Source organism: Flavobacterium sp. DSR3-2 (assembly GCF_049896525.1).
Taxonomy (GTDB): Bacteria; Bacteroidota; Bacteroidia; order Flavobacteriales; family Flavobacteriaceae; genus Flavobacterium.
Map to the genome: position 1 here is coordinate 1 of NZ_JAFCUM010000012.1, position 57,671 is coordinate 57,671.

Here is a 57,671-nt window from a genome sequence, read left to right on the forward strand (position 1 = left end):
TCTTCCGATTTAGTGACCCTATTTTCTCGAAAATGGCTGAAAATAAAATAGGGTCACCAATAGGGTCACTGTTCTTTGATTCTATATGTGTATTTTGACACATTATAAAAAACGAAAAACCCTCTAAATCATACGATTTAAAGGGTTTTGGTAGGTTTTTTGAAATAACCAGCGGAGAAAGAGGGATTTGTTTTTCTTTCCTATGTGGTTGATATATAGAGTACTATAAATGTTTTTTTATTCATGTACCCCTACATGTGCCCCTTCAAATTTTTACAGTTTTTCAGCTGTGCTGATGAATGTAAATATACAAAAAATACTTCTAAAAATGGACTCTTATTTGTCAAAATATGAACTTGTACTTATCATTTACTGAACTAGTAAAGATTAAACTTTCAACATCTTCACCATAATTTTAACCTATTATCAGTGGTTCAACCTGTTCAATTTTTAGGCTAGTGTATTGACAAAATTCCTCGATTGACACAAACTCATTTTGGAGCTTATTAAGCTCTTTTCTTATTTTTTGAAGTAGTCTAATGCTTTGACGATAACTCTTCCCGGTTATGCGTTGTATGTCTTTCGGGTAGATGCACAATCTCTTGTTTTGGGTTTTCATACTCTATCTATAGCTTTGGGTCGGCTTTGCTATACTTGGAACCACTATGATTCAATTCTAGCACCCTATAAAAATAATAAATTTTTCCTTTCCTTCAGAAGCTGTATTTACTTCCATTTATGAATCGTATAAAAGGGTATTTGTGTCTGTTTCTGCCATTTATGTCATAAAGTGACATATGGAACAGCAGCGTCTTTTTTATCTGATTTAATAGCTTAAAATTTGCTTTGTAATCAATCGAAAAGTGTTGCAACAGGATGATGATTGAAGGAATTTTAAAGGAAAAATTAATTTAAATTTTAGGAATTATGGCTAGACAAAAAGGCATTATTAAATTGAAAGGTACTATCGGAGATATTACTTTTTACAAAACCAAAGACGGGCATTTAGCGCGCGAAAAAGGCGGCATCGATGCGAGCAGAATAGCAAGTGATCCTGCGTTCCAAAGAACCCGCGAGAATGGAGCCGAATTTGGAAGAGCTGGGAAGGCGGGTAAAACGTTACGAACTGCAATGCGAACTTTGCTCATTAATTCTGCTGATGGCAGAATGGTAAGCCGATTGACTCAATCTATGATTAAAGTCATTCAGGCGGATATGGTAAGTGAACGCGGATTGCGTAATGTGATTGATGGAGAGGCAGAATTGCTTGCCGGTTTCGAATTCAATATCAGAGGTAAACTGGGCACTTCTTTATTTGCTCCTTTTGTGGGGACCATTGACCGCGCTTCGGGAGACATAATGGTTGATATGGTGCCGTTTGTTCCTGCGAACATGATTGCGGCCGCAAGCGGAACCACGCATTTTAAAATCATATCTGCAGGTGCAGAAATTGATTTTGAAGCCGAAACCTTTGTAGTTGCGACTTCGGAAACGGATATTCTTCCGTGGGATTCGAATCAAACCGTCGATATCAATCATATCAATTCAGTTACTCCAGGCAGCACAAAACCATTGTTTTTGGCTTTGGGAATTGAATTTTATCAAGAGGTAAATGGAAGAATGTATCCTTTGAAAAACGGAGCCTACAATCCATTGGCATTGGCGCAGGTAAGCGGATTGTAGGATGGTCCTGGTGTTAAAACGGACGTATTTTCGCGAGGGAACGCAAGGGGTTTTGGAATGGAACGGCACAATAGTTTGTTATACCATCGAATTGCCCTGGTTGGGAAACCAAAAGCGTATTTCTTGTATTCCCGAAGGAGAATATATCTTACAGAAGCGATTTAGCCCCAAGTTCCAATGGCACTTGCATTTGAAAAATGTTCCGGGAAGAGATTTGATATTAATCCATCCCGCCAATGACGCCAAAATGGAATTATTGGGCTGTATTGCCCCTGTAGCACTGCACACCGGAATAGGGAAGGGGAGCTCTTCCCGAAAAGCGTTAGAAAAGATGAAAGTTATAGTTTATGCAGCTTTGGCCTATAATGAAGAAGTGAAAATAAGAATCCAAACTAACCCTTCGACTCCACTGAGGATGATAAGGTAAAAAAGTAAAGAAATTATGAATATAGTTGAACGTGCAAAAGCACCTACCCCGAAGTTCTTCGGGGTTTTGAGAAGTATTGGATTGGCTTTATTAACCATTAGTGGAAGTATCATTGCAGCTCCGGTAGCGTTACCTGTAGCCGTTATCAGTATCGCTGGTTACGCAGCCCTAGCGGGAGGAGTCATTTCGGTAATTAGCCAGATCACTGTTGATGATGAGGCCAAGCGAGAGCAGGTTCTTGTGAACCGGTTGAAAAAAGACAATCAAAATTTACCAAGAGATGGAATCAAATAACACCTTGCAAATTGGAACCGCATCCGGAACTTTATTAAGTGTGATGCCAAATATTGTTTCTGAAGATATTCTAAAAACGATTATCTTAGCGGTAGTTGGAGCTATTATTAGTTTCATTATTTCGCTCCTTTTAAAAGGATTGACAAAATTTAAAAAGAAATAATTCGGGTTTGGCATGGTAACCTTTTTCCGAATTTATTTGAAAGCCTGGTCGTGAGATAGACTGCACCCAAAAGTTTAGACAAATTTATAATTAATTTTGATAATAACGAGCTCGATATTTTATCGGGCTCATTTTGTTTAAATTTGATTTAATTCTTTCGTTGTTATAATAAATAATGTACTTATTGATTTCTTGTTTTAATTGTTTTATAGATTTGAATTTTTGAGTATAAAACATTTCAGATTTTAATATTCCAAAGAAGTTTTCGATAATAGCATTGTCTAAACAATTTCCTTTTCTTGACATACTTTGTATAATACCTTTTTCTTTTAATAAATTTTGATAATGACTCATTTGGTATTGCCAGCCTTGGTCAGAATGAAGCATTAAATTTGTGTTATTTGGTATTTTCTTAAATGCTTTTTTTAGCATCATTACTACTTGATTAAACACTGGGCGTTCTGTTAGTTCGTAACTTATTATTTCTTGATTAAACAAGTCAATTATAGGTGATAAATACAATTTATTTCCGGATACATTAAATTCAGTTATATCGGTAGCCCATTTTTGATTTGGAGCTGTTGCTTTAAAATTTCTTTCCAATATATTTGGAGCGATTTTACCATTTTCACCTCTGTAAGACTTATATTTTTTCACTCTAATAATGCTCTTTAAGCCCAGTAATTTCATTAATCTAAGTACTGTTTTATGATTGATAATCATTGCTCTATTTTGGAGTTCATCGGTTATTCTTCTGTAACCATAACGGCCTTTATGTCTTTGATAAATGGCTTTAATTAACTCTTTAATTTCTTTGTATTTATCAGGTAATTTATTCTGCTTTTGATGATAATAAAAACTACTACGTGCCATTTCTGTTAGATCTAAAAGTAATTCTAAATCAAATTTATGCCTTAACTCCATTATGGCTTGGGATTTCTCCTGGCTTGAATTAAGGCTTGTAACTTTTTTAGCAATTCATTCTCACAACGAAGTCTTTCGTTCTCTTTTAAGAGTTCTTCCTCTCTTGTTAAAGGTTTGTCTGATTTATGTTTCTTACGCTTATAATCACTCATAGATATCGCTCTGCCTTTAGGTTTTGGTTGTAATCCTTCAATACCAAAGTTAGCAAAATCTTTTTTCCATTTTGAAACAATAGCAATATTGGGAATATTAAATCTTATTCCTGTTTCCATCAATGAAAGAGATTCCCTTTCTACGATTTTGAGTACTTTTAACTTAAATTCGGCTGAATAACTTTGATTTATTCTTGGTAATAAACTAATTTCACCATAAGTCTTATAAAAACTGACCCACTTACGGATATTCCATCTTGGAATCTGCTTCAATTTTGAAACATATCCTTCTGAATAATGTTTCTTTAAAACCAATTCTACACATTCTAATTTAAATGCATAATCATATTTTACTTTTTTTTCCATAAAAAATGCCCCAAATAGTGTCTAACTTTTTGGGGCATGTCCAAGATCAGGCTTTTTTTTATGCATAAATTATGTTACTTTTTTAATTACTTAAATATTTTTTTATTTTAATGATTTTAAAACCTGTTCCAAAATCCACATAATCATTTACCTTTTTATTCAATATTTGCTGGGCAAAATCTTTATTTTCATTCAATGGAGTAATATCTTCTCCATCTTTATTTTGACTTTCAATTCCTATAGAATACCATTTTAAAATCTCATCTTTATTTTCTAATTGGACAATACTGTATTTAGAGACTTTTTCGATGTCAATATTCATTAAGTTTTTTAACTCAATTTCAGAGAGTGTCTTATTTGACTCCAAATGAAAATAATCCAATTTATAAATATTATTGTTTTTTGAAATTGTGAGACCGTGTTCTGCTTTTAAATGACTTATGTGTCCGTCAACTCCGCTTGGCTCTCTACCACTTCTTTTTATTAATTCATCTCTAGTAGCTCCTTTTAATAATTCGTGGTCAATAATACCACAATCTTTAGTGTGTCCAAGCCAACTTTCGCCATTAAACAAAGGTTTCTTTTTTTGAATTAGAAGAGTGTTTGTTTGCTTTATGTCAACTTTTTTATCTCGATTAACAGTCATAATATTTATCTGTATTATAGTTTAAATTGTTTTTTAATTTCTTTAATAAATAAGTTTCTATTTCTACCAATATTAATATTTGTTAAATAGAAATTTCCACTGCCAATTAGCCAAAATATTTTATCAACTACAAAAGCGCTAACATTATTATCTATAGCTATTTTATCTATGACCTTTAGGGTCTGATAATCCTGTTTTAATATTGATTTTTCATTAGGATCGATCAAATCCAGTTGTTTAAATATCTCTTTTAGATGTATATCGGGTTTTCCATAATTTAAGAAACCGATTTCTTTCAAGAAATCACAGGCCAAAGGAAAACCAATTCCTGAAATTTCAATACTAATCAACATAGGTAATGCTGGTTTTGCTTTTTCATCATTAGCAAAAAAATTAGCCCAATTATAAAATGCCTCAGCGTTTTTAAATTCGTTTAGAAAATATGCAGAATCAATAACTGACTGACAAAATTGAGGCCAAATACTTCTTGGGGTTCTTCTTATTTGTCCTTTTGGTTTTAGTTCTGAAATTATACTATTTAATAACTTTTCAGAGTCATTTTTTCTGAAATTATCAGTGACATGTTTAGGGTTGAACCCAAAAAGGATATTTTCTAATTTTTCGACACCTCCTATTGACCCACCAATAACTTTGGTACTCATTTGTTTGTTTTGCGCAGTTTCGCAAAGCCTCTGAAATATAGCATTAATATTTTCAGGTTTATTATATTCAGGTTGGAAATGTTTTTGAAGTAGATTTTCTGTAACTCCTTCTTTATCTAAAAGGAAGTAATATGCAAAATTATAAAGTTCTTTATTTGTCATTTAGTTTTTCAGTCTTAAATAATCCTTTTATGTGTTCAAGATAACAAATTTCACCTTGAATTTTTGTGATATAAAATCATTCCAATTTACTCAAATAATATTGGGCAATAAACGAGATTATTGATTTCAAATGTACTCATAAAACTCATTTATTTTTTTATTTTTATAAATACCTCAACAAAATTACTCGTCTCATTTGATTAATAAGCACAATATTCTTGTGTAGTTGGTCCTCTTTTTGTTCCAACAACCTCAACATCAGAATTTGTTTTTTGTGTAGCTCGTGTTCCTGCAGCATTTCATTTACTTTTGAGTTAAAATCTTTTTTAAAATCTTTGATTCGTAAAAAAGGAATTACAGACCCAACTAATGATTGATGCCAGAATCTTGCTTTCCACAAACTATAAGCCAACCAGTAAACTGTTTCAGCATCTTGCTCCTCTTGAAATAGAATCACAAAACTATTTATAAAGGGTTCTTTTTGTGGCTTACCACTATTCAACCCTTTGTTAAGAATAAAGATTTGGTTTGCTATGTAACCTGCATTTTTTTGGTGTGTTTTAATAATGAAATTCGGCATGGTAGATTGGTTTAAAAAATTCAACTTTATTTTTTTGAAAAGAAAAAAGAGAAAAAAAGAAAGCCACTATAAAAGCAGAAATGACGAACGGGAACGGAGGGAGGAACGACCGACTGGAAGTGAGGAATGGATGCTAAATTTGCTGGATTTTTTTCTCTTTCTTTTCAAGAAAATGCACAATAGTTGTCAAGTAGGATTTAACACCCCCAAGCACCGCAAGGAATGGAGCTAAAATGAAGCGCTAGCGGAATTATAGCGGAATGAATGAGGAGCGCAGTGGCGGGGTTGCGGCAATCGAACAGCCGCTGCAGGACGGGAACGTAGTGTAGTCCCGCCTTTTGCGGGACGAAGTAGAGTGTAGTACTGCATGCGTGAAACGGCGGGGAATAAATATAAGACAGCCGGAGGCGTTCCTTGATTTAGGGCAAAGTGACGTTTTTCACGGAACGGCGCCAACCCCGATGGCTGTGCGAAGGAGCAACCGCTGAAAAAATAAAGGGCGACAGACATGATACTGCTGGAATGCAGTGTAACGGAGCCTGTGGAGTGTAAAGGAATGAAGCGGTATTGTGGATGTAATAGCCCTGCCGAACGCAGGAAGTGAACGTGTGAAGATGAGGAACTAAACAGTGCAAAAAAACAGCGGCTTATTTTCAAGCTGCTGTTTTTTGTAGTGCTGTGAAGTGCCTGCGGAACGGAGGGAAACCTAACTAATGAATTGAAATAATAAACTGCTGATTTTCCTGAAATGTTCTTATAAATAGGTAAGGTTGACCGACTAGAGCTGCCGAACGGAACAAAGGGAACGACCGAAGAGAGACCGCTTGATTGCCCGTGATGTTTGTAACGAAAATGTTGTTGTAAATACTGTTCATTCTTAATTCTAATTTTTACAATTAGTTATTATTTTTCGCACTTACTAAATTTTATATTTTTAAAAGTGTTCTATCTCGTTGTAGGTGAAGTGCCTATCTGTAAAGATTGATTTTTATTATACTTATTTTTATCAGAATGAGGAAAGCCGTAAAGCTCTATGTTTTTATTGTGATATGTTTGAAAAAAATAACCTTCATTCCCAATGATAGATTCTAACCGACCCTATAGACGCACAGAAATTGATAAGATTTTTACAAAAACTAAGGTGTCTATGCAACAAGCAGCTCTGATAAGAGGTGGCGATGGAATTGCACTTTATATTGATGTTTACACAGGTAAAACTCTTCGAGGCGGAGATCCTTACGATTACGAACACCTTAGGTCTTCTGAAGCAGTACATACCCAATACAAAGCAGTATTAACGGACGAACAGATTGCTTTGGTTGTTAACTGCCCCGAAAATGTTGCTGTTACACTAAGATGTATCAACCAATCGAAAGGCAAACGACGAATGGAAGATTGGTTGAGTAATCCAGCAAACATTGTTGTTAATGGTATTGATTTGAAATTGACTTTAGCCAATTTAAAAAAAGCGGATGAGGGGATTGAGAAAACAGTTAGAGAGATCAGAAAATAATTAAATAAATTTAGCAAAAAAAACAGATGCTAAGAACAAATAATAGGGAAGATATTTTCACACGAATTGCAATAAAACATTTTAGAAAAAGGAACGATAGAAAAGCAGAAAAATTTCTAAAAATGGTAATAGAAGCTAATCCAAATTCTTATAGAGCTTATAATTTTAGATACGCTGTGAGATTAATATTAAATGACAACGTAGGTGCAATGTCTGATTTAAAAAAAATAAAGGAGTTGGATAGTCGCGAGGTTGAATTAAAATATTTCGAAGACGGAATGATAAATTATGAATCAGAGAATTACAATTTAGCTGTATATAATTTCAGAAGAGCAATAGAACTAAATAAGAATTATCTAGAGTATCGTCTATTTATCGCTAGAGCATATTATAAATGGAGAAAACAAACAAAAAATTAAAAAAATGAGTTTACTAAAGAATATAGGAGAGGGTTTTTTATTAGGCTTATTATCGCCGATTATTTTAGTTGGGTTGGGTATTGCATGGCTTTATGAGGAGATTTTTCCTGACAAAGAGAGAACAGGGCTTGCAATTTTCGGAATGCAAGAATCTGGAAAGACAACTATTTTTAATCATCTAAGAAATGAAAACTATGGTGCTGGTACAACTATAAGGCCCTTAAATGAATTTGAATATAAGTTAGAGAATGGAAAGACACGTTTAATAAAAAAAGGAGTTGATATTGGAGGTGGTGAAGAATTCATAAGGAAAAATTATGAACCAATGCTTTTAGATGAGAATTATGATGTTTACTTTTTTGTTTTTAATTCATATAAATATCTAAATGAATTGAAAGAGCAGTTGGACGTAGATGCAAGAATTCAATTTATTCAAAAGAAAAATATTAATAACAAGAAAATTTATTTGATTGGAAGTTATTTTGATAAATTCACCATAGATGAGTCTAATGTAAGAACCCTTATCAGAGCAAAAGTTAAGGATAAAACATACAGTAGTTTATTTAGCGAAAACTTAGTATTAATGGATTTAACTAGCAAATCAATTTTAACAAAGTTTTTTAATCAAAAAGCTTTTGTATAATCTTTTATGAAAAAAATATTGTGGTCACAAAACGAAAATCCTACTGTTCCAAATACGATTATTGATACGGAGGGCAAAATAATAAAAATAGGTGATTTAAGAGGCGGAAGCTTTGAATTATTTGATGAATTATTGGATTACCAAAAACTTTGTATTGACGTTTTTATTGAAAATAATCTAGTAATTAAACGCAATGTTCAAAAAGGAGTTGTTCCAAAAACTGTAGGATATTTTATTTCTTCTGTCTTTGAAAATAAAGACGATGTAGGTAGATTGATTCCATTTATGTTTTATATAGAAAGCAAAGACACAGAAGAGATTATAAAAGTTTTAAGAGCGTTTAGCTCCAAAATAAGTAGAACTCTTTTCGTTTCTGATTTAGAGAACATTAAGTTACATATTAATAGAAATAGAATAAAAAAAAAAGTTAAAACAATAATTGGAATAATTTTTATAATAATAACCTTGTATATCTTATGGATAAAAAATTGTTAAACAGCAATGTAGTTTTGGTAACATCTGATGAAAAATCTAAAAGTTACAAATGGGAAGATAATAGGGAAAAAATACAAGCGATTGATGTTATTTCTGCGGATTATGGATGGGAACACAATAAATTTTTTCAAGGGAACGAATTTATCGGACTCATACCAAACACGGAACAAGTGTTCTTGAAAAGTCCTTTTGAACAAAATAAATTTGTTGAAATAGAAAAGGCCGAAGAGTATTTGTTTGCAAAGAAGATTAGTCTATATAAAAACATCGTTTTTTTATTAGGAGCTAAAGACTTTACTGCTATCGCGGAATTCATAGAAGAGAAAACAATTTCAAAGGAAGGGAGCATAGATGTTTCCTATGTTCCTGTTGTGGAAATAAGTGCTAAAGCTAAAGAAGAAACTGAAAAAAAAATAGCGGCAGAGTATGAACTTAAAGATAACTTTGAAGATAACGAAGATTTTGAATCTTTTGATAGGGTTAGAGCATATGATGAGGCTAAGGAAATTATCAAGAATAATAATCTAGAAAACGAATTTGATTTGGTAGATTTAGTAGAATTTCGAAACCCTAAACATCAAAAAAAAATAGGTTCAAGAACTGTGAAGCTGAAACTCACTACCGAGTTAAATGCATTAATTGAATTGTCTGCTAAAATCAACGTTATGGGTGGTGTTTTTGGATTAGACGCTAGTTTTAAAACAAAAACAAAATCTATAAAAAAAATCATACTAACTACAGTAGTTAATTTTTAGGGCATTAACAAAAATATTATTTTTGTAAGGAAATTTTTTATTTTGTTTAAATCTTTTTATTGCCTGTGATGTCTACAGCTGAAATGTTATTCCGGGTCTATCTGTAATAAGAGTTTGGCTGTTTAGGGTTTAGAATATCATTAATATCATTTTCATTTAATAATTCGTCTTTTTTCATAGTTATTGGGTCATACCAATCCGCCTTGGCATTGGCCCATTTTATCCAATGTGCGACTTCCACGGAGAGGGACTTGTCTTTGATTGCTTCGCTTTCAATTTCTTTGATGTAGTTTCTCAGATCTACCGCTTTTTTCCATCTTTCAGAATCCTCCAATAATTTTTTAAAATTTTCAATTTCATTTTCATGTCTTTTTTTAATAGCTTCTTCTATTTCTCTCTGTTTTCTATATTCCTGATGTCTTATTTCTCTTTCCTCTTTATCTCTTTTTATTTTTTGAGAAACCAATTCTAATTTGGTTAAAATTTTTGGTAATTGCTCTTCTAAAATTAGATTGGTGTTATCATTGAATTCTTTTTCAGGATACACATCAATTTTAAATGATAAAATACCTGTTGGAACGTAATCTGTATTATTCCAACTATATTTTTCGTCTTTTATGATAATTCTTTTTAATTTTTCTCTTAATCTGATTTTAATTTCTTCACCCTTAATTACTACAATTGTAGTGTTGGACCTGACTATTACGTTATGGCCTTGTTGCTTTAAAAGTTTTATTATTTTGTCCATAATTCGCAAAGCTCTATTACAATTTTTTGGAGCTACACTTATGCTTAATATACCATTTGAAGTTGTTGTTATACCTCTATAGATTGCGTATTTTTCTTTGGCTATAGAGGCAAGATTTTCCTTGGCGTCACTAATTAATTTGTCAGGGTTTGAAAGCTTGTCAGGAACTTTAAATGATAGCGTAGTATCATTAGTAATATCTTTGAGTAGTTTATGGAATTGTGATACTCCTTCGTTCTCCTTACCGTCTTCTTCTTTTCTTTCATTAAGGATTATACAATCTTCTCCTTTAAAGTCTTTCGGCAGAGGGATTATTATTACTTTTTTACCGAATTGCAATTTTTGCCAATGCCCTAATTGAGGTAATGGAATGTTCAGTTTTTTACATATTTTTCGAAGGCCATTATCAGAAATATTGTATTCTTTAGCCAATGCTGTCATTGGCTTTGACCAGACCAAATTGTATAATTCCTGTCTAGAAATTTTTTTATTTTCTTCGGGTGTTTCCATAACGTGTTTTTAATTAAATTTTACTGTGAACTATTTAGGCGCTACTGAAAGATGTTTTATCAATCTCTTGCAATACCGGCAAATTCGAAATTTAATTCATTTAATATAAGGTTTTTGGGGATAGAGATGTTCATTTTATGGAAACGTATAATAATAAAAGAATTCTAAATCATAAGACTAAGATGCACAGGTGCGATTGGTGATTTGAGTATTTTTTAATTTAAAAGTAGTCAAGATTATAGTTGTTTTAAAATGACCAAACTCTTTAGAATTTCATCTTTTTTATAATACCTTCTAGCACCAATACCATAGCAAGTGATTTTTCCTTTCTTAGTCCAACTCCAAAGTGTGCTACTGTCAATTTTTAATAGTTCACAGGTTTCTGATCTGGTTAACAACACATCAGATTCTTTGCTTGCCAAATCCTTTTTAAAATCAACGAATTCTTCTTTTATAACTTCTTTGATTAATTGCTTTAGTTCCTCTGGTGCAATACAGTGTAGTAAAATTTGTTTGTCCATTATGTATGATTTTAAAATTAATAAAAAGACAATTGAAGTTATGAATTACTTTTTTCAAATTTTAATTTATACGAGTTAAACTTTTCAATACCTCATCTTTTTTATAATAAACTCTATTGCCAATACCATAACTTTTTAGCTTTCCACTTTTTGTATGTTTCCAGAGTGAAGTTAAATTTATTTTTAAAAGTTTTGAAGTTTCTAATCTAGATAATAAGATATCATCGTCATTCTTTGCTGGAGTATTGAGTTTTTCAATTGCAATTTCAATTCGCTCTAGTCTTTCTAAAATTAGTTCAAAAGGATTTTCCATTTTTAATATAAAAATAGGAATAGAAAGTCAAATATTATTGTTTCAGGGCTGTTAAATTAACCGAAATAGGAGAAGTAAAGTTGTCAATGGATTCGAGCTAGAAGCTTAAGTCATTATTGGAAATAAACCACACGAAAGGATTCGTGCGGTAGCGGGGGGAGATATCGGGGGCACAAAGCTTGCATAAAACACTACACTGTCCTAGAACCACTGAACCCTCGCTTTTACAAGACGGCTTAAGCAGTGCGGGCTTCTTTCATTCGTCTTTGTTGTTTTTAAGGTTTAACAATGGGCAGTGCTTTTTTATTTTCCAGCTCAAGTTTAAAAACTCTATTTCCGATATGCAGATTGTCTTTCCAAATGTAAACTGGAATATCTCTATCCGGAATTCTCTTTGGGAGGAATTCCAATGATTTTGTTTTCACTTTCGCTATACTTTGCCAATTCTTACCTAAACCACTGACAACAAAAATTTCATTATTGCAAACCACTGTCAAAACTATTCCGTCAAAAGAAAATGTTGTTACATCTTCATTAGTTGAAGTGGAAATTATCAACTTTAATTTGTTTACTAAGACACGAAACCATTCGTGTTCAATAATTGCATTCGGATTTTCATTATATGCCTTAGTTTCTTTTAACCAAGGTAAATGTTCTCTCAAAGCAAGCCCTTCATTTAACCAATCGGGTTTGTTTTTAAAATCTGCGTTTCGCAAATAATACGCTATGACTGAAAGTCCTTGCTCATATGATTCCACTTGAAGGGGTAAAAAAAAGTCAAGTTCTCCTGCGCTTCTACCTGTTATGTAGTAACCTACAAAATTAAATCCATCTTGAAAATATTGGTTGATTCCCTGAATAGCTTTCAGTTTACAATTTCCAAAATCAAATTGAAGTCCATCTCCATTTGGAAGAAAACCAATCTTGATTAAGATTGATTGCAACGAAACATTTGCATCTAAATTTATTGTCATAATCTATAAAATTATCTATCTAAAAATTTCGAATATATTACTATTTAATTATCTCGTTAAAAACATCTGCTGTAGATTTTCTTTGTCTAATAATACTGATAAGTGCCGATTTTTTTGTGAGCGATATTGTTAATTAGAACGAGTAAGGAATTACTCAGTACTTCAATTAGTAACTTTAAGGAATAATTATTTAGCTAAAGTTCAATACCAAATTTTTCTCCAAATTTTATTAGGAAATCAGCATAAGAATCATCGGGGAAATGACAATTTTACTAAAGCTACAGTATATCAAAATTTGTGATTTTAGCAAAAGTACCATTTTACATTATTGAGCTATTTTTATGTCAATGTTCATTTGTCTGCAATGTTCGATAAATATTTTGATATTGAAAACCCCCCATTGAGTACTTACTGCAATAGTTTCGTCAGCTAAAGGAATTAATTCGTTTGACTTAATAAAATTCCTTCTGGATTTTTTTAGTTTGGCAGCATTTTCTGTTGTAAATGTTTCTTGACCTTGCAAACTGTCAGGGAACCTAGATTTTAATTGACTAAAAGTTGTATTTGGATTTTTGTCAATGTAGTTTTTAATTACTGCTAGTACTAGTCGATTTTTACCGAGAGTTTGTCCTTTGAAAAAATATTTTGTATAATCTTTGTCATATATGTTTTCAAGTGTTCTTGAAGAATTCAGTAATTCTAGGTTGGAATGTTGCTTATTTAGTGAATTAGAATTAATATTAATTAGGTTTTTTTCAAATATTGCTATTCTCAATTCTGCAAGAACTGAATCAATCAATTCACCATCGTATTCACTAATAAAATCTTGCTTTATTAATTCATTTAGTCTTTCGATGAAATCATCAGAAACTATTTTATTGGTAAGTTCTTTAAAATCTTGTTTTAGATTGATTTTTGACAATGATTTTAAAGTAAAGTCTTTCAATGCTTCCTTATCAAAATTTTCTTTATCAAATAATTCAACAAAAGCAATACCTCTTTCATTGTTGTGCTCAAATTTGATTGTTTCAAGCAAAATAGGGTCCTCTTGTTTGACCAAATCTCCATCATAGAATATTTGGATGCTTTGCCCAATTAGAATACCATACTCTAATTTCAAATATCTCATATAGGAAAATAATTGTTGCTGGAAGTTTGAATTAAGAGGGATGTTTGGCTGCTTGATCTCAATAACAAATAATTTGTTTTGGTCGACTGATTTTATTACAAAGTCTGGGGTAATTCTGTTGGAAGCTCCCACTTGAAATGATGGACGTATGTCAAAATCATTTAAAAATTGTTTCCAATTTAAAACTCTTAAAGCTTGAATAATATTTTTTTCAAATGCATTTTCGCTAATATCAGGTTTTACACTATCTGATAATAAAAAACAAATTTCACTCCATTTTTCGTTATTCATAATTCGCTGTTTTCAGTTTGTATACAATTTGTAGGATTTAAAAATAACTATCCTATAAATTTAGTAAGTATTGGTTTTATAAACGTATTTCAAATGTAATATAATATAGCAAAAGTTTTGTTTTTTATTTCTTACATTGAATTAATAAATAACTCCATTCATTTCTTATTTCACTGAATTATTTTGATTTGTATTGTCAGGAGCAACCCCATCCAGTGCCTGTTATTTTAGTATTAGGACATCTTTGGCGCTTATCGGCGGATCATCCGAAAAAAAAGATACTACCCCGCATTCGCAGAGCACAAATAGAAAATGAATATTCTTTGTTGTTGATTTGCTTAAAAAAAGCTAGTTTTAGTTTTGAGGCATTATTCGGATTAAGAAATTTGATTTTGTCTAATATTGGAAAATAAACCACCCGAAAGGATTCGGGCGGGAGCGGGAACAGTTATAAACAAGAATGTTAGTTATTTATAAAATAATATCTCTAATTCTAAAAGCTTCTCTTGATCCAGATGATATTAAGACATTTAAAAGCATAATATAATAGTTTAGTAGAGTTTTATTGACTTTTATATGATCTATATGATTCTCATATAACTGAGTTACATATTTTTCTAAATAGTTTGATGATTCAGTGTTTATTATACCAGTATAATTTTCATAAAAAGGTATACTTGACATTAACCAATTTAAACTTTCGGGTTGATAACTGCTGCCTATACCAGAAAGCAATTTAAATACATTTGAAATTATGTTTGAATCAGCAATTGCAGGATTTGAGATAATCGTTTTATGTATAACTTTATTTTTTCCTTCAGCAGGAATTTTTCTGCTATTATTGTAATTTTCAATAGAGCTTAATAAAATTATTTGAAAAAATGCAATTTTAGCGTTTTTATGTAACATGAATTGCCATATACTTGAAAAATGATTCCATAAAACATCAGGATAATTTGCATCATGACCAATGGCATTTACCCATTTGAAAATATTCATTACAAATTTTAAATGGGTGTCGGAAAGAAACAATAATCTATAAACCATACTAGTTGTCTTTTCATTTGCTTCTGACATTAAGAAATGACCAAGTAATTCTTCTAATTTATTAACAAATACGCTCTCTTCATAGTCGTCCAAATCTTTAAAATTAGGTAATTGGTTTACTATAGATTCAAGGAAAGGAAAATATTGATTGGATAATAAGTCGTAAGGTATTAGTTCTATTGCTTCAATAATTTTTGATCTGTTCGCCGTTATTATTGATAATTCATTAGATTTTAAATCAGGTTTACTTTTTACTTCTTCGATTAATTTCTCAGTCACACTTACTATATCTTCTGGTAATGGATGAAGATAGTATACACTATCATTTACACTCCTTCCGTATGAATCATTTAAGCAAATCTGAAAACATTGCTCGGCAAATTCTGGATTTAAATCCCAAAGACATTGCCTAATGCCTTCAATTAACTCTTTTTTTATTTCACTGTTACCCAATAGTAATAAATCAATTATATTACTTTTAATAATATCAATTTCAACTAACCCATTAAATTCATTAGAAAGTAGTTTTGGTAAGATGTAATACATGCTTTTAGAACTTAACTGATCAAAAGCTCTATTTCCACCTTTTTTTAAATTATTAATTGCTGTTTCTAATTTATTTAAAATAATTTTTAAACAGAATTCCTTTTCTAATGGTAATAATTCTTTTGAAAAAATTTTAAGACTTGCAGTTGCAAAAATAATTTCAGGAGAGATAAAACTTCCTCCTTTTTCTAGGTCAATAGATTGTAGTTTTTTTAGGTTTTCTTTCCATTCATTAATTGATGGTGATCCTCCTAATTCTTCTTTAAATAGTTTTTCACTATATATGAAAATTGACATTGCGTTAGTATCGTGATGTTGGTCCTTATTACTTTCATCTAACATTTTTTGCATTTCAACTGGAATTGCTTTCGGTACAAAAGCTATTTTTTGAGCTTCTTCATCTACCATAATTTCTGGTTCAGTATTTCGAATATCCATTCTTGTTAATGCAAGTTTCCACCGTAAATCTTTAGGATTAACATTCTGTAAGTGTGTATCAATGATTGAACTTATTTCTTTTAACCTGTAAAGTTGAAGTTTAAAAACTAGTGTTTCAAGATGTTCTTTCCTATGTTTTAACTCATTTGATCGGTGTCGTTCAGAGGTATAATAACGATCGTTTCCAATAGCGGTACTGTTTATTCCTACAAATTCAGATGAGTATCTATTAATATCCCAATTAAAAAAAACTTTAATTTTCAGAATAGCGTTTATTTCTTTACCTAAACAAAATGGATTTGCAATAGCTACAGATACAAAAACACCGGTAAGTAATACAGAATTAGAAGATTTCATTATATGTAAGAAAGTATCCGATAAATCCTCTCCTTGTGAAGCTTTACTATGTAGATTGGTTTCTAAAGCCATTAAAACGGACTGAATCAAATAAGGAACTGGACTAGTTCCTCTATATGCCGAAAATAGACTTTCATTACCAAGTTGTGTTATTTGAGTACCATCATTAAGTATTATTTTTATTTCCGACAAATTTCGTGCATAAGAGGATTTTACATAAAATTTCATCCCCCTGTTTGTCATCTCAATGATAAAATCGAGTGCAGTTTTAAAATTATATTTAAGCAAATAACTCATAGGTGTTTGTAAGGCACTTGGACTAAAATAATCGTATGGATATGATACTAAACCGAAACTTGATTCCTGATAATGTGAGGAGTATTCAGTTGGTAGCTTCTCACTGTACCAACCATTCTTTGCAAGTTCGATTATTTCGTTTGGAAAGTATTTATATACTTTATTGCACTTATAAGGTTCTTTAAGTAACATTTTATTCAGTATGCTGTAAAAGTTAACAGGGATGCCTTCAGGATTTTTTTTTGTTTTAGTAGCAATAATGGCTTGTCGCAAAAAATCTACAACCTCATTTTCTGCGGATGGTAAAACGAAAAATAAAATTTGAAGCAACTCTTTTACATTGAGTTGAGAGGGAGTTAGAAATTGTAATTGTAATAAGCAAAAGTTGGCAATGTCCTTAGAGGAATCAGAACATTCTTCGTCTATTTCATATTGATATGTCCAGTGCATGAATAAATCGGTTACAATTATATCAAATCCATCAGGGTTTATAGAGTAATTATCATTTAAAAATCTAACTGAAGCATCCCATCCTGGTCCAAAGCATTTAATATTTCTTTTAGGATCTCCTGAATGTTGGACTGAATAAGCTACTTTTAATAGGTGCAAAAGCCTATAAAAAAGTTTTAAATTATCAGCTAAAATTAATTCCTGATTAATGGATAATAAAGTATAACAATCTTCAGAGCCAAGAATACCGATTAATAATTCATCAATTATTGATGCACTACCGGCATATAGTTCAAAAGTTTCCTTTAAGAAAATTTTTGCTTCATCTGGTTGGTTCAAAATTAGTTCTTGAACCCAGGTTCTTAGACCACGTCTCATTACTGGATTAGTGTCAATAGACTCTATAAAAGATTTTGTATTTTCTTTTTCATCAAATTTCTTATCTAAAAATTTTCCAACCACTATATCTTCAAGAATATCATGTTTTGGTGCATAACTTTCGTTTTTAGAATGTTTTAGTAAAAAACCTTCATTATATAATTGTTCAGCGATTTCTAAATCACTTTCGTCACAGGTTATGTATGATTGTTTTTCAATAGCTCTTTTTAAAATAATTTTCGAAAATACCAATCCTCTTTTTTTACTGTAACCAACCCTTCCAGATCCTTTTTTTTCTACCCCCTGTTCCCATATAGCAACTTTAAATTCGCTTTCCGTAATGTTTTCTGTTTCTGTAAGTACAGCTGACAAACGCAGAGCTTGGTCAAGATAATATGGTAAAGACAACATTTTATGAAGTCTTGGATTTTGAATTAGTTTTTTAAGCTGGGGCTTCGCTTTTACTATTTCGTCTAATTCCATTTTTGTCAAAGGATGTACTGGAATATTGATGATTTCTTGTGTAGTTATTTTAAACTTTTTCCTTAATGTTTCATAAGCATATTCCCTGCAAGTAGCCAATAAGGTAATATTTGATCTTCCTTTTATTTTTTTTTGTAATTCAATGAATGCCTCTGAATGATTACTTTCATATAATTTTTCAAAACTATCGATATAAATAATTAATCGTGGAAGAAAAGCACATTGAGAAATGATGGTTTCCATATCGATATGTACTCCTATTTCTGATAATGTTTGTGCTAGAGATGATTTATCAAGAATATCTGCCTTGATGCTTATAAAGCCTATTCCATTTTTAAACGCCAAGTTTAAATATTCTTTAATGATTGCTGATTTGCCGACACCTCCATCACCTGTTAAAATAATAAAATCGCTTTGATTTATCTCTTCATTGATTTGATCAATATAATTATCCCTTATCAGGTGGAAATCACCTATAGTATTGTCAATAGCATCGATTAAACTTGAGCTTTTTTTGAAAAGTTCATTTAATTCTTGACTTATTCTATCTGTCAAGGTTAATTCAAAGTATTCTTTTATTTCATCTGGTACAGCCTCAATATTTAAGGTTGCCCCATGTTGATTACTTATTACTATAAAGTCGATGAGTTTATGAAGGGCCTGTTCTGGAGTAATACTACTTTTTAAGTATGGTTTTATATACCACTTTAGTACTTCTATGTCATCGCTTCCCGGAGATAAATAATCATTGCTTCTTAAATAAAAACATTTTAAGAAACACCATATTTGATTATCATCCAAATTTTTTCCAGCTACTGTATTAAGGGAATTTTTAAAATAGGTATATTTATTTTTTTTAGTTTTATTTAAACTGAGCTTTTTTAAAAAATCATCTGAAGAATTGCTAAACCTACCCCATTCTAACATTGTTAAAGCATCATCGGCATCTGTCTTAGATAGAACATCTGTAAAAACTATGAATTTGTCATGCTTTTTGTTGAATGCTTTTTTTTCAAAATCATCATATGCTGCTTTAATAACTTTATCAAAAGTTTCGTTTTTATTTATTTCAAAACCCTTTTTTGCTTGAAGATAATGCCTGTACTTTTTACTTCCTTTAATTAAATTAACTATTAAATCATCCGTTTCACCTATATGCTTAGCTTGAAATAAAAGTTCTTCAATGTATAAACCATCAGTAAATGGTACGGGCGTCCCTAAAATCATTGAAGATAAATAGGAAGCTTGAATGTAATGTTCCAACTTAAAACCTATACCACTTGTTGAAATTGGATTGAAAATAGTACTCATAATAAATTTTATTTTTATTTTAAAACCTCAAATACGTTATCTCACACGATTTACATTTTCTTTTTGTCTGATCCATATCAGCTACATTGAAGCGACCTTCAATTTTTTCGAATATATCTAATCCTCTGCCTAAAGTTATTTTCCATCCATTATCAGCTGCAATAAAACGATCGTGGTGGTTTTCCATTTTATAAGTAAGATTTATTCCTATTTCAGCTACGCTTTCTTGAAGTTCTTCAAAGTAGGCTATTGAATCATTTAAATAAGCTTCGTCATTCCGTGTCACAATTTCCAAATTAATTTCATCCTCTAATGCTTTATTGTTCCCGAGCATCATGCAAAACTCTAATAGGTTTTTAAACTGATAAGGCATTCTTATGTAAGGGTCCTGGATCGTAATGTTTTGTGCCCCCTTTAAGTAATCTGCAAATAATTTTTTATAAGAAACCCCCGTTTGATTGTCTTTTAAGATAGTTTGATGCGGCTTTAAATCTAATACTGGTTTGGCAGCAGTACCATTATCCGTTTGCTCTGTATCAAAGTCTTCTTTGACTTGTACAGCAGCTCTATAATTTAAATTCTCTAAAGTCTCTGGATATACTTCTTTTCCCGTTGCTCTAATAGTATATTTAAATTCAACAGGTTCTGATTTGAATGTTTCATCAATGATATACAGTTGGTCTTTTACCCTTTTTCTTCCTTCAATACAAAAGTCCAGTATTTCAAAAAGCTCCTCATCAGTTACCACTTGATCGGGATAGATTAATTTGACCATTCCAGAAACTGATTTTCTAATGGCGGTTTTATCTCTGGTTGTTAATGAGCCATCTAAGGTGATTTTATCATCGAGTACGGAAGAGAAATCAAACTTTCGTAATTCTCGTAATAACTCGGCCAAATAATCGACTATAAAGCCATATTCTTTAGAAAATACGGATGATTTTAAAATACGCACTTCCCAACCTGGAATGTACATGTGCATTCGGTCTAAGAAGGCTCCTTTTATATATCCATCAGGAATTGACTCAAATAAATGGGAGTTTTTCAACATGTAAGGCACATTGTGTTTTGTGTTCCCCACAAAAGCAAGCGATGCTGTAGCTTGATAAGTTTCTTTTCCTCTATTGAAACTTTGGTTTGCCATATAGTTTTGCATAATCTTAACCAAATCACCATCGGTTCGTTTACTGCCTCTTTCTTGCTCAAATTCATCTAATGCGATAACATCCCAATAGCCAACTAAACCAATAGCTCCTTTAGCTGAATTATTCACAAATAAACGTGCTTTTGATACGTCTCCACCAGAAACCAAAACACCGTGTGGCGATAGTTCCGAAAATATATGTGATTTACCCGTTCCTTTAGGGCCTAGTTCTATAAAGTTATAGTTGTTTTCTACGTGTGGAATCAAACGAGATAATTGAATAAATTTATCTCGTTTGTTAAACGATTCTGGATTTAAGCCAATGCTATGCATTAATAAATCAAGCCATTCTTCCGCAGAGAATTCTTTACGAAGTTCTACATATTCGTTTAAATTCACATTCGAAACTTGAATGGGTTTTAAATCGGCAATTATCCATCTCATTTTTATATCGTCCTCATGAGAATAGGCTAATGTTACTATACACCATACGCCACCACCACTTAGTAATTTAGGATTGTCAATTACCATTTTATCTGAAACAGGCACTTTCCTTATTCCTAAATTAGCAAAGTCAGCTTCATTCAGATTAGCTTCGCCATCATTTAAAGTCACGTTTACTTTATCAATGATTTTATAGCTTCCTGCATTTCTAATTTTTGCTTTGACTATTTCAGCATCGGAGCGGTGAACGTAATTGTCCCGTATTATATTTCTAACTTTTTCGATGCCCGATTGGATCACCTCCTCATCATCGATCGTACAATACTGACCTAATAAGTACTCTAACACATATACTGGTACCGGATTGTTTCCTTTTATCAAAGCAGTTAGGTCTTTACGAACCACTTTTCCTTCAAAATGTTTTATTATTTTTTCTTTTAATAGCATAACTTATTTTTTAGAAATCCATTTCCATTAGAGTACTTATTGTGATCAAGTCGTTTAGAACTATCGGATTGAGTTTGTTTTTATCTTTGGTGTCAAATGCTCTCAAATAACAAAAAGTTGCTTTAGAACCTGCTGAATTTAATGTCAAAATGACTTCAAATACCCTTTCTTTCGGATTGTTTGAAGTTGCATTGCAGCTTAAATTAACCTCATTTGAAAGTAATTCTCCTTTGTCATTGTACAAACCAATATTGCAATCCAGACTCTTCAATTCATTTGACACGGGTTCATTTTGGAGTAGCGTCACTTTAATGGATCCTGTCGCAATTTTATTGACATTATCAATTCTTTTGAACGTTACTATCTCTGTCGTTTCCTTTTTCTGTTTATAGTATTTTATTACAGGTGTAATTAGCTCCTGTATGCTTGCGCCACCATGAACAAATTGGACCCCTATGTTTCCTTGTTTACGAAATCTGTTTATTGCTCTTGGTATGGCTATTTTTAGATCAGTGTCTATATTGGTCGTGTTTTTCATGTCCAATACGTAACCATCTTGTTTACCAATAAAATCATCACTAATTACAAAACGTGAATTGTCTTTAATATACCCTTTACCTTTGGGTAGTACTTCTCTATCGTTCTCTTTTAATTGATTATGATTGTATAAAAAACCATGGTCAGAGGTAACTAAAACATGTGAAATATTCCAGCCATAAACTTTTTGAATAAGACGTTTTATCTGATCCACTGCTTTTGAAGTCTCTTCTAAAGTTTCATGTTCGGTACGTTTTTTATCCCCAATAGCATCTATCCAATCGTGGTAGATATAGACTAATTTATTTTTGATAAAAAACTTTCTTCCTTTCTCCCGATCAAACTTTATAATTTCAGCATAGTCAATGGTAACACTTTCTGTTACCACCTCTTGTAATATGGCTTGACGATATTGACTGATGGTAGGTTTGCCATTAATTTTATAGACTAGGTCTTGTTCTCCTTTTTCTACGGTAATGCCTTTATGGGGCAATAAATTCGTCATCCCTAAATTCGTATATGAAGGAATGGAAGCAAGACAAGGCTGTATGGTTAAATTGTTTTTGCTGTCGGCTAATAAATCATTGTAAAGTTCAAATCCCAATTCGTAACGGAACGCATCTGAAATTATTACCGCCATTTTGTAATCTACGTCTTTTAAATTGTCTTCGAAAAAATTGAATTGTTTTTTACAGTCTATGTTGTGGAAATTAAAATTATTTTCTGCCAACAACTTTTGCCACTCACTATTGAATTCAATTAAAAACCGATCGTACTTATTATTTAATGCTTCGAATACTGGAAGTGCAGTGTGTTCAAATTCTTCAAGATGGTCTCTCACATTATCAAATGCGATTACGGCCTTTCTATAGTTGTAATCTACCTTGTGGAGTTCAGTTGTATATTCATTGATATAAGCTTCTGCCGTGTTGAATCGAAATGATTTGTAACTTTCCAAAATGGCATACATTGCTGCAGCATGATAGAGAAAATTAATTTGATTTTTTATGTATTCTGAAATGGCTTCTTCTTTTCTCCAGCGAATACATTCTTCTTTTGTTTTTAAGGCATTCGTACCTACTTCACTGTAGAGCATTTTTAGAATTGCATCCAGCATCTCTTCAGAATAATATCCGTATTCTGTGGTAGAACCATACCAATTTATTATTGCTAATGCATTTACCTTATTTCCCAAGGTTGAGAATATGTGGTCAATGTTTTTATTGGTTGCTTGATTTTTTTGCCATTCTTCAAAGAATTTCAGCAGTTTGTAACTGTCAGCCGCTCGTTTTATTTTTAAAGAGGTATAGGTGTCGGTTGCCTTTGCTTTAGTGACGTTGGCGACAATTATGTTGTATTTTAATTTTGTAATCCAGTTTGTGGCCGACTCAATTGATAAATTGTCTTCTTTTGAGTCCAGTAGATTATTAAACCAAGTTATCAATAGGGTATCAAGTTCTAATTCCTTTAGTGTTGCGTTTGTTTTATTGAATTTGGTTTCATCCAAAGAAAGATTTAACCATTTGTTCATACAATTGAATCGATCTTCTACCGAGTTGAAATCGAGGACAATTGATAGGATACCTCTTTTTAAATTATCTTCATTGAAATTTTCAGGATCTAGGATTCGAGCTAATTTTTTTTGAGTGCTTTTTATTTTTAAAAGCTTGAAATAGTCAGAAACCAAATTGGTATGGTATTCCTGTAGTTTGTATGCTGCCATGAATTCAGAAACCTCATCTAGTTTGAGTTCTATATTGGCTGCAAGTAAATCAAGTAATGGATATTTTTTTGCCTTTTTTCCTTCTGGTTTTGCAAAAGGATGGTACAGAAGTACTTTTACGGCATTCCATTCCATTTCCAGTTTGTATTTTAACTCAAAATAGTTTTGAGTTACTTCTATTACTTTTATACCGGCTTCTTCAATAGCGGTTAATTCTTCTTTTTTTGATCCATCTGTATCAAAATAGAAGAGTATATTTTTATCACTTTCTGTAAGTGTTTGAATTACTTTGTCTGCAAACATTGTTTTTTACTTATAAAATTAGGTGTGATCTACCAATACTCTCTTTCATTTTATTCTCCACATTTGCGGCTTCAGCGAATTCGTACCATTTTTTCACAGCCTGATCAATTTGCTGGATGATGGTATTCGCCTTTTTTATATTCATAGATTTTGCTACTGTCAGTAAATCTTCTCTTGTAATATAGGTTCTCTTACCATTGATACTTAAGTTATGCTGACTTACCCAATCACTATCTGGGCGATAGGCAAAACAAATATCATACGCAGGAGAAAGTTCCCAATCACCCTCTTTCTTTAGTCGAAATGCAAAGTTTTTCGTGTGATCATCACAATTTCTTGCTATTACATTAAACACCATTCTTCTGTATAACTGTTCCGCTTGTGGATATGGCAGTTTTAATAAACGCATGGTCTGAAACAACTGTTCGTAACTAAAACTCGTTATTTGGTTAAAGTCATAGTGTTGCATCGCACATAACGTTTGTATGTGGTGTTTTTGATCGCCATCTTCTCTGTCAAAACGTTTCGTCATGAAATGCGCTCTACCATTTTCTTCGTATAAACGGCACTCCATCATATCAATTCCAGCTGCTTTTGCCATAAGATAATAGGCCATTTCAATTCTGCCATAGCCAGTACTTGCACCAAACTGCACATCACTTACCGTATCAAGTTTAATTAACCAATGCTCGAATCCTTTTGGGGCATTTGTTTGTCCGGATTTTACCTGTCCCGTTTTTTCGTTATAGGCAATAATGGCTTTTGGACGTGCACCACCAGCTGAGGTTCCAATTTTAAGGATGTCCATCATAGCTTCTTGCTCGTTTTGGTTTAGATTGGCTGAAAAACCTTCTCTTTTGTACAGCATTTTTTGAGAGATGGCTACCAAGCTATCCACTTCTATATCAAATGCTCTTTTATTTACATTAAATTGGGAAGGTTCAAATTCCAGCGCACCCATTCCACGGGTTCCTATAAAGCAAAGCATTTCAACAGGGTTCATACTGTTTTCCGGTCGACCATTTTGGGCCAGCCAACTGTTGATTAATTGATTTCCATAATCATCTGGCAATACATCTGCCAGCAGTCCAGGAAGTCCTTTAAAGGTTTTTACTTCTTTTAATTCCGTGAAAGTAAAAATACGTCCACGGGCATTATTGGCAGGCATTTTTAAGGGGGCTAAATCCCAATTTTTCGCCAAGAATTTCGCCTCATATTCAAAACTAGCTACTCCTGTTTCTGTATTCCAAGCAACAGCTCCCACCGTTTCGTTCCATATTTTAACAAATGCCGTTGTTATCATTACCAATCTGATTTTTTATTAGAATCATTGTCACTGCTTCTCGCTCTTTGTCTTTTTTGCTGATCTAGTTTAGCCAACTCTATAGGACTTATTTGTTCTTGTATCTTGAATACATCCATAATATAAAGAAGATCTAATACTCTTAATACTTGAATCAAGGTTGGGACTGTTATTGTTTCCCCCTTTTCCAGTAAGCTGAGTGTAGAACGACTTATATTTGCTGCTCCTGCAACTTCTTCTTGCGTTTTGTTCTGCGATAAGCGATGGTGTTTAACAAAGGCACCGATGTTTTGCGCCAGAGCTGTATCGCTCATTGCTATCCAGTTTATGTATGGTGTATCATTCATAAAGTAGTTATTTATGGTTTAATGACTGATGTATCATACAAATATAGCTAATTTTAATCAAAAATTTAATAAATAACTTTATAAGACTATCTCAGTAAGAACGTTTTCGTCTTCATCTTCATCTAAAATTTCCATCGGTACATAGTCTTCGCAAAAGGATTTAAATTTGTCTTCCGAATTTTTATCCCAGAAAATGATTCTTTCTTGATTTAAAAGGCCTAAAACTTTTTTATACACCTCTTGTGTTTGTTCAGTAATAACAATGATTAACACCCCTGATGTCCTCGTAATAATAGTGTAAGCAAATTCAAATGCTTCTTTTTCAAATTCTAAAGGAATATAAGTTGACCAGATAACACATTCCTTTTCTAACCCTTTCAAACTTAAAATGGAATCCGACTCTACCTTTATATCTTTTCGAGATAACAGATTTCTTAAGTTATAATCTCTTTCCAATATACAGGTATTTTTTAGATCAAAAATTTTGTAGTGCTCGATTATACTTTCTATTTTAGGAATAAGTACTTCTTCGGATTCACCATATACTACAATAGGTCTTGCACCTGGAGGAGCGCCTTTATATGGTACAATATTAGAAGTGCCTTCTGAATTACTAAAATGTTTGTTGATTGCTTGCGATAAACCACTTATGCATTCACTAATCCTTACTGGTAATCGATAGGAACCTTCAAGTTTATGATTCTTTCTCGTCATCATATTCTTATCTCTTGGAATTCGTGCTGCTAAACCAAGATGAATGGCTTGAGCCAAATCACCACCAATAGTTAATTTGTTTGGATCGTTGATTAATGAATAGAATATTTTAAAATCGGCGTCAGTACAATCTTGAAATTCATCTACTAAAATATAATCATATTTGAAACCGATTTGATTGTTATTTAATCGTGAAAGTAAATATTGTCGTCTTATGGTAAAACTTTCTATTCCTTCTTTATGCATTCGCGTAGCATATCGTTTTAGACATTCAAACACTAATTTTCTACGTTCACTATTTTTTTGCAGTGATGGATTATTGCCTCTACCAATCCTAGATACATTTAAATAAACATCTTCACTCCTTGTAATACCTACTTGTAAACCATAAATCACCCGATGGTATTCTTCAAAGATAAAATCAGCATTTAGTATGTTGTCGTATAAATTCGTTGTGATATTTTCTTCTTTTTTTACATCTTGAATGATTTCATTTAATAAGGTATTATGTTGATTCATATCTACTAAGCCTCTGTAAGAAACGCTACCAATATGTTTGGGTAACATATCAAAATGTAACAATCTTATGTTTGCTATTTTTGAACCTGTAAAGCGGATGATGCATGAAGGCTGAGTAGCCCCATTAAATCCAGTATCATAGGTTATAGAAAATCTATTTTCATCTAACATATCGACTAACCATTCGGATAGTTTTTTGATTAAAGATTTGTTGAAAGTGGTCACTAATATTTGAAGTTTTGGATCATAATTATGTTCCTCAACAATATTTTTAACTTTTTCAGTAATTACGATGCTTTTACCGCAACCTGCAGGCCCAATAATAGTGGTAGGTCTTTCGCCATTTTCTGCAGCTTTCTTTTGAAATTCATTCAAGATAACTTCTCTACGGATTGTTATCGGCGGATGAAATACATCTATATTTTCAATGTGTTTTCCTTGCTCGAACATTGCTAATTGCGGTCGTTCGAAAATGATTGCAGCATTACTTGCATCATACCAAGAGGTATTTCGTTTTAACTCTTCAATAGAAAGTATTTTTCCTAATTGTCCACGAATTGAATTTATATTCGTCAGCGTCCTATTAAATAACAAATGGGAGGATTGTATTGTTTGACTGGTATACTTTAACTTTAAAAAATCTTGCTTTAGTAATGGAAAATATTTAGCTGCTTTCTTTTCCGATGTCAGTAGGAGCACCGCTGAAGGCTTGTAAATATCAACTATTTTCAAAAAATCTTTGCTTATTTCTACTTGGTTATCGGAATCATCAAATAAATAACTGGCTGCTAAAATACTATTGGCTGTAGAAACTCCATGATTGTTATTCCATGAATTTACTTCGTATTCAATTCTAAAATCTGCATCAATTTCCGGATAGGAAAGTACAAATTCTTTCCAAAGATAATCCCTATTATAATGGAGCATAAATGGGCTGGAATCGATATTTACAATCGTTAATTTAGGTGTCGCTTTTCCTAATCTTTTTAGCCCTACATAAATTAATCCCAAACTCCATTGAATGGCGCCAGCACCAGCGCCTAAATCAAACACTATGAGCTCTTGACCCTGGAATTGAATGACTTTATCTAAGAAGAAAGAAAGAAACGTATTAATTCGGCGTGGGTGATACCACAGTGTATAAGCAAATGCAGTATTGGGACGATCGTAACATAAGTCCTTGCCTCTAATTAAATTATAGCTTTCTATATGACATTGTTTTAAGTCGTATTGAAAATTTAATTTTGCTTTATTCTCATTATAGTATTTAACGGAAGCATTGGCTACCACCTTATCGAGATTGTCCTGTTGAGATAACAGCCAAGTTTTTAATTCTTCCTTCATAAATAGTTGTTATTTATTAAATACTATATTGGTGCAAAACCATTTTTTCCTTCTCCTAACCACGGTAATTGATTTCTAAATTCTTCCACGACGTCATTGTATTTTTCATCTGTCCATTGCATTTTTTTTATTTGGTCGCGAGCATCAGCACCCGTACCTGCAATAAATTTTCCTTTGTCTTGATGAAAGGGTTGGACGATGAATTTTTTTACTCCTGTTGCCAATAATTGTTCTGTGAATTCTTTAGCATTTTCGACAGGTAGTAGTGGTGTCATTGTAATGCATGTTTGCACACCAGCTTCAGTAATTTCTTGTATTGCTTTTAAACGTACTTTGTTAGAAGGACAATGCGGTTCAAAAGCTTTGCGAACTGCTTCGCTATCTGTAGTAACGGTCATGTTAACCTGTATCACTTCGAACTTCTTGTATAAATCAATATCTCGCGTTGCTAACGGGCTCCGTGTTTGAATAACCAATCTTACCTTGTGGTATTCTATTAATTCTTTTAATATGCTCCTAGTGAGTTCTAAATCCTTTTCTATCGGCTGATAGGGATCTGTAACGCTACTCATGTAAATGGTTTTATCTATAAGTGGTTTTTTTCTTTTTTTCATTAGTAACTGGAGTGCATTTTCTTTCACTCGCAACCACTTTCCCCAATTGTCTTTGTCATCAGTAGAACGCGAAAAGAAGGCTGCATAGCAATAATTGCAACCAAAAGAGCATCCTGAATAGGGATTTAGGGTATAATCATAGGCTCCCATAAAACCCTTGGCCTCGGTTAAAATTCCTGATGCTTGCACATAATCAATACTCGTATTACCTAATTTGGTTTTACGAGGATTGTTGTTTTCTTCTTCTTCTAAACTACTGAATAGATCCATATTAATTTTTAACTATAGTTTTAAAACGCATTATTTAATTTAGGCAACACACCATTTTGACTGTAATAATTATACAATAGCACGGATTCTAAGTAAGATGGGGGAGTTTGCTCGTTTGTATATAAGATGTGAAATGTCAATGTATTCACATTGTTGTTTTGCATATAATTAAATACATAGTCATTAGTTAGTACATCTCGACCATTTACTTTACCTCTTGTAGCAATTAATCTATTTTCAATAGAATGGGAACCTAACTGGCCGTTTGTTTTTATTTTACCAGCCATTCCGATATATACAATTTCTCCTGTTTCAGTGTTTTCCCAAATGTAAACCCCATACGAATTAGCCTGAATCTCAAGACGTATTAACTGATTGTATAAACTTCTGCCATTGGGTTGTAAAAATAACTGATGAGGTACCTCGAAAAAGGTATTGTTGTTGATATACTCATTGGCAATCTGCATTATTTCAGGTATTGTCATTTCTAAAATGTAATTAAATAATTTTGTTTCATTAGAGTAAGTACCTCTCCTAATAGTTTGTTTGCATGAGTGAAATTTGAAATTTGACTGTTTAAGTTTACAATTTGTTTATTCCCATGGAATAAATTATTTCTAAACCGTAGAAGAATCAGTAATAATGCTTCAAGAATTTCTTGTGGGGTCGTAACTTCTCTTATTAAAACCTTTCGTATTTTTTCTTTTGCTCTTATGTCAGATGCAAAAGTCCTGAATTGCAATCCTTCAATATTTATTTCACCATTTTGACTATATCTATCAATAAAATACTTTAAATAAGGATTTACTAATTCATTAGAAATTGCAGTCCTGTCATTTAAATTCACAACAAAACTTTCTATCTTTTGAACATTAGCAAAATTCCCGCAAGCAAAATTTTCAAACATATTCCAAAATAAAGCAAAGTTTTTAATACGTTCAATGCCCTGACCTTGGAGATCAATTGTATTGTCAAAAAAATTATTTATCCACTCTAACTCATTAAAATCTTCCATATCCAATTTTAAAAATTATCCATGACAAATTCTACAATTTTCGTTTTCCTTTTTGAAATGGCTTCATTGTCCCATAACTTTGTTTCAGAAACAAATTGACTAATTTCATTATGTTGTTTCAAATCAGTATAGGTCTTTAATTTTTTATCAAAAACGTCATTACTAATACTACAATTATGAGATTTTGAAAGTAGTAAGTAATTTCCTAAACAGTTTTGATATTGGTTTCTAAATTCTTCATTATAAACACCATATCCGTGAGGCTTTATTTTTGGCTCTGTGCTTGGTGCAATATGTTCTAATTCTGGACTAAAAACTTTATCAAATCTTGAGGTAACATACCCTTTGTTTCCTTTAGTTTCTAAATGGGTTTCATATTTCCATAAAATGAATTTTGCAGCCTTATGGTCTACTTTGCCCTGAATTGACCTCTCTAATTCATTATTATTCCAATAATTCCACCACCCATCATTTGTGTTTTTCAGATGATTTAATCTGCTAACTATGGGGTGAATGTTTGGATTATTAATTGTAAATTCATTATAAACACTATTTAATCTTGATGTAATTACTGCTTTTGTTCCAATTAATCTATTTCTTAACACTAATGCTTCAAAATTTCTACATAATTCAGCTATTGTTGTAGTAGGTAAACCAAAACGGTAGGCTTTTAAAATAAAAGGAACAGCTATGCCTATTCCACCCAAAGTAATTAAGGAATGAATGTCGATATTTTCTCTTTCATCTTTTCCAAAAAATCTTGTGAGGTGTTCAAAACTGATCGCCAAGCTTTTTGTAAACTCTTTGACAAATTCAATACCATTGTTTTTTGTTAATTCTTCGTTTACTCTAATAATAGCATTGGTTTCCCATAGTGAGTTGAAGTGCACTCTTAATGTATATGTCAAGACATCGTCTTCACTAATTTTATATTCAATTGAAGAAATAGATTTGTATATTTTTTCAAAACGCTCTTTTATATCTTTAATTATTTCTTCCTTCTCGTCACCACCATATAGATGAACTTGGTACATGAATTGCGCTTTTATAATTTCAAGATTAGTTGGCTGTTTTCCTCTGTTGTTTTGAAAAATAAACATTTGGATGGCCTCTGATTCATTTGCCACTTCATGAGTCGTACAAACGGCTGTAGTAACTGCTGTCAATATTTGTGTACAATAGTCCTCGTTTTTATCTTTTAATAAATTATTGAAATAATCAAAAGCGGCTACGATACGCTTACCGGATTCTGTTTCAATACCGTTTGTATCTTTTTTGTCTTGATTAACTACATAATCCTTGAAAAGCAAATTATCATAGTCAACGGTTTCGAAATGAATGGTACTTCTTCTTTTTATAGTATTTTCAAATAGAACTTCTTCTTTTTCAGTTAACTCTCTTTTCTCTCTTAGTGATTTGAATATAGCTGAAAGGAAAATAGCAATGGATGTTAGCCTTTGCTGACCATCAATGATATTGAACAAATAATCTCCTTTCCTTTCGAATAAAAAGTGTCCAAAGTAGTACGGAGATGCTGATTTACTATTTAAATAATTTTCTAAGTCTTGAACAAAAACATCAATTTGTGTTGCACGATTTCTATTCTCTTTTGGTATCTCCCAAGCGTAGGCTCTTTGATAGCTAGGAACGATTATTTTATTAGTTCCATTTAATATCTCTGCAATTGTTGTTTTTGCTTCCATGTATATTTTTATATTTTTTTAATTGTTTTTTTTTATTTATTATATTTTGGCCACAGCTCCTTCAAATTTCTCATAATTCACAGTCACCCCATCGTCTAAATCAAAGCTAGTGGGTTGCAATGCCAATGTTTTTAAAACTTCATTGTAATCCCTACATTCTAGTTCCCAAGAACGGAGTTTTTCCAGACGTTTGAGTTCATTTTTACTCAAGTTGCTTTCGTTGGCTATTGCTTTTTCAATTTCGTTTTTGATCCATTCCTGGTGCGGGTGGAGGTATTGGCGTTGTATTTTACTCACGGTATACTTATCCATACGGTGCATATACACCAAAACTTTGAAAGCTGATGCTTGCGGTTTTTTAGGATTAGAACAAAACAGCCAATAAATAGGTTTCTTTTTGTAACGGCTAGTATGATCTTTCCAGAATTGTTCGTTGAGGTATTTGTCTAGATCGCTACCTAGACATTCGTTGATGAAGTTCAAGTTTTCCGTTAGGGTTTCTTCGCCCCAAAGGTTGTGAACTAAGTTTTTTACTCGCACCAAAGCATCATCCGGGAAAGCGCATTCACTACCCATAAGAGGAATTATGGCATCTTCTTCAATTTCAACGGATTGCGTTATGCCTTGTAATGACACTTCATAGCACGCTAACTCTTCCTCGGTTGGGTTTGGATGCGCGATATGTAAGCCCGTTTTGTCTAAGCGGTAGCGCCCCATAAATAAACCGATGCTGTAACTGATGAATTGACTGATTACTTCGTCTTTCTTGATAGGCAGATTACAATAATGGTTAATTGTTAATGGTAAATTATTATCATTTTCATTAACCTTTAGCCTTTGATCATTATTGTCTTTTTTCCATTTTTTGTAGCTCGTTAACAATTGATCATTATTCATTAACAATTGATTGCGGTCTAGTTCTTCTTGCAATATGGTAATGTCTTTTAACGCCACCTCTGGGATTAACTCTTCTTGCAAGCCATAAATATCTATAAAAATACGATTGAGTTCTTCCTCGTTTTCATGCAACTGAAAGAAATCTTGGGTTGCGTTATCCTGCCATTTTTCGTAAGCTGCTTTTAGTGATATACTTTCATTGAATAAGGGTGATTGTTCTAAATCCCATGAGGTTTCTCTTGAATCCCAATCTTTTTTGGAAATAGATCTCGTTATTTCTACAATATTTTCAATTATATTGTTTTTTTTAAGCAACAATGGAATTTTTGAAATATTACCAGGTAGAATATTCAGAGTTGGATTAATTGTTTTTAAAAAGTGTAAGGCTACCCTTGAATTAAGAAAGCCAAGTAAATATTTATATGAGATATCATTATTGAAAGGAAATGCACTGGCACTAGCATCATTAAATATATAGCCAACTTCTTGATGCCTTACGGAAAATCCCCCTGATGATATTTTAGTCCAACATATTCCTTCACCGCATAATTGATAATCACTATTGAAATTATGGGCAAGTAACCTTTTTCCATTTTCATGTAATTTGGTTTTCATTTCTTCACCATCATTACTCCAATTAATTATCGTTAAGTAATTACCATACCATCTTCTAAAATCACCACCTTTAATTTGTGGATACCATTTTTTATTGGAATTCTTAGATTCTTCAGCTGTAATACAGTTAAAAAAGCAATTTATAATATTAACTTCATACCAATTTTTTATGTAGTATTCATTATCACCAGTAACTAGGCCAATTCTCGTTTCACAATAATCTTCAATTTTTAAACTATCAACAAATAGACTAACAGTTTTATTTTTAATCCAGTATGACAATGGACTTCCAGGTATTTTCTCGAAATTTTGTTGCAGAATATTTTGGTAACGTTTTTTTTCGGCAAGAAACTTGGTTTCTTTCAAACTGTTGTTTTTGTAATCAACCAATCTAACATACGTACCATCTTTAATTCTTTTCCCATTTTCTAAAACAAAAGCTGTCGATTGTACCACTTCGCCACTTAGCTCTTCAAATGCTCGTGGTCCTAGGTGCAACATGTTTACAATTCCATAATTTAATATAATGTGCTCTCGTAATTTTTCATACGATGATAAAAACATCCATGAATGTTGGTTTATCATTCCCATCAAACCTGTAGGCACATTCATAGACAAACAAACTTCCATGAACACGGCAAACAAGTCGGATTTAGATAAAGGATAATTGTCGTTTACGTAGTTTTTTAACTCGGCATTCATGCTTTTTTGCCCCATGTAAGGTGGGTTTGCTACTACCGCTGTGTATTTCCTGGTCAGTACCAACAATACTTCTAAAAACGGTTTCAGATAGTTCCACAAATCCTGTTGCAAAAAGTCTAAAGTTCCTGCTTGGTGTAGGGTAAACCAGTTTTGGTATTGTTTAGCTATAAAATCATGGGCTTCTGGCGAAAGTGCTATTTTTAGGGCTGCGCCAATGTTTTTTCCTTGGTTTAATAAAAGTAATGCTTCTTTAAGTTCGGCTACAAAGCCTGCACCTTGAGGTGTTAAGAAACTTTGTAAATCATCGAGTTGAAAATGGTGGGTTTCCGGGAAACTGTAAATATGCGGTAATAAAAGGGCATTATTTTCTGTAGCATTTATTATTTCAGGATAGAATTCTGCAGCTTTTAATAATACGGCAAAACGCGCCAATTGCATGGCACGGTCGTCAATATCTAAGCCATATAGGTTGTTTTGTAAAATGCTGATTACGGAATTTTTGGCGGTGTAGCCCTGTTCGCGGTACATTTTGAATAATAGGTCGAAACCGGTTACCAGAATATGTCCGCTCCCTGAAGCTGGATCAATTAATGTAAGCTCCTCTAAATTATTAATGGTTAATTGTGAATTGTTAATGGGATTGCTTCGTTCCTCGCAATGACTTTCGAGGAGGTATTTCATCTCTGGTTTTAGAGAAGAGGTTTTGTCGAAGTCGAGGTAGATTTTTCCCACGGTGTTTTCGACCATGTATTTTACAATCCACTTGGGTGTAAAGATTTGTGTTGCCGCCGGAATGTCTTCGGGTCTGGCTTTTTTATTGGCTTTGAAGCCCTTGAAAACTTCGTCTTTTTTGTCGGAAATGTAGAATTGGTATAACCAACCTATGAGTTCTACTTCTTTGTAATCTTCATCAGGAATTTGATCGCTGTTCAACAAGTCGATGATGCCGTTACGTTGCAAAAGGTTGTTGGGTAACAGAATTTCAGTATAATCATCAATATGCCCGAACACATCGTGTACTAATGTGTTGTTGTTGCATAAACGCGTTAACAATAAACTCAATGCTTGTTCTTCCTGATCGTCTAACAAATATTGTTGCAATAAGTCAATGTACTTTTGTTGCTTCAGCTGGTGCTGCCCTCTTTTAGCATTTTGTACCAATATGGGCGTTTTCAGATCCGGAACATATTCTAAAGCAGGTTGCATATAACCTCTTTTTTCCAGAATTTTAATAGCCATAAGTCGATTGAACCAAGTGTATGCAGCTTCTTCAATGGTGTCCTGAACAGCTTGTTTGCTGGTTAGTCTGGTCTTTAATTTTTGCCATTTTGGTGGTACGCTTTCATCATTGAAAATTTGACCTCTAAAAATATATCCACCAGTTGTAGTTTCCAGATTTTCATTACTGTTTCCATTTGCATCAAAACCCCAATATAGTAAACGTTGTTTTACACCTTCCATCAACAAAAGGCGTGCTTGTTTTGCAAATGATTTTATGTTATTTGTATTCAAAATGTAATTGTTAATGATTAATTATTAATGGTTAGCTGTTAGTGATTAAATGTTAATGTTTCATGATTAGGGTTTATTAAGTCCTTTGGCAGTTTTTATGATGCTGGTAAGCATTTTGATGAGTTCAATTGCTTTGAAATTGAGTTCCTCAAAAAGTTTTTTTGAAATGTAATTCGTAGCAACTAAAAGTTCTAACCAATAAATAGTTTCGTTGACCTCTTTTTGAACAATTGCATTTTTATGGATGAAATCGGCTTTACTTTCTGCATGTTCCGCTTCTCTTACCATTGCTCCAACAGATGTTCCTGAAAGTAAGATTTGTTTAGAAAGGACGAATTCTTTTTGTTCCAAACAAAGTTGTTTGTTCAAATTGACAATTTGAATTGCAAAGCCAAAACTCTTTGTTTTAATAATATTCTCTCTCATTTATTTAACATTAACCATTAATACTTTACCCTTGCTAATTAGTTGAGGAATATTTTTTGATTTTTAGCTAGTTTTACCATAAGTCTTTCTCGTAATTTACTTATGTAAACTTCCAGTTGTTCAGGTGTTTCAATGGTTGTTGGCGGCATTTCATTAGCCACACTGATGATTACACTTTGATGATAGTCTTTACCTGATTTTTTAGCTTCGGCCTTGGCTTTGAAATCTTCTATGACCTTAAAGTTTTCTGCTCTAAAATCATTTATTTTCACATTATACACCTCTAATTGGCTGTAGTTTTTCTCTTTTTCAATTCTATTGATAAAACTTGGATCCGCAGTAAGGTTTGCTTCTGTAATGCCTAATTTAATTTTATGTTGCTCGATTTCACTAAAGACAAGCTCGTACATTTTTACGGTTTCGGTACGTAAATCTTTGATTTTGCTTTTTAATGCGTCATGGATTTCTTTGTATGCCTTTTTCATTTGAGGCAAACTGTCCCAAGGTTCTTTGTCATTCTGGATATAATCAAGCAAATTATGTGCAGTAACTTGTTCTACCTCATCGAGTGCGCTAAAGTTGTTTTTATTTCCGCCAATGAACTCTTTGATTTGTTCATAGGTTTTTAGATTATGATCAATAAATTCTACTACATACATGTATTGATCACGATCTGTTTTTAAGGCATTTTTATTTTGTTTTATTAATTCTAAGACCTGTTCCTGATCTCTGGCCATAAACAAGTCTGTTAATCCTTTTTGGAATTTTTTGATATGATTTCCAAAAGTATACGTCTCATATTCTTCCTTGATTTTGTTGACTTCCAATAATTTCTTGGACAATATTGCTTTTAGCTGCTCTACCGCTTCTTTAAAATCAGAGGTAGCCGCTGCAATTACATTTTCGGCGAAAATTTCATGATTCACTGCATGAATAAAGTCGTTGATTTCTTCTTGGGAGTGTGCCTTTTGATTTAAAATTGCGATGGAATCTCTTTCTCTGCTATTCAAAGCTTTGTCTGCATATTGAACCAAATCGATACCGTCATTTTTCCATTCAAAATGTTTGATTCCTTTTTGGGCAATTTTGAGCAGTATGTCTAAAGTCGCGACGTCTTTCCATCCATAAGGTGCTTTTTCGAAGTTCTTAACCACATCACCCACATTAGGGTTTTCACCCATAAGGTTTAATTTGGTAGACAATTCTTCTTCGGCAGGATCTAAACCAGTATTGGTTTTTGTCTGTTTTGATTTTGCATTGGTGATTAATTCAGCATTAGAACTCGCATAGGTATTACTTAACCCATGTTTTCTATACGTTTCTTCTAAATGCTTTTTAATCATATCTTCAAAACGTGCCGCTGTTGTATTACCGTTTAATTGATCGCTGCTTATAATTTGTTGATTGGATATGACACTTGTTGTCAAAAACTTATTTTCGAAACGTAATTTAATTTCGCCCAATAATATAATGTTATTATTTCTGAAATTATTAAGTGTTTCAACTCTTGGTCCTTTGGCAGATGATGAATTTAGTGCGATGAATTTTTGCACCCGAACATAATCCAATATTTTGTTTTTTAAATCGGTATCGGTGTTTAGCCACTCACTGATGGCAATCACTAAATCATTGGATGGACTGGTGTGTGCCAGTTGTTGAATATCCGTAATATCAAAAACAGTAAAGCGTATTTTAAAATCCCCATTGCGTATCATTTCCTTATCATCAATTGCTATTGCTGATTTGAAATTATGGTTACCAAAGAATTTAATATCAGGGTTTGGTTTGATTGTTTTTTGGATGACATCATCATAAAAATATTTGAGTTTGTCGTCACTGTTAATTGCTGTATGTTTTATTTGTTGGGCTACATCAATTTCATCGTCCTTAAGAAAACGGTATTTTCCTTCGCTTACCTGAATGATATTTTTATCTACCAACAAATCTAATATCTGGGTAACTTGTTTTTGAATTTCTAGTTTGGGAGTGTCTACCGCCTTCATTAACAATAAAGCCATATTCTCTACTGTAGCAGGGAAATTCACTCTATGGCTTTCGCCAAGATTAGAAACCATAAACAAGGTGTTGACCACTCTTTTTGCAAATTCACTTTCTTTGACTTCGTTTATGTTATAGGCTCTGTCCAGAATACTTCGGGCAATAAAGGTTAAGTTTTTATCAAACTGATCATTGAAAAACAAATCGAAAGGAACAAAATAACCTACCTCATTGTCTTTACACAAATTAGCGGTATAGTGCGTAATTCCCAAAATCGCCCTTTCGGTATTTTTCACACCTTGTCCTACATAGCCTACGTTACTGAAACTTTCAAATACATCTGATATCAATCGAAATTGATAAGGAATGAAAGGATAGGTTAACGTAAAATCATCCTTGCCTATATAATTTTCATATAGGTCATGGTTGAAAACAAATTGATTTTCAATAGCCCCTTTATTATTTTTATAATAATCAGACAATATGCCAATACCTGACGCTTTTTTCTCTAATATTCTTTTCTTTGTAATGTATGTTGCATCTTGACTTTCCAAAGAAATAATAGTTTCAAAACGACCTAGAATTTTTCCAAAGTCTTCTGTTTTATCATCTGTATTGTTTATCAAATTGGAAAGTTCTTGTTGAGCCGTACATACTACCCAAACTTTATTTCCAATTTTGCTTCCAATTTCTTCTATAATCGTTTGCAGGTTTAATAAAAGCGCCGTGTTGGAACCTATGTATTGAGACACTTCATCCAACAAGAAAATTAAACGGTAACTGTCTGGTTTACCATTCAGAAAATCCTGAAATTCAGCTATCAAAAATTCAATTGTATAATCTTGATTTCGATCTTGAATCGTGCTTCTTAATGACTCTGTATCAAATTCAGAATTACAGTCTTTAGCAATATCTAATACCTTTTTCAAAGACATCCGTGTAAAACGTAATTGGTTACCCGACCAATCTTCGTTAAAAGCTAGTTTTATTTTTTCTCCAAAGAGCTCTAATTTACCTAACTCTTGCAAGGGCTTTTCTAAATACAGCGCTAACGCAATATTGGTGTTATTGTATCCCCTAAAATTGTTAAGTTGGTTGAGAAGTACCTTAGTGATACGATCTTTTTCATCTTCATTACCAGAAACCGCGTCTATGTTGAACATAATTTCCTCGATTTCCAAGACATCCATTTTCTTTAATAATGATGCTAATTGATTCGGATTTGGTTCTTCCAATGCTCCTAGATCGTTAACTGCTTCGTTGAATTTTATGAAGGCATTTTCTCTGTGTTTTTTGTTCAAGCAATAAAAGAGGTATTTGATGAAGTGCGATTTACCGCTACCATAATAGCCACTGATCCAAACTCCTGTTTTACCTTCTTTTCTGTTGGCAACGGCGTCTAAGAACTTATAGACATTTTTGGTAATACCTTGTGTGAAAACATATTCTTCAATTTCTTGTTTGATGAAATATTCTTCCATTTCACTTACTACAACCGCTGGATTAATTCTTCGATCTATTTCTTTTTCGTAAAGGGTTTCAATTGTTATCATAGGATATTATTCTGTTGCTATAAGATTGTTAAGGTGGTTGGCTCTATACAGGTTGTCATCGTTTAGGAAACCAAAAAGGTTATAATTGTTGTTTGTGTAATCCCCAGGATAAAACACGATTACTTTGAATTCTTTGATAAGTTGTTCTGTTTTTTTTAGAAAATCGGATGATCTTATATAAGGGTAAGTACTACCAAATCCATATAAAATCAGATATACTTTCTTTTCGTTGTTTTCTCCAAAATGGTCTTTTACTTTTTTTGTGAAATTTTCATAAAATTTCCCTTCATTGATCTCATCGATTACCCAATCCGAAGCTTCTTCAGGGTCTTCTTTCTCTTTTTCAAGGATCAGATCAAAAAGTGCACTTCCAGCAAATTGTTCGTTTTTTAAGAAATCAATCAGTTCTTCGTACATGTTTATAACCAAGGAATCCAGATAATGGTTGGGTCTTTTTAATTTTTCAATTAATAGATTTATTTCCCTACGCATTTCATATTCGAGAGCAGGGTCGTAGGTATAGATATATGCAGGAAAGAAAAGGTTTCCAGTTCTTGGCTCTTGGAACCCTTTATCTGCCATCAACTCGTATAATTTATTGCTGTTTAACATCATTAAATTTCTTGTTTTTCAGTTTCATTTAGTAAAATCACATCTAAAAACCAGTTATCCCCAATTGAGACAATGTTTCTAAGTACCTCTTTGTTGATTATTATTTTATGAAGTTTGTTTTTATTCAGTAATCCTAAATCTTTTAGCATTTTTAAAACAACCTGACCACATTTGTAAATCGTTTTATCGGTTATTTTTTCTAGTTCTGGATGGAAATCCCTTTTTCTGTATATGAAGTTTGATAAGTCATTGACCTCTAATTCAACATCAAGATTTTTCCATTTGCTTAATACCATTTCCAACATAAAGTGTTTGATTATGGGATAGCATTTGCATATACCATAGAAAAGGATCAAGTTCTTTCCATTTTTATCGTAAGAGGAAAATTGATGCAAGAGATTTTCATTATCTATAGCCAAAAGTCTTTTTTCAATTTCGTTTTTCAATCTCTTTTTTGAGCTTTCTGAATTTACGGGAATTACATTTATATCAATATTTTCATTACCATTTAGAAATGCCTCAAAGTCTTTTATTTCAGTTATAAAAGCTTCGGTCTCTCTAAGTAATAATGCTCCTGCCGTAAAAGCGGTGCTATATTTTATTTTGTTATCTGCCATCTAGTTTAGAATTTTTTTATTTTCTTCCAATAGATCTTTGGCTTCAACATTTAACAATAAAGCAATTTGGTATAATTGCACAATACTTGGCTGCCTTCTGTTTTGAACATAGGAGTTGACCATATTATAACTTTTTCCCAATTTTTCTGCTAACCAAATCTGTGTTAATCCTTTGTCTTCTAGCACTAATTTTATTCTATTCATTTCTAAAAAATTAATGTTTAAATGTAGGATATTATAAATGATATAACAAAATATGAGATAGTATTTTAGTGATCAAATATATATATGCCATTTGATATTACTTTACGGTTTTCCACATTTTAAGAGAATGAATATTTATTATTTGTTTTATTTCCATTTGTTTTGCATCATTATATAGCTTTTTGACTGTTAAAATGTAAATAAACGATATTTTAAAGGATAATGCCATACCCACTTTTAGTGATATTGTTTTTGGCGTAATAGGTTATAAAGACCTCATTTTTGTGGTTAGTGACCTGATTAAGCTTTGTATTAAAGCTATCGAGGCGGAAGAATCTCATGACCGAGGCTTGATTGTCAGTCCGCTTGTTAACATAATTAATATTCTTGAAATTGCTATTCAGATTTTGCCGTTTGAAAAAGCGGAACTTTTGGACCAGCTGCGGGCGTTGATGGAAAAGCCACAAGGATAGGCAATAAGCGAATTTTGGAAGCATAGTCATTCAGGAATTTGGCTAGGTGTTATTTTGTTTGTTCAAAATATCGATAAGAATTTCTAAATCGTATAGTTGAATACTCTCTGTATTTTCTTGTGGTTCTTGAGGAAGTTGTACCGAAGTACTATTTTTGAAGATTATTACTTCGCTTAATTGATCTTGCGAAATAAGTACTGTTAATTGACTGAATGTCTTTGTGTTGCATATTATTTTTTTGCTTTTAAGATGGATAAATATGTTCACTTTTTTAGCATTTTCATTGTAATCCAGTGAAAGTAATTTTGAATTATGTGATTTCAGTGTTATGTCTGAAAATATAGGAATGTCCCTTCTCTCGACTTGGGATGGTAAAAGTATAGCAGTAAATTTCCATGCTCTCAACTTAGGCGCGTTGTCAATTAATGCTATTACTTGATTGAAGTATTCTGGGTTGCCATTGCCGGTGATAATGAATTCGGTTTTGTCTTCTGTGGTGTTTGGAAAAATGATTATGAAATCTATTTCCTTACAATAGTAGCCTAATTGCTTGTTGATCCAAAAGAGGATGTGTTCTTGTTTTTCAATGGTTTCGTTGATGCCGTTTTTGATCGTTTGATTGTTGTCTTGGAACCAGTTCCAGAAAGTGTTGATTTTTCTCATGATGAAAAAGTTTAAAGTTTAAGGTTTGACAAGTTTAAATTTGCTTTTCGATCTAATTTTTGCTCAAAGTGATGCCGTTGCTTTGTTCAAGGAATGATTGTTATCGTTTATCCTTTGTTTCTTTATCGAAGGTGATAAGGTTAAACATGGCTCTCATTCTGGAGCGGAGGCGGTTGCCGTAGTTGTTTTCGATTTCGGAGGCGGAAAGGTTAGTAGTGATGTGAGTGACGGATTTGTTTTCGATAAACTGTTCGTAGCGGCTGATGAGTACTTCAGCCATTACGTTGCAATCGTTACCGAAGTGTTTTATTTGTTGTTCGGCACCCAAATCGTCAAAACAATAGCCAGTTAGTTTCGATTGATTGGCTTGCTTTAGTGTGTAGCAGTTGATAGCCTCAAAGCCATTTCGGGCAAATTCAAACGAGATTTCCCTACATGTTTTGATTTTGTAATCGGATGAATGATAGGCAAAAGGGCGTACTAAGTTCATTAGGGATGTTTTCCCGCAACCAATTGCTCCTGATAATAAAATACCTTTCGATAAGTCTATCTTTAGGTTTAAGGCTGTTTTCTCATCTTGAATCATATAAATCAACAATTTGTAGATGGTAGGGTAATCCATTTCACTAATTTGAAACGAACTTCCATAAGTGGTTTTTCCTTGGCTTTCTAAATATTCCAAGCATTTTTGGAAATTATAGACTTTGAAACCTTTATGGACCACGAAGGCTTCACGGACGGATTTACAATGGTTCGTCATAATTTTTTTGGGTTGCCGTGTGCAGGTGTATCGGTTTTGGTTGGGAGTTGTAATCGGATTTTGAAACGTTTGTTGCAAACTTAGCTGTGTTGATCATCCAGTTTCTTGCTGCTGCTTTCCAATCTTTCATTTTTGTTTTTCCACCAATGAGCCAACCGATGCTAGAGTAGTAATTGAAAAATTTATTGGCTTCCGTTTCGGTATTCTGCTGGGAAAGGAAATAATCAATCGCTAATTCAAGAGTTGGGATAATGTGATCGAAGATTAATTCCGGTTCAACTGGTTTTTCTTTTTTGGCGCAACTTTTTTCTTTTTTTTCTTCTGGATTTTTTAAAGGATTCAAATTTTGAACAGGTTGATTTATTGAATTTTTATCTATATCTATTTTTGTATTGTTTAAAATGTTTTTAGATGTTTGTTTTTTATTATATATATAGAGCTGTTCATTTACCTGTTCAATGACTTGTTCATTTTTTGATTCGGTCAAATTGTGAACGGGTTCATTTTTTGAACGTGTTGGCTGTGGGATTTTTGAAATTGTTTTTTCTTTTTCGGAGAAATTGGTCATAATGATGTTGGAGCAAGAGTGGGGATTAAATGTTGGGTTGTATACCATAAATCCCAAAAGCTCTAACTCTTTCATACATTTATGATAGGTCGCTTTAGAATTGATCTTGCTGGCTTTCATGATTTCTTCCCGAGAAATACCTGTTGGATTCTTAAACCTATTCACGTTCCAACATTGGAAAAGGGCCAAATACAGGGAAATGTGGGTAGGGTTGAGGTTGGTTTCATAATTGATTTTATTGAAAAAACCAGTGAGGTGTTTGATATAATTCATTTTTGAGTAGTATTAAGAATGAAGTATTAAAAATTAAAATTTATAAATTTGGATTATGTCTCTCGTCTCTCGACTGCGCTCGAGATGACGCGTTCGAAATGACGGTGAGAAGTAAGATGTTAAGGGTTGAGGACTTTTAAGATATCCTCATACTTGTAATAAAGGATGCTGCCAATTTTGGTGAAGTTTAAGGTTCCATTGATGCGAAGATTTTGTAAAGTGCCTGGAGAGATTTTAAGAAGTTTTCGAACTTCTGATGATTTTAGCCATTGGGCTGGCTGTTCTTGTTTTCCGACCATTTCTTTGATTTCAGCGAGCATCACATTGCTGAAATTTAGCAGGTCTCTTTTCGTGATGGGTTGGTGGTTGAGCAGTTCTAAATTGTCTACTCCAGGGAATAATTTTTTAGGATGTAAGTTCATGTCTAAATGAATTAAATTGTTAGTTATACCAGCTAACTCTCAAAATGGCCTTAATAAATGTTTCTTTATCCCTTTCTTCTTCAAAATAAAAATAAACCGTAGCGCAGCTATGCTTGATTTTTCTTTCTCTAATAAAGAAAAAAATATTCCATTTCTTTTACGGCAATTTTCAGTGTTAACTGGTACGACAAATTAATTTCATTTGTTTGACATTTAAACCCAAGGTGAACCCAACTTGGGTGTTATTTCACTATAATTTGCCTCAAATCCCGTCGTTTATAAGGGAATATTTTTTCAAACGGCGAAAAACTCCGTTTTGGCAAAATGGGTAAATTGGGTGATTTTAGGTCAAAAATGGTGTTTTTGGGGTAAAAACCCAATACGACCCAACCTTGGGTAATGAATTCCTACAAAATTGACGTTTGTCCAAAAAAAAACCTAGCAATTGCTAGGTTTAGTCAAATTCATCATTGTTATTTTCATCTAAATTTTCAGAAAGTCCGTTTAGAAACTTGCCTTTTGGTTTGGGTCTGTTTTTTATGTCCGTAAAGCATCGATAGATACTATTGTCTAATGGTATATTAAAAGCGATACTAAACTCCTCTGCAATTTCTTTAATTTCGGCTTTACCACCGTTAAATATTTTTTGATAATACAGGGAATAAATCAATTCTACTATTTCAATTTTGGTGCCCGTCCAAGTAAGTTTTGATTTTCTTGCAGGATGTTTTATAGCACAGCTGTTATTGATTTGTTCTATCTTTTCTTCCAAGTAAATTTCTAAAAGATCATTTGCTATAATACTGGCCAATTTATAATCATGGGAAGTACACAGTTTTTTATCGAAATATATTGAATTTATATCCGAGTTGATTATCTGCTTATCTAAGTTTCTGACAAAATATAATTGATCGTTGTAACTGCTGCCCGATCGGAAGTATTTGTAAAACTCCTTATCCTTTTTGGGAAATTGATAACAAATATCAAGCGCTTTGTCGTAATGCTTTAATTTTTGTTTATTGCTATTGAGAGGCGAAATTGATTCGATATCCAATAACTTTTTGTAAAAAATACATTTTGATATTATTTTAAATTTCAACTCCTTAAAAAAGTGAATTTCTTCTTCAATCGAATTGAAAATATACTTTTTCAACCATTTGAAAAGCTCTTTAAGTTTTATTTCTATATACTGAATCGCTTGTTTTGCCTGACTGATAGGATCGGTGGTTTCCTTTTTAATTTTTTCAATTTCCAATTCAAATTCACAAAAGAAAGCATCGCAATATATCTTCATATATAAGTTTTAGTTTACAAAATATCAAACTAAAGTATGCTATTATTACAGAGTTAAATCGTACGTAAAAGTTAATTATTTTATAATGACTTGCCAAATTTTTATTAATGTCTTGATTTAATTGGTCTTGTCGAGCTTCATTTGATGTGCGTTTTTGAATTTATCTTTAAGGATCATCATATCATTGCTTATTTTCTTGTCTAAAATCTTCGCATAATGCTGGGTGGTTTTTAAATTGGTATGTCCCAACATTTTGCTTACCGTTTCAATAGGTACCCCATTAGAAAGAGTAATAGTTGTTGCAAAAGTATGTCTGGCGATGTGAAAGGTAAGTTCTTTATTGATTTCACATACATCAGCGATTTCTTTTAAGTAAGCATTCATTTTTTGATTGCTCAAAATAGGTAAGAGTCGATTCTCATTTACACACGTTGGATGATTTTTGTATTTATCGACAATTTCCATTGCCATTGGCAATAATGGGATTTTGGATGGGGTATCCGTTTTTTGTCGGTTCTTAAAAATCCATTTATCTCCATCTATACCCAAGCTTATGTGGTTTTTGGTCAATTGCTGGACATCGACATAAGCCAAGCCGGTAAAGCAGCTGAAAATAAATATATCGCGAACCAATTCCAATCGTTCCGAAACAAATTTTTTATTTATCATACGTTCTATTTCGTCTTCGTTTAAGAATTCTCTAATGACTTCTTTGACTTTGGCTTTGTAGTTGGCAAATGGGTCTTTGGCCAGCCATCCGTTGGCGAGGCATTGGTTGATGATTTTGTGGAAATTTTTGACGTATTTAACCGCCGTGTTGTTATTGCAATTGCGAACACTACGGAGATAAAATTCATACTCCATGATAAAGGCATGGTCAATCTTCTCTATATTAATATCAGAAAGACTGTATTTCCAGTGTAGAAAGTCTTTGGTGTGTTTGAGTGAGGTTTTATATCGCTCTAGCGTTCCTGGTGCGTATTCGAGACCTAAAAGCTCTTCTATTTTTCGGTTGTGCTCCTCGAAAATTGGAATTAACATTCGCTCCCTTTCTTTAGTTCCTGTTAGCTCATTTTTGAAGGTTTCATAATTTACCGGGATATCTTTCTTGATTAAAATTTTCTCAATATTTAAAATCTTAGATTTTAAATGGTCAAGATGTCCATTTATTGAACGAGCTTCTTCTGAAGTTCCTTTCATTTTAGACATTTCAGAATGCCATTTTTCTGGATCAACAAATTTACCTGTGCTGTTGTCTAATCGTTTGCGATTGATAGTAATTCTTTGAAAAATTGGGACTAGCCCTTGAGCATTCACTTTTGCTCTTTTTAGATAAAAGAGAATTGAAATTGGTGCTTCCATAATTTGGTAACCTTTAAGTTAATAGTAATTTAAAAATACTATCAACACAAAACAAGATGTTCATATAGTGAACACCTTATTTTATAAGGGTTTCCAAAGGTAGGGGCACATCATTTTTAAATTTGTAAAGTGCCCCGCAAAGTACCCCTTATAGTATGAGAAACCATGAATAATTTGGATAGGTCGTAAAATGAAAAACCCTCTAAATCATACGATTTAAAGGGTTTTAGTTGGCTTTTTGAATTAACCAGCGGAGAAAGAGGCTCCGATGCCTTTATAATAGTCCCAGTAAATACTGGGCTTTCGAAACGTTTTTTAAGAACAGAGTCACCAATAGGGTCACTAAACTTTCAAAGTCTTTTTTAACTATGTAAAGGTAAGGGATAAATATTTTAATTGAATACATTTTAATGTAGAATCACAGAGTTTTACATATTTTGAGGTAAATAGAGGTAAGTATCTGAACAAATTAACACGATAAGCAAACACAGATCTTTTTGGATGATTTTTTAATCGAAAAAAAGTGGATACTAACTTAATGTGCAGTTTTTATTTGCATATCCAAATTGCAACATATACTAAATATCAAAACATTGCTAATATTTAAATCATAAATTTAAATAAATTTGGTTTCTTACCAAATTCCCGTCAAAACATCTATATTCCCGCCATCATCAATTGTTTACCCCTAAATAATGCTTCACAATTCATCGATAATCGGAAATAGTCCGATTATCGATAAATAAAAATACAAAAATATATGTAAAAATATTTGCTTTAAATCGGAAAAATTCCTATTTAAGAAGAATAATTCAACAAACATGGACTTTATATATTTAGTTAAATCATTTATGAATGTCCCGCTGAACAGGCAGGTCATGCTCGATATGCTTAAAGATTATAAAAGACCAAATGACAAGATTAGCGAACAGATAAAAGGTGGTGAACTGATTCCATTAAAAAAAGGACTTTATATTTCTGGAGTAAAAACAGATTTAACAGGTCCAGAGCCTTTCCTGATTGCAAATCATTTATGGGGACCAAGCTATGTATCACTTGAGTCTGCTATGTCTTACTGGGGAATTATTCCCGAACGTGTCTATGAAGTAAGTTCAATTACTATAAAAGATACCGGTGACTGGACCAAAGAGGATCTGACACAGGAGGATGTGCTTGAAGTGCTGCGAGAGAAATTTAAAACTGTCTCATTTGACAGTGTAAAAGAAGATGTTATTCCGTTTATAAAAGACGATAAAGTTCTTGAAATTTGGGGAGAGCAGTATTTTAACGACCTTTTGGAAAAACTAAAGTTTCAGTAGGTCTCAAGGTATTTCATTGTTCGTGCTACGCACGCAACGAGCTCTAGCTGTTAAGTGTAGTTATTTTTTTTCGTTTATATATTCGTCTGTAAAATGTTGTTTATGTTTTGGTTTAGAAAATTTGTCAGCGTTATATTCTTTCGAGTTTCCTTTTGTAATTGAAAGAGAAGTCCAATTTTCGTTACACAACAGTTTTCCGATAAACACAATTTGTCCAACGTGATATGGATAATGAGCAAGTTGTCGGTTTATAGCTTCTGTTATTGTGTGTCCTTGATTTCGTATAAATATTTCCTTTGTCAAATCGTTTTCTGTCAACGGATTTATTGCGTTAAATAAACATGTCCAACCTTCATTCCATTTTTCTAAAAGTTCAGTTCTGTCAGCAATGTCATTGTCAAATTCAACATCTCTTTGTCGCCATTCTTTTTCTCCGTCTGTTGTCTGAAAATCTGTCCACCTTGAAAGCATATTTCCCCATAAATGTTTTACAATTGTCGCAATACTATTACTTTCTTCATTTAATTGTCTGAAAAGTTGTTCGTCTGTTAGTTGCGAAAATGTCTTCTCTCCAAGTATTTTGTAATACTCAAATTGTTTTTTCGCACTGTCTATAAAGCTGTTTGTCATATCATTTTAATGTCGTTAATTTTCGTTCGGTTTCGGGTTCTGTATAATTGCCACCAACCTACTGTCGTTTGGCAAAGAACTCCCAAGGGGAGTCTTTTGCCAAACGGCCAGTTGTAAGATATTTTCCTCTGAAAGATAGGAAAAGCATTTCAAAGGAAAACATCTTACAACGTTGGTACTACAACGGGTTTGGGATTAAATTAATCCCTATTCTCGGATTTGCCTAACATCTCAAACACAAAACTTTTTCAAATTAAGCTAATTGCCAAAATCTCTTGTGAGCAAGTGTTGTGCGTTCGTCTTTTTAATTAATCAGCTTTAGTTTTTTAAATGCTTCTTTAGTTGAATTTAAGCGAATTATTGAAAATTCATCCATATTTGTTTCTTCTTTTTCTACGTTTGTTGCAAAAAAATAAACAGAATTATTCGTTTCTAAATATCCAACGAGCCAACCATTATTTATTTCATTTCTCATTCCCCAACCTGATTTACCGCTTAAAACATAACTTTCAGTTTTCTCAATCTGCATTATGTCTTTCATTATATTTTCATTTCTTTTTGAAATCGGTAATTTTGAGAAATATAATCTTTCTAAAAAGTCAATTTGTTGCATTTGTGAAAATTTCGATTTTCCTTGTAGCCAAAAATCATCAATTGTTAAAGTATCGAAAACCATTCCGTTATAATTCAATTTTTTCAAATATGATTTCATTCTTTTTACACCAATTTTTCTAGCAATTTCTTGATAACAAGGAACACAAGAAACTTGAAATGCTTTTTTAAAAGTCAAATCTTCCTCCCATTTTTTAAATCTTCGTTTTTCTCCGTTCCATTTAAAAATTGAAGAATCATTTTTGATTATTCCAGTTTCTAAAGCAATAATTGAGTTTGGAATTTTGAAAGTTGATGCTGGAATTATTCCAGTTTTTGCCCAAGAAAAGTTGTTAGAATAATATGTTTTGTTTCTTACATCAAAAATTAATATTGAGCCTTTTACTTTTAAACTATCCAAAATATTTCCAAATTCAGATTTTACTATTTCCTTTGGTTTTACTATTTTAGTTTGGCAATTTCCATTATGATTTACTAATAGAATTAGATTTAAAAGTATAAATATTTTTCTCATTTCAATTTTGTTTTCTTTCAGTTTTCTGTCGCGCGAAGATGACGCACAACTTATTTATAGGCAAAACAAATCTTAGCATTTACAAGTAAAGATGGGTAGATTGGCGAAGGTTTATTTTGTTTTTTGTGTTTTCAAATATATACAACTTTTATTACACTCGTATAATTGTATCGAGATAATTTCCTTAATTTTTGTGGTGAAGGATAGGAAAAGTTTTTCTGGTTCATTTTTCACTGGCAGTTAAGGAATTGGGTGTACTTATTTATCTGCTCATGGTAATAGGCACGGAATGCAATTCCACGCGAACGGGTAATGTCTTTTATTGAATTTCGCAAAGAAATCATATTTATAACGCGCTTGGCGAGGTTGCGAACTTTAGAACTGATTTTTTTTCTATTAAAGATAAAAATTATTGCGAAATGTAAACGTGAATTTACCACATAATTCGCAATCTTGCCAAACGCCTGTTAGCCGTTCGGTTTTATATTTATTTTCAATGTTTCTCTTTCTTTTTTCAGATTTTCACTGTTTAATCCCATATTAATAGCAATCCAATTTTCGTCATTTATTCTTCTTTCAAACGTCTTATCTGGATTAATTTTAAATCCAACTTTTTCATAACATTTTATCGCTCCAATATTCCAATCAAAAACATTCAGTTCTATTATATTCTCTTTAAAATCAGTTTTAATAATTTCAATTAATGAATTTACAATTTTTGTTCCAAGTCCTTTTCCTCTATATTTTTCTTCTCCAATTAGTATTCTGCCAAGTTTTGCAGAATTTTCGCTTATAAATATTTCAGAATATCCAATTAATTCTCCATTCTGTTCAATTATTTCATATGCAAATCTATTCTTTTCGGTCTTTGTAATTTCTATTTGTTCAATTGTTAATGGAAACTCAAAATTTGGTCCGCTAAATTGCATTAAAATTTCTTTAGAATAAATCCACGAAATTAATTTCGGATAGTTTTCAACTTGAAATTTTCTTATTTCTATCATTTTTCTTTTATTCGGGTAAACTGACGGCTAACTTATTTATAGGCGACACAAACTTTCGCATTTACACCTAAATATGGGTAGATTGGCGAAGGTTTATTTCGTTTTTTACGTTTTTAAATATCTATAACTTTTATTACACTTTTATAATTGTATCGAGATAATTTCCTTAATTTTTGTGGTGAAGCATGGGGAAAGTTTTTCATGTTTAGGCTGTATTTTATTATTGATGGAATATTGGTCAGACTGAATGCTGTTTTTATGCAATATAGTTTCATTTTTTTTTACAGCATTTCATTTTCCACTGGTAGTCGAAGAGTTTTCAGTAATCCTTAACATTTGCTAATAGGAATGGGCACGGAATGCAATTCCGCACGAATGGGTATGGGGTGGCGAATTTAATTTTACACGACAGAATAAAGTAAACCACACAAAAGGATTTGTGCGGCGTAAATAACGTCCCGCTGCTTTGAGTGGTGGGGAATTCATAACCTTTCAATTTTCGGCTTGAAGAAAACTTGATACGAAACGATAATTCCACTAAATTCCAGCCAAGTCAATGGTTGTTACGTGCTTGTAATTTTTTTTAATTGTATAAATTTGGTTTTGTTATTCCTTTTTTTGAAAAGTATTCTTTATTCATTTCAAAATGTAATTCTGTCATTTGGTTTAAATAATCTTTTAATGGTTTTAAACCGTATTCATTTCTTCGTTTATCAACATTTAAACTGTCAATTAATCCATTTTTCGGTTTTGCTTGTCCGTTTAATCTATAGTCAACTTGAGTTCCGAAATTTTGTTTTTCTCCACCATTTGCATTTACTCTATCAAGTGGATATGCGTAATTATCTGGATTTGCATTTTGGATATGCAAATAAAACCCGCAGTATTAGTTAAGCAACATTTTTAAAATTATTTTTCTGTTTCCAGAATTCTTCTATTGTTTTGTAATCTAAGGCGGAATGCCTTCTTTTTCTGTTGTACCAGATTTCAATAAATTCAAATATATCGAGTTCCATTTGCTCTTTTGATATAAGTTTATTACCATAAATTTGTTCGGTTTTCAAAGTCTTAAAAAAGCTCTCAGCTACTGCATTATCCCAACAATTCCCTTTTCTACTCATACTCCTTGTAATCATTTTATAGGAATCAATCACATTAGTAAACTTCTTGCTGGCGTATTGAATGCCTCGGTCAGAATGAAATACCAATCCTTTTTCAATGCTTCGGTTTTTAATAGCCATTCTCCAAGCCGCCAAAGAAGTTTCCTCTACACTCATCCCGTTACTTAGACTCCAACCTATAATTTTTCTGTCATAGAGGTCTAAAACGGTTGTTAAATATAAAAACCCTTCTTTTACTCGAATATAAGTAATGTCCGATACCCAAGCTTTTGAAGGTTCTGTAACCGAAAATTCTCTATTTAAAACATTGGGTACAATTAAATACTTATGCTTAGAATTTGTGGTAACCTTGAATTTCTTGCTTAATTTACTTCGTAAACCCAGTTGATTCATATATTTAGCAACTGTAATCCTTGATAATTTATTACCTAAAGAAGCCAACTCGGCAGTCATTCTTGGACTTCCATATCTTTGTTTTGAATTAAAATAAATGGATGTTATTTTTTCTTTAACAAGCTCAACTCTTTGTTTTCTATCTGAAACGGACCGACTTTTCCATTGATAATAACTTCTTTGACCAACTTGCAATACTTTACACATCTTTTCAATCGGAAATATCTTTTCATTGTTTCTGATGAAAGCATAAATCATCGACCGTTTTTGGAAAAGATGCCAATTGCTTTTTTTAATATATCTCGCTCTAGTTCAGCATCTTTTAGTTTTCTTTCAAGCTCAGAAATTAGCTCCTGTTCTGGCGTTTGCTTTAAATTGCCATTACCTGGAAAACTTCCTTGTCCAAACTCTTCGTACTCTTTTCTCCATTTATACAATTGTGGAGCTGTAACTCCTAATTCTCTGGCCAGTTCTGAGATGTTATGTCTCTCATAACTCAATTGAACGGCTTTCTCTTTAAAAGTTCGGTCATAAATTTTACGCACTTGTTTCATATGTTAAAATTAAGGTTTTATTCTTAACTTTTTATGCAGGTAAAGTTAGCAAGTCCATTCTTTGTAAATTTTTCCAACTGCAACTTTTACGTTTTTTAAAATTATGTGATTGTCTTCTAAAGTATCAATGTTAGTTAAATTTACGATATACGAATTATGAACTCTCATAAATTGATCTGGTAAGTTTTCAATTAATTCTTTCAGAGATTTGTAATAAATATATTTTTTGTTTTCGGTAGTTAGAATTTCAACATAATTTCCTAAACCTTTAATTATGGTAATTTCGTCAAAATATAATTTCACTATTTTTTTGTCAGTTTTGATAAAAGTAAAATTTTCACTTTTCATAAAAGGTCATTTTTTCTATTCAGTTTATTTAAAATATCGCACAACCTTTTGCTGCTTTGAGAAGGAGTGTTGTTAGTAATCTTTCAATTTTAGGATTAACGAAAACGTGATGCGACACGTTAATTTCACTAAAGTAAACACTATATCAACAGTTGTTAGGCGATCGGTTATTTTTGAATTATTTTATTCGGTAGGTTATATTTTTGGTTTTTCAATATGGCCATAATTGCATCTGAAATTTCAAAAACTTTTCCATTATAGTTATTGTCTAACAAAATTATTGTGAGCTTCTCTTTAATATCTGCAACTAAAATCGCTTCATAATTTCCGGATCTTCCATCATGTAAATGCTCAATCAAGTTTTCGTTATTATATTTTGCTTGTCCCAAAGCTGATTGAGTTTCTGCCAAATCAAATTGTTGACCTATTTCATAAAGTGACTTTTTATTAATAACTACATTATTATGAAGACAATTTGACCATTTTAATAAATCAATAATTGTGAGGTAAGTTCCTCCTGTTATTGGTAAATCTATTTTGTCAGGGACTAAATTATTATTAAATCCTTTAGCTATATTTTCTTCGCCTACTAACGGAGTCAATTCAGCCAAATCCATTTTACAAAGCTTGAATATGAATTTTTTTGCATAAGTTTTAAAAGACATTTTAGTTAATCGTTCTACAATAAATTGTCTTAAAAAAATATTATTATTGTTATAATCGTAATTAGTACCAGGTTTAAAATCAAGCGTGTCAATGAGCATCAAACCATCAAAAAGGTCTTTGTCATTTTTAATACTTTTCCAATTTACATTAGGTATTCCACTTTTGTACTGTAATAAATCTTCAATCGCAACTTCATTTGCCCATTTTGGTAATTCGGGAATAAATTGGGAAACCTTATCGCTCAGTTTTAGTTTACCATGTTCTTTTAATTGTATTAATGCAACCGCACTAAATTCTTTTGTAATTGAGCCAATATTAAATCTGTAGTCAGTCGTTAATTTTTTCATTTTAGTTGCATCAGTAAACCCAAATGAAGCGTTGTATATAATTTTATTATTTTTTGAAACAAGTACATTTCCATTAAAAATGCCAATCTGATTTGACCACTTCATTAAAGAGTCAATTTGGTTTATTTGTTTAGTTTGAGCAAATACATTGTTTGTCAGAAGTAATAGAACTATGAAATTTAAGAATAATTGTTTATTATTTTGCATAAGTTACTTTCTTGTTTTCTGTACGATTTTTTGGGTTAACTGCAGCCTAACTCACGGAGACTCACTTCAAAATAGCGACTATATACCAAAATAGGGATATATTGGCGCTATTAATAGTGAATTACAGTTTGCTTTTAGTTATTTTCAAATATATAGAACTTTTATTATACTGTTGTACTTTATTACTTGTAGTAGGAATTTAAAATAGCATTCCGCATCTCGTTAATCAAATTAAGCTTTTTGCGATATTGATCTTCTTTTTCTAAGAGTAACCTCAACGCCTGTACTTGTTTCTGGTGCAGTTCGAAATTCTCTAGCATTTCATTGACTTTAGCGTCAAAATCTTTCTTGAAATCATTTATGCGTAAAAATGGAATTACGGACCCGATTAAAAATTGGTGCCAGAATTTTGCTTGCCATAAACTATAAGCTAACCAATACACTGTTTCGGCATCTTCATCGTTTTGAAATAGGATTACAAAGCTATTGGTAAATGGTTCTTTTTGAGGCTTGCTACTGTTCATTCCTTTGTTCAGAATAAAGATTTGGTTTGCTCTGTAAACAGCATTTTTTTGGTGTGTTTTGATGATGAAATTCGGCATAGCGCTTTGGTGTTAGAGATTTGACCTTAATTTTTCGGAAAAGAAAAAAGAGAAAAAAAGAAAGCCGTTATAACAGCAGAAATGACGAACGAAAATGGAGGGAAGAATGACCGACTGAAAGTGAGGAATGAATGCTATTATTGCTGGATTTTTTTCTTTTTATTTTCAGAAAAATGCACTATCGTACTTGTTGAAATTTCTTAGGGGTGTTGTTGTATAATCGGCAATTAAATACCCCCAAGCACCGCAAGGAGCAAGAAAAGTGGTGCCCGTTTTCAGGGCAAGGAACTTTTTTTTGCGGATGAGGAGCGCCGTGGCGGGGTTGCGGCAATCGAACAGCCACCATAGACGCGAGAGTTGAGCGAAGGTACGAAGCGAAACGTAGCGGCTATGAGCGTGAAACGGTGGGTGAAAAATAGAAGGCAACCGCCTTTCCTCCGGTGTTCCTTGATTTAGGGCAAAACGACCTAGCCAACTGATAATTGATAGTGGATAATTGATAATTGGAAATGGATGCTTCTAAGATAACGTAAGCGAGGTAAGCGGAGCCAAGGCCGATGGCTGTGCGAAGGAGCAACCGCTGAAAAAACGGAGGGCTGCAGACGCAATATGGCTGGAATGCAGTGAAGCGGTATTGTGGATGCATAAGCCCGACCGAACGGAGGAAGAGAGCGTGTAAAGATGAGGAACGAAACAGTGCAAAAAAACAGCTGCTTATTTTCAAGCTGCTGTTTTTTTAGTGCTGTGAAGTGTCTGCGGAACGGAGGGAAACCTAACTATTGAATTGAAATAATAAATTGCTTATTTTCTTAAAATGTTCTTATGAAAATGTAAGGTTGACCGACTGGAGCTGCCAAACGGAACAAAGAGTACGACCGAAGAGAGACCGCTTGATTGCATTGTAATAGAATCTATCCTATTTGATTTTTTTTTAATAGTTAACATTTAATTGACAATACAATAAAGTCTTGTTAAAGATTTCTTAAAGCTAAAAAGTTTACTAATAGTAAAATTATAGTCAAATTTGCCTTATAAAATTTACTAATAGTAATTATTTAAAGGTATGATGAAAAATTTAAAAACGTGTATGATCTTATTATTGATGTTAAGTACATCTTTAATTTTTGCGCAAACTACTACATTTAAGGGTAAGGTGGTTGATGAACAAAACGTATCGCTGCCGGGAGCAACTATCGTTGTTAAAGGAAAAACTATTGGTGTTGGAACTGATATGGATGGTAATTTTGAAATTGAATTGCCAAAAGGGAATGAGATTATTACAATCTCCTATATTGGTTTTGATTCTATTGATTTTAATACCACAAAATTGACCAGTGCTGTTATAGTGCTTCAATCAAGTTCAGAAAGTTTAAATGAAGTTGTAATAACGGCTTTAGGAATCAAGAAAGAAAAAAAGAAATTAGGGTATTCTGTTCAAGAAGTTGAGGGTGATTTATCAAGAGGAAGAGATGCTAATGTTATGAATTCTCTTGCGGGTAAAGTTTCGGGTTTAGTAGTTGCCGCCTCATCAGAATTTTTCAGCAGTCCAAAATTGTATTTACGAGGAAAAAGTCCATTGATTGTTGTAGATGGAGTTCCATTAGGTACGGATACCTATAATATTAGCCCGGATGATATAGAAAGTATCAATGTGTTAAAGGGAGCTAATGCCGCTGCCTTATATGGTTCTGTAGGAGGTAATGGTGCGGTACAAATTACTACAAAAAGAGGAACTAAAAATGCTAAAGGTTTTGTAGTTGAGTTTAATCATAATTCCTTATTTCAATCTGGATTTAATGCTATTCCTAATACACAAAATTCTTATGGACCGGGGTCTTATGGTAATTATGCCTTTAAAGATGGTAAAGGAGGAGGAATAAATGATGCGGATTATGATCAATGGGGACCCAAGTTTGATGGGCAATTAATTACTCAATATGATAGTCCATTGGATACCAATGGAAATCTTATTGCAACGCCTTGGTTAGCCAGAGGGATCAATAATTTTAAAAACTTTATGGAAGACGGTTTGCTAATTACTGATAATTTGGCTTTGGCTTCTACCTTTGATAAGGGTAATATTCGATTCTCAGTTTCTAATACCTATCAAAAAGGGATTAATCCAAATACTAAATTAAATATCTACAATTATAACTTAAGTGGTCGATATAATTTAAGTGATAAAACTTGGGTAGATGCGAGTTCAAATTTTAATTTTCAAACTTCTCCAAATAATCCAAATGTACAATACGGTCCTAACAGTTATTTGTATAACATGCTGATTTGGGGAGGAGCCGAT

General features: G+C 32.4%; 51 protein-coding genes and 1 pseudogene (1 of these 52 running past the window's edge). 11 read left to right on the forward strand and 41 right to left on the reverse strand.

Annotation, left to right across the window (positions count from 1 at the left end; genetic code table 11):
- Positions 1 to 927: 927 nt before the first annotated feature.
- The 4 genes from ACP7AV_RS13295 to ACP7AV_RS13310 all read left to right on the forward strand — a co-directional run bounded on the left by ACP7AV_RS13295 (position 928) and on the right by ACP7AV_RS13310 (position 2,567).
- Positions 928 to 1,683: a hypothetical protein gene (locus ACP7AV_RS13295; RefSeq protein WP_426092352.1), complete on the forward strand. Its 756-nt coding sequence runs from the start codon at positions 928 to 930 to the stop codon at positions 1,681 to 1,683.
- A 1-nt stretch (position 1,684) separates the two neighbouring features.
- The gene (locus ACP7AV_RS13300; protein WP_426092353.1) at positions 1,685 to 2,110 is read left to right on the forward strand and encodes a DUF5675 family protein; all 426 of its coding nucleotides are present in this window, start codon (positions 1,685 to 1,687) and stop codon (positions 2,108 to 2,110) included.
- 81 nt (positions 2,111 to 2,191) lie between these two features.
- Complete coding sequence (locus tag ACP7AV_RS13305) at positions 2,192 to 2,404, forward strand: hypothetical protein (protein ID WP_426092354.1); 213 nt, start codon at positions 2,192 to 2,194, stop codon at positions 2,402 to 2,404.
- The gene (locus ACP7AV_RS13310) at positions 2,391 to 2,567 is read left to right on the forward strand and encodes a hypothetical protein (RefSeq protein ID WP_426092355.1); all 177 of its coding nucleotides are present in this window, start codon (positions 2,391 to 2,393) and stop codon (positions 2,565 to 2,567) included. The genes ACP7AV_RS13305 and ACP7AV_RS13310 overlap by 14 nt, the downstream gene beginning before the upstream one ends.
- A 90-nt stretch (positions 2,568 to 2,657) precedes the next feature.
- On the opposite strand, the pseudogene ACP7AV_RS13315 reads toward ACP7AV_RS13310, so the two are convergent.
- From ACP7AV_RS13315 to ACP7AV_RS13330, 4 genes and pseudogenes are all read right to left on the reverse strand, one after another.
- Positions 2,658 to 4,009: pseudogene (locus ACP7AV_RS13315) on the reverse strand (IS3 family transposase).
- 82 nt (positions 4,010 to 4,091) lie between these two features.
- Entirely contained in the window at positions 4,092 to 4,655 is a 564-nt protein-coding gene (locus ACP7AV_RS13320; RefSeq protein ID WP_426092356.1) for a hypothetical protein, read from the reverse strand.
- A gap of 14 nt (positions 4,656 to 4,669) precedes the next feature.
- The gene (locus tag ACP7AV_RS13325) at positions 4,670 to 5,479 is read right to left on the reverse strand and encodes a hypothetical protein (protein WP_426092357.1); all 810 of its coding nucleotides are present in this window, start codon (positions 5,477 to 5,479) and stop codon (positions 4,670 to 4,672) included.
- Positions 5,480 to 5,642: 163 nt separating this feature from the next.
- Positions 5,643 to 6,059, reverse strand: a complete 417-nt coding sequence (locus ACP7AV_RS13330) for a DUF6943 family protein (protein WP_426092358.1) — start codon at positions 6,057 to 6,059, stop codon at positions 5,643 to 5,645.
- A gap of 1,147 nt (positions 6,060 to 7,206) precedes the next feature.
- Between ACP7AV_RS13330 and ACP7AV_RS13335 the strand changes: the two genes are divergently transcribed.
- The 5 genes from ACP7AV_RS13335 to ACP7AV_RS13355 are packed head-to-tail and all read left to right on the forward strand — an operon-like array spanning position 7,207 to position 9,884.
- Complete coding sequence (locus ACP7AV_RS13335) at positions 7,207 to 7,572, forward strand: hypothetical protein (RefSeq protein WP_426092359.1); 366 nt, start codon at positions 7,207 to 7,209, stop codon at positions 7,570 to 7,572.
- Between the two features lie 26 nt (positions 7,573 to 7,598).
- Positions 7,599 to 7,991 carry a tetratricopeptide repeat protein gene (locus tag ACP7AV_RS13340; protein ID WP_426092360.1) on the forward strand — a complete coding sequence of 131 codons (393 nt, stop codon included), beginning with the start codon at positions 7,599 to 7,601 and terminating at the stop codon, positions 7,989 to 7,991.
- A gap of 4 nt (positions 7,992 to 7,995) precedes the next feature.
- Positions 7,996 to 8,634 (forward strand): GTPase domain-containing protein, encoded by a 639-nt coding sequence (locus tag ACP7AV_RS13345; protein ID WP_426092361.1) that lies wholly within the window; start codon positions 7,996 to 7,998, stop codon positions 8,632 to 8,634.
- A 6-nt stretch (positions 8,635 to 8,640) separates the two neighbouring features.
- Positions 8,641 to 9,129: a hypothetical protein gene (locus tag ACP7AV_RS13350; RefSeq protein ID WP_426092362.1), complete on the forward strand. Its 489-nt coding sequence runs from the start codon at positions 8,641 to 8,643 to the stop codon at positions 9,127 to 9,129.
- A complete protein-coding gene (locus ACP7AV_RS13355; protein ID WP_426092363.1) occupies positions 9,111 to 9,884 on the forward strand; it encodes a hypothetical protein in 774 nt (257 codons plus the stop codon). Before ACP7AV_RS13350 ends, ACP7AV_RS13355 begins: the two co-directional genes overlap by 19 nt.
- Before the next feature lie 97 nt (positions 9,885 to 9,981).
- Here the strand turns inward: ACP7AV_RS13355 and ACP7AV_RS13360 are convergent, their stop codons facing one another.
- From ACP7AV_RS13360 to ACP7AV_RS13490, 27 genes are all read right to left on the reverse strand, one after another.
- Positions 9,982 to 11,142 (reverse strand): hypothetical protein, encoded by a 1,161-nt coding sequence (locus ACP7AV_RS13360; RefSeq protein ID WP_426092364.1) that lies wholly within the window; start codon positions 11,140 to 11,142, stop codon positions 9,982 to 9,984.
- A 236-nt stretch (positions 11,143 to 11,378) separates the two neighbouring features.
- The gene (locus tag ACP7AV_RS13365; protein ID WP_426092365.1) at positions 11,379 to 11,663 is read right to left on the reverse strand and encodes a helix-turn-helix domain-containing protein; all 285 of its coding nucleotides are present in this window, start codon (positions 11,661 to 11,663) and stop codon (positions 11,379 to 11,381) included.
- Between the two features lie 61 nt (positions 11,664 to 11,724).
- Complete coding sequence (locus ACP7AV_RS13370) at positions 11,725 to 11,976, reverse strand: helix-turn-helix domain-containing protein (protein WP_426092366.1); 252 nt, start codon at positions 11,974 to 11,976, stop codon at positions 11,725 to 11,727.
- A gap of 275 nt (positions 11,977 to 12,251) precedes the next feature.
- Positions 12,252 to 12,950, reverse strand: a complete 699-nt coding sequence (locus tag ACP7AV_RS13375; RefSeq protein WP_426092367.1) for a hypothetical protein — start codon at positions 12,948 to 12,950, stop codon at positions 12,252 to 12,254.
- Positions 12,951 to 13,275: 325 nt separating this feature from the next.
- Entirely contained in the window at positions 13,276 to 14,370 is a 1,095-nt protein-coding gene (locus ACP7AV_RS13380) for a type I restriction enzyme HsdR N-terminal domain-containing protein (protein ID WP_426092369.1), read from the reverse strand.
- 471 nt (positions 14,371 to 14,841) lie between these two features.
- Positions 14,842 to 19,677, reverse strand: a complete 4,836-nt coding sequence (locus ACP7AV_RS13385; RefSeq protein WP_426092371.1) for a hypothetical protein — start codon at positions 19,675 to 19,677, stop codon at positions 14,842 to 14,844.
- A 19-nt stretch (positions 19,678 to 19,696) separates the two neighbouring features.
- A complete protein-coding gene (gene brxL / locus ACP7AV_RS13390) occupies positions 19,697 to 21,712 on the reverse strand; it encodes a BREX system Lon protease-like protein BrxL (protein ID WP_426092372.1) in 2,016 nt (671 codons plus the stop codon).
- A gap of 10 nt (positions 21,713 to 21,722) precedes the next feature.
- On the reverse strand, positions 21,723 to 24,275 hold the full coding sequence (gene pglZ, locus ACP7AV_RS13395) for a BREX-1 system phosphatase PglZ type A (RefSeq protein WP_426092373.1): 2,553 nt from the start codon (positions 24,273 to 24,275) through the stop codon (positions 21,723 to 21,725).
- Positions 24,276 to 24,285: 10 nt separating this feature from the next.
- On the reverse strand, positions 24,286 to 25,578 hold the full coding sequence (locus tag ACP7AV_RS13400; RefSeq protein ID WP_426092374.1) for a type II toxin-antitoxin system HipA family toxin: 1,293 nt from the start codon (positions 25,576 to 25,578) through the stop codon (positions 24,286 to 24,288).
- Complete coding sequence (locus ACP7AV_RS13405; protein WP_426092375.1) at positions 25,578 to 25,925, reverse strand: helix-turn-helix domain-containing protein; 348 nt, start codon at positions 25,923 to 25,925, stop codon at positions 25,578 to 25,580. Before ACP7AV_RS13405 ends, ACP7AV_RS13400 begins: the two co-directional genes overlap by 1 nt.
- Before the next feature lie 78 nt (positions 25,926 to 26,003).
- Positions 26,004 to 28,502: a UvrD-helicase domain-containing protein gene (locus ACP7AV_RS13410; RefSeq protein WP_426092376.1), complete on the reverse strand. Its 2,499-nt coding sequence runs from the start codon at positions 28,500 to 28,502 to the stop codon at positions 26,004 to 26,006.
- Between the two features lie 23 nt (positions 28,503 to 28,525).
- Positions 28,526 to 29,386, reverse strand: a complete 861-nt coding sequence (locus ACP7AV_RS13415; protein WP_426092377.1) for an SPL family radical SAM protein — start codon at positions 29,384 to 29,386, stop codon at positions 28,526 to 28,528.
- Positions 29,387 to 29,406: 20 nt separating this feature from the next.
- Entirely contained in the window at positions 29,407 to 29,871 is a 465-nt protein-coding gene (locus tag ACP7AV_RS13420; RefSeq protein WP_426092378.1) for a hypothetical protein, read from the reverse strand.
- Positions 29,872 to 29,873: 2 nt separating this feature from the next.
- Positions 29,874 to 30,401: a hypothetical protein gene (locus ACP7AV_RS13425; protein ID WP_426092379.1), complete on the reverse strand. Its 528-nt coding sequence runs from the start codon at positions 30,399 to 30,401 to the stop codon at positions 29,874 to 29,876.
- Positions 30,402 to 30,409: 8 nt separating this feature from the next.
- Entirely contained in the window at positions 30,410 to 32,104 is a 1,695-nt protein-coding gene (locus ACP7AV_RS13430; RefSeq protein ID WP_426092380.1) for a DUF262 domain-containing protein, read from the reverse strand.
- A gap of 39 nt (positions 32,105 to 32,143) precedes the next feature.
- On the reverse strand, positions 32,144 to 35,830 hold the full coding sequence (gene pglX, locus ACP7AV_RS13435) for a BREX-1 system adenine-specific DNA-methyltransferase PglX (protein ID WP_426092381.1): 3,687 nt from the start codon (positions 35,828 to 35,830) through the stop codon (positions 32,144 to 32,146).
- Between the two features lie 66 nt (positions 35,831 to 35,896).
- Positions 35,897 to 36,256 (reverse strand): four helix bundle protein, encoded by a 360-nt coding sequence (locus ACP7AV_RS13440; RefSeq protein WP_426092382.1) that lies wholly within the window; start codon positions 36,254 to 36,256, stop codon positions 35,897 to 35,899.
- Positions 36,257 to 36,294: 38 nt separating this feature from the next.
- Positions 36,295 to 39,807: a BREX system P-loop protein BrxC gene (gene brxC, locus ACP7AV_RS13445; protein WP_426092383.1), complete on the reverse strand. Its 3,513-nt coding sequence runs from the start codon at positions 39,805 to 39,807 to the stop codon at positions 36,295 to 36,297.
- Positions 39,808 to 39,813: 6 nt separating this feature from the next.
- Positions 39,814 to 40,422, reverse strand: a complete 609-nt coding sequence (locus ACP7AV_RS13450; protein ID WP_426092384.1) for a BREX protein BrxB domain-containing protein — start codon at positions 40,420 to 40,422, stop codon at positions 39,814 to 39,816.
- Positions 40,422 to 41,036 (reverse strand): BrxA family protein, encoded by a 615-nt coding sequence (locus ACP7AV_RS13455; protein WP_426092385.1) that lies wholly within the window; start codon positions 41,034 to 41,036, stop codon positions 40,422 to 40,424. Before ACP7AV_RS13455 ends, ACP7AV_RS13450 begins: the two co-directional genes overlap by 1 nt.
- Entirely contained in the window at positions 41,037 to 41,240 is a 204-nt protein-coding gene (locus ACP7AV_RS13460) for a helix-turn-helix domain-containing protein (protein ID WP_426092386.1), read from the reverse strand.
- A gap of 515 nt (positions 41,241 to 41,755) precedes the next feature.
- Positions 41,756 to 42,376: a hypothetical protein gene (locus ACP7AV_RS13465; RefSeq protein WP_426092387.1), complete on the reverse strand. Its 621-nt coding sequence runs from the start codon at positions 42,374 to 42,376 to the stop codon at positions 41,756 to 41,758.
- Between the two features lie 100 nt (positions 42,377 to 42,476).
- The gene (locus ACP7AV_RS13470; RefSeq protein ID WP_426092388.1) at positions 42,477 to 43,136 is read right to left on the reverse strand and encodes an ATPase; all 660 of its coding nucleotides are present in this window, start codon (positions 43,134 to 43,136) and stop codon (positions 42,477 to 42,479) included.
- Entirely contained in the window at positions 43,120 to 43,977 is an 858-nt protein-coding gene (locus tag ACP7AV_RS13475) for a transcriptional regulator (protein WP_426092389.1), read from the reverse strand. Before ACP7AV_RS13475 ends, ACP7AV_RS13470 begins: the two co-directional genes overlap by 17 nt.
- 119 nt (positions 43,978 to 44,096) lie before the next feature.
- Entirely contained in the window at positions 44,097 to 44,399 is a 303-nt protein-coding gene (locus ACP7AV_RS13480; RefSeq protein ID WP_144065025.1) for a helix-turn-helix domain-containing protein, read from the reverse strand.
- A gap of 454 nt (positions 44,400 to 44,853) precedes the next feature.
- Positions 44,854 to 45,693: an RteC domain-containing protein gene (locus tag ACP7AV_RS13485; RefSeq protein ID WP_426092390.1), complete on the reverse strand. Its 840-nt coding sequence runs from the start codon at positions 45,691 to 45,693 to the stop codon at positions 44,854 to 44,856.
- 117 nt (positions 45,694 to 45,810) lie between these two features.
- Positions 45,811 to 47,055 carry a site-specific integrase gene (locus ACP7AV_RS13490; protein WP_426092391.1) on the reverse strand — a complete coding sequence of 415 codons (1,245 nt, stop codon included), beginning with the start codon at positions 47,053 to 47,055 and terminating at the stop codon, positions 45,811 to 45,813.
- 821 nt (positions 47,056 to 47,876) lie between these two features.
- Here ACP7AV_RS13490 and ACP7AV_RS13495 point away from each other — a divergent pair.
- Positions 47,877 to 48,374, forward strand: coding sequence for a hypothetical protein (locus ACP7AV_RS13495; RefSeq protein ID WP_426092392.1), 498 nt, complete (start codon positions 47,877 to 47,879; stop codon positions 48,372 to 48,374).
- Positions 48,375 to 48,434: 60 nt separating this feature from the next.
- Here the strand turns inward: ACP7AV_RS13495 and ACP7AV_RS13500 are convergent, their stop codons facing one another.
- The 10 genes from ACP7AV_RS13500 to ACP7AV_RS13545 all read right to left on the reverse strand — a co-directional run bounded on the left by ACP7AV_RS13500 (position 48,435) and on the right by ACP7AV_RS13545 (position 55,372).
- Positions 48,435 to 49,004, reverse strand: coding sequence for a DUF1572 family protein (locus tag ACP7AV_RS13500; RefSeq protein ID WP_426092393.1), 570 nt, complete (start codon positions 49,002 to 49,004; stop codon positions 48,435 to 48,437).
- A gap of 304 nt (positions 49,005 to 49,308) precedes the next feature.
- A complete protein-coding gene (gene blaOXA / locus ACP7AV_RS13505) occupies positions 49,309 to 50,130 on the reverse strand; it encodes a class D beta-lactamase (protein ID WP_426092394.1) in 822 nt (273 codons plus the stop codon).
- 467 nt (positions 50,131 to 50,597) lie between these two features.
- Positions 50,598 to 51,134 carry a GNAT family N-acetyltransferase gene (locus ACP7AV_RS13510; RefSeq protein ID WP_426092395.1) on the reverse strand — a complete coding sequence of 179 codons (537 nt, stop codon included), beginning with the start codon at positions 51,132 to 51,134 and terminating at the stop codon, positions 50,598 to 50,600.
- Positions 51,135 to 51,275: 141 nt separating this feature from the next.
- Entirely contained in the window at positions 51,276 to 51,398 is a 123-nt protein-coding gene (locus ACP7AV_RS13515; RefSeq protein ID WP_426092396.1) for a DUF4113 domain-containing protein, read from the reverse strand.
- Positions 51,399 to 51,717: 319 nt separating this feature from the next.
- Positions 51,718 to 52,005 carry a hypothetical protein gene (locus ACP7AV_RS13520; RefSeq protein WP_426092397.1) on the reverse strand — a complete coding sequence of 96 codons (288 nt, stop codon included), beginning with the start codon at positions 52,003 to 52,005 and terminating at the stop codon, positions 51,718 to 51,720.
- Positions 52,006 to 52,024: 19 nt separating this feature from the next.
- On the reverse strand, positions 52,025 to 52,906 hold the full coding sequence (locus ACP7AV_RS13525) for an IS3 family transposase (protein ID WP_426092398.1): 882 nt from the start codon (positions 52,904 to 52,906) through the stop codon (positions 52,025 to 52,027).
- On the reverse strand, positions 52,903 to 53,202 hold the full coding sequence (locus ACP7AV_RS13530) for a transposase (protein WP_426092399.1): 300 nt from the start codon (positions 53,200 to 53,202) through the stop codon (positions 52,903 to 52,905). Before ACP7AV_RS13530 ends, ACP7AV_RS13525 begins: the two co-directional genes overlap by 4 nt.
- Positions 53,203 to 53,247: 45 nt before the next feature.
- Positions 53,248 to 53,550, reverse strand: a complete 303-nt coding sequence (locus ACP7AV_RS13535; protein WP_426092400.1) for a LytR/AlgR family response regulator transcription factor — start codon at positions 53,548 to 53,550, stop codon at positions 53,248 to 53,250.
- A 167-nt stretch (positions 53,551 to 53,717) separates the two neighbouring features.
- A complete protein-coding gene (locus tag ACP7AV_RS13540) occupies positions 53,718 to 54,770 on the reverse strand; it encodes a serine hydrolase domain-containing protein (RefSeq protein WP_426092401.1) in 1,053 nt (350 codons plus the stop codon).
- A gap of 182 nt (positions 54,771 to 54,952) precedes the next feature.
- Positions 54,953 to 55,372: a DUF6943 family protein gene (locus ACP7AV_RS13545; RefSeq protein ID WP_426092402.1), complete on the reverse strand. Its 420-nt coding sequence runs from the start codon at positions 55,370 to 55,372 to the stop codon at positions 54,953 to 54,955.
- Between the two features lie 1,063 nt (positions 55,373 to 56,435).
- On the opposite strand from ACP7AV_RS13545, the gene ACP7AV_RS13550 reads away from it, so the two are divergent.
- On the forward strand, positions 56,436 to 57,671 hold the beginning of the coding sequence (locus ACP7AV_RS13550) for a SusC/RagA family TonB-linked outer membrane protein (protein WP_426092403.1). 1,851 nt of this gene lie beyond the right edge of the window; the window shows 1,236 of its 3,087 coding nt (coding positions 1-1,236); the start codon lies at positions 56,436 to 56,438; its stop codon lies beyond the right edge, outside the window.

Coding starts and splice junctions, on each gene's coding strand:
- ACP7AV_RS13295 (WP_426092352.1), top strand. CDS start 928: ATGGCTAGACAAAAAGGCATTATTAAATTGAAAGGTACTATCGGAGAT.
- ACP7AV_RS13300 (WP_426092353.1), top strand. CDS start 1,685: ATGGTCCTGGTGTTAAAACGGACGTATTTTCGCGAGGGAACGCAAGGG.
- ACP7AV_RS13310 (WP_426092355.1), top strand. CDS start 2,391: ATGGAATCAAATAACACCTTGCAAATTGGAACCGCATCCGGAACTTTA.
- ACP7AV_RS13320 (WP_426092356.1), bottom strand. CDS start 4,655: ATGACTGTTAATCGAGATAAAAAAGTTGACATAAAGCAAACAAACACT.
- ACP7AV_RS13325 (WP_426092357.1), bottom strand. CDS start 5,479: ATGACAAATAAAGAACTTTATAATTTTGCATATTACTTCCTTTTAGAT.
- ACP7AV_RS13330 (WP_426092358.1), bottom strand. CDS start 6,059: ATGCCGAATTTCATTATTAAAACACACCAAAAAAATGCAGGTTACATA.
- ACP7AV_RS13335 (WP_426092359.1), top strand. CDS start 7,207: ATGCAACAAGCAGCTCTGATAAGAGGTGGCGATGGAATTGCACTTTAT.
- ACP7AV_RS13340 (WP_426092360.1), top strand. CDS start 7,599: ATGCTAAGAACAAATAATAGGGAAGATATTTTCACACGAATTGCAATA.
- ACP7AV_RS13345 (WP_426092361.1), top strand. CDS start 7,996: ATGAGTTTACTAAAGAATATAGGAGAGGGTTTTTTATTAGGCTTATTA.
- ACP7AV_RS13350 (WP_426092362.1), top strand. CDS start 8,641: ATGAAAAAAATATTGTGGTCACAAAACGAAAATCCTACTGTTCCAAAT.
- ACP7AV_RS13355 (WP_426092363.1), top strand. CDS start 9,111: ATGGATAAAAAATTGTTAAACAGCAATGTAGTTTTGGTAACATCTGAT.
- ACP7AV_RS13360 (WP_426092364.1), bottom strand. CDS start 11,142: ATGGAAACACCCGAAGAAAATAAAAAAATTTCTAGACAGGAATTATAC.
- ACP7AV_RS13365 (WP_426092365.1), bottom strand. CDS start 11,663: ATGGACAAACAAATTTTACTACACTGTATTGCACCAGAGGAACTAAAG.
- ACP7AV_RS13370 (WP_426092366.1), bottom strand. CDS start 11,976: ATGGAAAATCCTTTTGAACTAATTTTAGAAAGACTAGAGCGAATTGAA.
- ACP7AV_RS13375 (WP_426092367.1), bottom strand. CDS start 12,950: ATGACAATAAATTTAGATGCAAATGTTTCGTTGCAATCAATCTTAATC.
- ACP7AV_RS13380 (WP_426092369.1), bottom strand. CDS start 14,370: ATGAATAACGAAAAATGGAGTGAAATTTGTTTTTTATTATCAGATAGT.
- ACP7AV_RS13385 (WP_426092371.1), bottom strand. CDS start 19,677: ATGAGTACTATTTTCAATCCAATTTCAACAAGTGGTATAGGTTTTAAG.
- brxL (WP_426092372.1), bottom strand. CDS start 21,712: ATGCTATTAAAAGAAAAAATAATAAAACATTTTGAAGGAAAAGTGGTT.
- pglZ (WP_426092373.1), bottom strand. CDS start 24,275: ATGTTTGCAGACAAAGTAATTCAAACACTTACAGAAAGTGATAAAAAT.
- ACP7AV_RS13400 (WP_426092374.1), bottom strand. CDS start 25,578: ATGATAACAACGGCATTTGTTAAAATATGGAACGAAACGGTGGGAGCT.
- ACP7AV_RS13405 (WP_426092375.1), bottom strand. CDS start 25,925: ATGAATGATACACCATACATAAACTGGATAGCAATGAGCGATACAGCT.
- ACP7AV_RS13410 (WP_426092376.1), bottom strand. CDS start 28,502: ATGAAGGAAGAATTAAAAACTTGGCTGTTATCTCAACAGGACAATCTC.
- ACP7AV_RS13415 (WP_426092377.1), bottom strand. CDS start 29,386: ATGGATCTATTCAGTAGTTTAGAAGAAGAAGAAAACAACAATCCTCGT.
- ACP7AV_RS13420 (WP_426092378.1), bottom strand. CDS start 29,871: ATGACAATACCTGAAATAATGCAGATTGCCAATGAGTATATCAACAAC.
- ACP7AV_RS13425 (WP_426092379.1), bottom strand. CDS start 30,401: ATGGAAGATTTTAATGAGTTAGAGTGGATAAATAATTTTTTTGACAAT.
- ACP7AV_RS13430 (WP_426092380.1), bottom strand. CDS start 32,104: ATGGAAGCAAAAACAACAATTGCAGAGATATTAAATGGAACTAATAAA.
- ACP7AV_RS13440 (WP_426092382.1), bottom strand. CDS start 36,256: ATGAGAGAGAATATTATTAAAACAAAGAGTTTTGGCTTTGCAATTCAA.
- brxC (WP_426092383.1), bottom strand. CDS start 39,807: ATGATAACAATTGAAACCCTTTACGAAAAAGAAATAGATCGAAGAATT.
- ACP7AV_RS13450 (WP_426092384.1), bottom strand. CDS start 40,422: ATGATGTTAAACAGCAATAAATTATACGAGTTGATGGCAGATAAAGGG.
- ACP7AV_RS13455 (WP_426092385.1), bottom strand. CDS start 41,036: ATGGCAGATAACAAAATAAAATATAGCACCGCTTTTACGGCAGGAGCA.
- ACP7AV_RS13460 (WP_426092386.1), bottom strand. CDS start 41,240: ATGAATAGAATAAAATTAGTGCTAGAAGACAAAGGATTAACACAGATT.
- ACP7AV_RS13465 (WP_426092387.1), bottom strand. CDS start 42,376: ATGAGAAAAATCAACACTTTCTGGAACTGGTTCCAAGACAACAATCAA.
- ACP7AV_RS13470 (WP_426092388.1), bottom strand. CDS start 43,136: ATGACGAACCATTGTAAATCCGTCCGTGAAGCCTTCGTGGTCCATAAA.
- ACP7AV_RS13475 (WP_426092389.1), bottom strand. CDS start 43,977: ATGAATTATATCAAACACCTCACTGGTTTTTTCAATAAAATCAATTAT.
- ACP7AV_RS13480 (WP_144065025.1), bottom strand. CDS start 44,399: ATGAACTTACATCCTAAAAAATTATTCCCTGGAGTAGACAATTTAGAA.
- ACP7AV_RS13485 (WP_426092390.1), bottom strand. CDS start 45,693: ATGAAGATATATTGCGATGCTTTCTTTTGTGAATTTGAATTGGAAATT.
- ACP7AV_RS13490 (WP_426092391.1), bottom strand. CDS start 47,055: ATGGAAGCACCAATTTCAATTCTCTTTTATCTAAAAAGAGCAAAAGTG.
- ACP7AV_RS13495 (WP_426092392.1), top strand. CDS start 47,877: ATGGACTTTATATATTTAGTTAAATCATTTATGAATGTCCCGCTGAAC.
- ACP7AV_RS13500 (WP_426092393.1), bottom strand. CDS start 49,004: ATGACAAACAGCTTTATAGACAGTGCGAAAAAACAATTTGAGTATTAC.
- blaOXA (WP_426092394.1), bottom strand. CDS start 50,130: ATGAGAAAAATATTTATACTTTTAAATCTAATTCTATTAGTAAATCAT.
- ACP7AV_RS13510 (WP_426092395.1), bottom strand. CDS start 51,134: ATGATAGAAATAAGAAAATTTCAAGTTGAAAACTATCCGAAATTAATT.
- ACP7AV_RS13525 (WP_426092398.1), bottom strand. CDS start 52,906: ATGATTTATGCTTTCATCAGAAACAATGAAAAGATATTTCCGATTGAA.
- ACP7AV_RS13530 (WP_426092399.1), bottom strand. CDS start 53,202: ATGAAACAAGTGCGTAAAATTTATGACCGAACTTTTAAAGAGAAAGCC.
- ACP7AV_RS13535 (WP_426092400.1), bottom strand. CDS start 53,550: ATGAAAAGTGAAAATTTTACTTTTATCAAAACTGACAAAAAAATAGTG.
- ACP7AV_RS13540 (WP_426092401.1), bottom strand. CDS start 54,770: ATGCAAAATAATAAACAATTATTCTTAAATTTCATAGTTCTATTACTT.
- ACP7AV_RS13545 (WP_426092402.1), bottom strand. CDS start 55,372: ATGCCGAATTTCATCATCAAAACACACCAAAAAAATGCTGTTTACAGA.